The organism is Pseudomonas sp. LF-5 (genome assembly GCF_037626295.1).
Lineage (GTDB): Bacteria > Pseudomonadota > Gammaproteobacteria > Pseudomonadales > Pseudomonadaceae > Aquipseudomonas > Aquipseudomonas monsensis.
Genome location: NZ_JARKMT010000001.1, coordinates 452,938 through 506,649 on the forward strand (window position 1 = coordinate 452,938; position 53,712 = coordinate 506,649).

At 55.7% G+C, this 53,712-nt stretch carries 64 protein-coding genes and 1 pseudogene (2 of these 65 cut by a window edge); 44 read left to right on the top strand and 21 right to left on the bottom strand.

The genetic code is table 11. The annotated features are described in order from the left end of the window. Nucleotides 1-269, bottom strand: partial view of a hypothetical protein gene (locus tag PseuLF5_RS02060; protein WP_340133283.1) — the 5' portion only. 157 nt of this gene lie to the left of the window's left edge; the window shows 269 of its 426 coding nt (coding positions 1-269); the start codon lies at nt 267-269; its stop codon lies beyond the left edge, outside the window. 202 nt (nt 270-471) lie between these two features. Between PseuLF5_RS02060 and PseuLF5_RS02065 the strand changes: the two genes are divergently transcribed. The 3 genes from PseuLF5_RS02065 (at nt 472) to PseuLF5_RS02075 (ending at nt 5,277) form a co-directional block, all read left to right on the top strand. After that, nucleotides 472-1,089, top strand: coding sequence for a response regulator transcription factor (locus tag PseuLF5_RS02065; protein WP_340132807.1), 618 nt, complete (start codon nt 472-474; stop codon nt 1,087-1,089). A gap of 28 nt (nt 1,090-1,117) precedes the next feature. Beyond that, nucleotides 1,118-4,306: an ATP-binding protein gene (locus tag PseuLF5_RS02070; RefSeq protein ID WP_340132808.1), complete on the top strand. Its 3,189-nt coding sequence runs from the start codon at nt 1,118-1,120 to the stop codon at nt 4,304-4,306. A gap of 122 nt (nt 4,307-4,428) precedes the next feature. Further along, entirely contained in the window at nt 4,429-5,277 is an 849-nt protein-coding gene (locus PseuLF5_RS02075; RefSeq protein ID WP_340132809.1) for an EAL domain-containing protein, read from the top strand. Nucleotides 5,278-5,328: 51 nt separating this feature from the next. Here PseuLF5_RS02075 and PseuLF5_RS02080 read toward each other — a convergent pair whose 3' ends face one another. The 6 genes from PseuLF5_RS02080 to PseuLF5_RS02100 form a co-directional block, all read right to left on the bottom strand. Beyond that, nucleotides 5,329-6,318, bottom strand: a complete 990-nt coding sequence (locus tag PseuLF5_RS02080) for a fimbrial protein (protein WP_340132810.1) — start codon at nt 6,316-6,318, stop codon at nt 5,329-5,331. Beyond that, on the bottom strand, nt 6,315-8,756 hold the full coding sequence (locus PseuLF5_RS02085) for a fimbria/pilus outer membrane usher protein (protein ID WP_445262410.1): 2,442 nt from the start codon (nt 8,754-8,756) through the stop codon (nt 6,315-6,317). The genes PseuLF5_RS02080 and PseuLF5_RS02085 overlap by 4 nt, the downstream gene beginning before the upstream one ends. Before the next feature lie 199 nt (nt 8,757-8,955). Continuing rightward, entirely contained in the window at nt 8,956-9,675 is a 720-nt protein-coding gene (locus PseuLF5_RS02090; protein ID WP_128615861.1) for a fimbrial biogenesis chaperone, read from the bottom strand. A 54-nt stretch (nt 9,676-9,729) separates the two neighbouring features. Further along, the gene (locus PseuLF5_RS02095; protein ID WP_128615862.1) at nt 9,730-10,320 is read right to left on the bottom strand and encodes a fimbrial protein; all 591 of its coding nucleotides are present in this window, start codon (nt 10,318-10,320) and stop codon (nt 9,730-9,732) included. Nucleotides 10,321-10,511: 191 nt separating this feature from the next. Beyond that, nucleotides 10,512-10,751 (bottom strand): cation:dicarboxylate symporter family transporter, encoded by a 240-nt coding sequence (locus PseuLF5_RS28105; protein ID WP_429540860.1) that lies wholly within the window; start codon nt 10,749-10,751, stop codon nt 10,512-10,514. Then, nucleotides 10,642-10,968, bottom strand: a complete 327-nt coding sequence (locus tag PseuLF5_RS02100) for a cation:dicarboxylate symporter family transporter (RefSeq protein WP_340132812.1) — start codon at nt 10,966-10,968, stop codon at nt 10,642-10,644. The genes PseuLF5_RS28105 and PseuLF5_RS02100 overlap by 110 nt, the downstream gene beginning before the upstream one ends. 67 nt (nt 10,969-11,035) lie before the next feature. Here PseuLF5_RS02100 and PseuLF5_RS02105 point away from each other — a divergent pair, with 67 nt between their 5' ends. Beyond that, nucleotides 11,036-11,707, top strand: coding sequence for a LysR substrate-binding domain-containing protein (locus tag PseuLF5_RS02105; protein WP_340132813.1), 672 nt, complete (start codon nt 11,036-11,038; stop codon nt 11,705-11,707). A 184-nt stretch (nt 11,708-11,891) separates the two neighbouring features. Continuing rightward, nucleotides 11,892-12,647, top strand: a complete 756-nt coding sequence (locus tag PseuLF5_RS02110) for a bestrophin-like domain (RefSeq protein ID WP_128615863.1) — start codon at nt 11,892-11,894, stop codon at nt 12,645-12,647. A gap of 286 nt (nt 12,648-12,933) precedes the next feature. Here the strand turns inward: PseuLF5_RS02110 and PseuLF5_RS02115 are convergent, their stop codons facing one another. Together PseuLF5_RS02115 and PseuLF5_RS02120 are read right to left on the bottom strand one after the other, a co-directional pair. Beyond that, nucleotides 12,934-13,419 (bottom strand): hypothetical protein, encoded by a 486-nt coding sequence (locus tag PseuLF5_RS02115; RefSeq protein WP_222832794.1) that lies wholly within the window; start codon nt 13,417-13,419, stop codon nt 12,934-12,936. A 283-nt stretch (nt 13,420-13,702) separates the two neighbouring features. Next, nucleotides 13,703-14,908 (bottom strand): MFS transporter, encoded by a 1,206-nt coding sequence (locus PseuLF5_RS02120; RefSeq protein ID WP_340132814.1) that lies wholly within the window; start codon nt 14,906-14,908, stop codon nt 13,703-13,705. 153 nt (nt 14,909-15,061) lie between these two features. Between PseuLF5_RS02120 and PseuLF5_RS02125 the strand changes: the two genes are divergently transcribed. After that, the gene (locus PseuLF5_RS02125; RefSeq protein WP_222832796.1) at nt 15,062-15,988 is read left to right on the top strand and encodes a LysR family transcriptional regulator; all 927 of its coding nucleotides are present in this window, start codon (nt 15,062-15,064) and stop codon (nt 15,986-15,988) included. A 398-nt stretch (nt 15,989-16,386) separates the two neighbouring features. Here PseuLF5_RS02125 and PseuLF5_RS02130 read toward each other — a convergent pair whose 3' ends face one another. The 3 genes from PseuLF5_RS02130 to PseuLF5_RS02140 are packed head-to-tail and all read right to left on the bottom strand — an operon-like array spanning nt 16,387 to nt 18,221. After that, a complete protein-coding gene (locus PseuLF5_RS02130; protein ID WP_340132815.1) occupies nt 16,387-17,436 on the bottom strand; it encodes a tyrosine-type recombinase/integrase in 1,050 nt (349 codons plus the stop codon). A 1-nt stretch (nt 17,437) separates the two neighbouring features. Next, a complete protein-coding gene (locus PseuLF5_RS02135) occupies nt 17,438-17,680 on the bottom strand; it encodes a DUF4224 domain-containing protein (RefSeq protein ID WP_095190012.1) in 243 nt (80 codons plus the stop codon). A gap of 46 nt (nt 17,681-17,726) precedes the next feature. Then, nucleotides 17,727-18,221 carry a hypothetical protein gene (locus PseuLF5_RS02140; RefSeq protein ID WP_340132816.1) on the bottom strand — a complete coding sequence of 165 codons (495 nt, stop codon included), beginning with the start codon at nt 18,219-18,221 and terminating at the stop codon, nt 17,727-17,729. 67 nt (nt 18,222-18,288) lie between these two features. On the opposite strand from PseuLF5_RS02140, the gene PseuLF5_RS02145 reads away from it, so the two are divergent. Together PseuLF5_RS02145 and PseuLF5_RS02150 are read left to right on the top strand one after the other, a co-directional pair. Then, nucleotides 18,289-18,858 carry a hypothetical protein gene (locus tag PseuLF5_RS02145; protein ID WP_340132817.1) on the top strand — a complete coding sequence of 190 codons (570 nt, stop codon included), beginning with the start codon at nt 18,289-18,291 and terminating at the stop codon, nt 18,856-18,858. A gap of 270 nt (nt 18,859-19,128) precedes the next feature. Beyond that, nucleotides 19,129-19,911, top strand: a complete 783-nt coding sequence (locus tag PseuLF5_RS02150; protein WP_340132818.1) for a hypothetical protein — start codon at nt 19,129-19,131, stop codon at nt 19,909-19,911. 300 nt (nt 19,912-20,211) lie between these two features. On the opposite strand, the gene PseuLF5_RS02155 is transcribed toward PseuLF5_RS02150, so the two are convergent. Beyond that, nucleotides 20,212-21,312, bottom strand: coding sequence for an HNH endonuclease (locus PseuLF5_RS02155; RefSeq protein ID WP_340132819.1), 1,101 nt, complete (start codon nt 21,310-21,312; stop codon nt 20,212-20,214). Nucleotides 21,313-21,534: 222 nt separating this feature from the next. Between PseuLF5_RS02155 and PseuLF5_RS02160 the strand changes: the two genes are divergently transcribed. Continuing rightward, on the top strand, nt 21,535-22,182 hold the full coding sequence (locus tag PseuLF5_RS02160) for an SLATT domain-containing protein (RefSeq protein ID WP_123449186.1): 648 nt from the start codon (nt 21,535-21,537) through the stop codon (nt 22,180-22,182). Here PseuLF5_RS02160 and PseuLF5_RS02165 read toward each other — a convergent pair. Continuing rightward, nucleotides 22,179-23,048, bottom strand: a complete 870-nt coding sequence (locus PseuLF5_RS02165) for a hypothetical protein (protein WP_340132820.1) — start codon at nt 23,046-23,048, stop codon at nt 22,179-22,181. The genes PseuLF5_RS02160 and PseuLF5_RS02165 overlap by 4 nt on opposite strands. Nucleotides 23,049-23,496: 448 nt before the next feature. Here PseuLF5_RS02165 and PseuLF5_RS02170 point away from each other — a divergent pair, with 448 nt between their 5' ends. After that, a complete protein-coding gene (locus PseuLF5_RS02170; protein WP_340132821.1) occupies nt 23,497-23,802 on the top strand; it encodes a hypothetical protein in 306 nt (101 codons plus the stop codon). Nucleotides 23,803-23,805: 3 nt separating this feature from the next. On the opposite strand, the gene PseuLF5_RS02175 is transcribed toward PseuLF5_RS02170, so the two are convergent. The 5 genes and pseudogenes from PseuLF5_RS02175 to PseuLF5_RS28110 all read right to left on the bottom strand — a co-directional run. Continuing rightward, nucleotides 23,806-24,120, bottom strand: coding sequence for a hypothetical protein (locus PseuLF5_RS02175; RefSeq protein ID WP_340132822.1), 315 nt, complete (start codon nt 24,118-24,120; stop codon nt 23,806-23,808). Nucleotides 24,121-24,192: 72 nt separating this feature from the next. Further along, nucleotides 24,193-24,504 carry a hypothetical protein gene (locus tag PseuLF5_RS02180; protein WP_340132823.1) on the bottom strand — a complete coding sequence of 104 codons (312 nt, stop codon included), beginning with the start codon at nt 24,502-24,504 and terminating at the stop codon, nt 24,193-24,195. Beyond that, on the bottom strand, nt 24,501-24,803 hold the full coding sequence (locus PseuLF5_RS02185; protein WP_340132824.1) for a hypothetical protein: 303 nt from the start codon (nt 24,801-24,803) through the stop codon (nt 24,501-24,503). Before PseuLF5_RS02185 ends, PseuLF5_RS02180 begins: the two co-directional genes overlap by 4 nt. Before the next feature lie 433 nt (nt 24,804-25,236). Continuing rightward, a complete protein-coding gene (locus PseuLF5_RS02190; RefSeq protein WP_429541718.1) occupies nt 25,237-26,328 on the bottom strand; it encodes a methyl-accepting chemotaxis protein in 1,092 nt (363 codons plus the stop codon). Between the two features lie 198 nt (nt 26,329-26,526). Continuing rightward, a pseudogene (locus PseuLF5_RS28110) lies at nt 26,527-26,802 on the bottom strand (PAS domain-containing protein); the annotation flags it as partial. Nucleotides 26,803-27,393: 591 nt separating this feature from the next. Here PseuLF5_RS28110 and PseuLF5_RS02195 point away from each other — a divergent pair. Further along, complete coding sequence (locus PseuLF5_RS02195) at nt 27,394-28,089, top strand: hypothetical protein (RefSeq protein ID WP_340132826.1); 696 nt, start codon at nt 27,394-27,396, stop codon at nt 28,087-28,089. Then, on the top strand, nt 28,086-29,273 hold the full coding sequence (locus PseuLF5_RS02200; protein WP_340132827.1) for a helix-turn-helix domain-containing protein: 1,188 nt from the start codon (nt 28,086-28,088) through the stop codon (nt 29,271-29,273). The genes PseuLF5_RS02195 and PseuLF5_RS02200 overlap by 4 nt, the downstream gene beginning before the upstream one ends. A 99-nt stretch (nt 29,274-29,372) precedes the next feature. On the opposite strand, the gene PseuLF5_RS28115 is transcribed toward PseuLF5_RS02200, so the two are convergent. After that, nucleotides 29,373-29,594 (bottom strand): hypothetical protein, encoded by a 222-nt coding sequence (locus PseuLF5_RS28115; protein WP_445262403.1) that lies wholly within the window; start codon nt 29,592-29,594, stop codon nt 29,373-29,375. A gap of 83 nt (nt 29,595-29,677) precedes the next feature. Next, nucleotides 29,678-30,409, bottom strand: a complete 732-nt coding sequence (locus tag PseuLF5_RS02205; protein ID WP_340132828.1) for an XRE family transcriptional regulator — start codon at nt 30,407-30,409, stop codon at nt 29,678-29,680. Between the two features lie 87 nt (nt 30,410-30,496). On the opposite strand from PseuLF5_RS02205, the gene PseuLF5_RS02210 reads away from it, so the two are divergent. The 32 genes from PseuLF5_RS02210 to PseuLF5_RS02365 form a co-directional block, all read left to right on the top strand. After that, nucleotides 30,497-30,712 (top strand): YdaS family helix-turn-helix protein, encoded by a 216-nt coding sequence (locus tag PseuLF5_RS02210; protein ID WP_098963812.1) that lies wholly within the window; start codon nt 30,497-30,499, stop codon nt 30,710-30,712. Nucleotides 30,713-30,767: 55 nt separating this feature from the next. Further along, nucleotides 30,768-31,370 carry a hypothetical protein gene (locus PseuLF5_RS02215; RefSeq protein WP_340132829.1) on the top strand — a complete coding sequence of 201 codons (603 nt, stop codon included), beginning with the start codon at nt 30,768-30,770 and terminating at the stop codon, nt 31,368-31,370. 201 nt (nt 31,371-31,571) lie between these two features. After that, nucleotides 31,572-32,348 carry a helix-turn-helix domain-containing protein gene (locus PseuLF5_RS02220; RefSeq protein WP_340133261.1) on the top strand — a complete coding sequence of 259 codons (777 nt, stop codon included), beginning with the start codon at nt 31,572-31,574 and terminating at the stop codon, nt 32,346-32,348. Next, nucleotides 32,345-33,016 carry a replication protein P gene (locus PseuLF5_RS02225; protein ID WP_100847976.1) on the top strand — a complete coding sequence of 224 codons (672 nt, stop codon included), beginning with the start codon at nt 32,345-32,347 and terminating at the stop codon, nt 33,014-33,016. Before PseuLF5_RS02220 ends, PseuLF5_RS02225 begins: the two co-directional genes overlap by 4 nt. After that, nucleotides 33,009-33,218 (top strand): hypothetical protein, encoded by a 210-nt coding sequence (locus PseuLF5_RS02230; RefSeq protein ID WP_340132830.1) that lies wholly within the window; start codon nt 33,009-33,011, stop codon nt 33,216-33,218. The genes PseuLF5_RS02225 and PseuLF5_RS02230 overlap by 8 nt, the downstream gene beginning before the upstream one ends. Beyond that, nucleotides 33,209-33,511 carry a nuclease domain-containing protein gene (locus PseuLF5_RS02235; RefSeq protein WP_127928139.1) on the top strand — a complete coding sequence of 101 codons (303 nt, stop codon included), beginning with the start codon at nt 33,209-33,211 and terminating at the stop codon, nt 33,509-33,511. Before PseuLF5_RS02230 ends, PseuLF5_RS02235 begins: the two co-directional genes overlap by 10 nt. Then, nucleotides 33,508-34,788, top strand: coding sequence for a tyrosine-type recombinase/integrase (locus tag PseuLF5_RS02240; protein WP_340132831.1), 1,281 nt, complete (start codon nt 33,508-33,510; stop codon nt 34,786-34,788). The genes PseuLF5_RS02235 and PseuLF5_RS02240 overlap by 4 nt, the downstream gene beginning before the upstream one ends. Nucleotides 34,789-34,871: 83 nt before the next feature. Next, nucleotides 34,872-35,105, top strand: a complete 234-nt coding sequence (locus PseuLF5_RS02245; RefSeq protein ID WP_340132832.1) for a hypothetical protein — start codon at nt 34,872-34,874, stop codon at nt 35,103-35,105. 2 nt (nt 35,106-35,107) lie between these two features. Continuing rightward, nucleotides 35,108-35,461, top strand: a complete 354-nt coding sequence (locus PseuLF5_RS02250; protein ID WP_340132833.1) for an antiterminator Q family protein — start codon at nt 35,108-35,110, stop codon at nt 35,459-35,461. Between the two features lie 45 nt (nt 35,462-35,506). Beyond that, complete coding sequence (locus tag PseuLF5_RS02255; RefSeq protein WP_340132834.1) at nt 35,507-36,355, top strand: DUF2971 domain-containing protein; 849 nt, start codon at nt 35,507-35,509, stop codon at nt 36,353-36,355. A 225-nt stretch (nt 36,356-36,580) separates the two neighbouring features. Next, complete coding sequence (locus PseuLF5_RS02260) at nt 36,581-36,904, top strand: phage holin, lambda family (RefSeq protein ID WP_340132835.1); 324 nt, start codon at nt 36,581-36,583, stop codon at nt 36,902-36,904. Nucleotides 36,905-37,399: 495 nt separating this feature from the next. Beyond that, nucleotides 37,400-37,969 (top strand): terminase small subunit, encoded by a 570-nt coding sequence (locus tag PseuLF5_RS02265; RefSeq protein WP_336346582.1) that lies wholly within the window; start codon nt 37,400-37,402, stop codon nt 37,967-37,969. Nucleotides 37,970-37,973: 4 nt separating this feature from the next. Further along, nucleotides 37,974-39,968, top strand: coding sequence for a phage terminase large subunit family protein (locus PseuLF5_RS02270; RefSeq protein WP_340132836.1), 1,995 nt, complete (start codon nt 37,974-37,976; stop codon nt 39,966-39,968). A gap of 1 nt (nt 39,969) precedes the next feature. Then, the gene (locus tag PseuLF5_RS02275) at nt 39,970-40,176 is read left to right on the top strand and encodes a phage head-tail joining protein (protein WP_340132837.1); all 207 of its coding nucleotides are present in this window, start codon (nt 39,970-39,972) and stop codon (nt 40,174-40,176) included. Next, entirely contained in the window at nt 40,176-41,657 is a 1,482-nt protein-coding gene (locus tag PseuLF5_RS02280) for a phage portal protein (protein WP_340132838.1), read from the top strand. The genes PseuLF5_RS02275 and PseuLF5_RS02280 overlap by 1 nt, the downstream gene beginning before the upstream one ends. Continuing rightward, the gene (locus PseuLF5_RS02285) at nt 41,654-42,808 is read left to right on the top strand and encodes a head maturation protease, ClpP-related (RefSeq protein ID WP_340132839.1); all 1,155 of its coding nucleotides are present in this window, start codon (nt 41,654-41,656) and stop codon (nt 42,806-42,808) included. The genes PseuLF5_RS02280 and PseuLF5_RS02285 overlap by 4 nt, the downstream gene beginning before the upstream one ends. Beyond that, nucleotides 42,805-43,149, top strand: coding sequence for a head decoration protein (locus tag PseuLF5_RS02290; protein ID WP_340132840.1), 345 nt, complete (start codon nt 42,805-42,807; stop codon nt 43,147-43,149). Before PseuLF5_RS02285 ends, PseuLF5_RS02290 begins: the two co-directional genes overlap by 4 nt. A 62-nt stretch (nt 43,150-43,211) precedes the next feature. Next, nucleotides 43,212-44,207: a major capsid protein gene (locus PseuLF5_RS02295; RefSeq protein ID WP_340132841.1), complete on the top strand. Its 996-nt coding sequence runs from the start codon at nt 43,212-43,214 to the stop codon at nt 44,205-44,207. A gap of 2 nt (nt 44,208-44,209) precedes the next feature. Beyond that, nucleotides 44,210-44,530 (top strand): head-tail joining protein, encoded by a 321-nt coding sequence (locus PseuLF5_RS02300; protein ID WP_122691285.1) that lies wholly within the window; start codon nt 44,210-44,212, stop codon nt 44,528-44,530. Beyond that, entirely contained in the window at nt 44,527-45,192 is a 666-nt protein-coding gene (locus PseuLF5_RS02305) for a hypothetical protein (RefSeq protein ID WP_034155915.1), read from the top strand. The genes PseuLF5_RS02300 and PseuLF5_RS02305 overlap by 4 nt, the downstream gene beginning before the upstream one ends. Further along, nucleotides 45,185-45,697 (top strand): hypothetical protein, encoded by a 513-nt coding sequence (locus PseuLF5_RS02310; protein WP_340132842.1) that lies wholly within the window; start codon nt 45,185-45,187, stop codon nt 45,695-45,697. The genes PseuLF5_RS02305 and PseuLF5_RS02310 overlap by 8 nt, the downstream gene beginning before the upstream one ends. Further along, nucleotides 45,694-46,260, top strand: coding sequence for a phage baseplate assembly protein V (locus PseuLF5_RS02315; RefSeq protein WP_322374042.1), 567 nt, complete (start codon nt 45,694-45,696; stop codon nt 46,258-46,260). The genes PseuLF5_RS02310 and PseuLF5_RS02315 overlap by 4 nt, the downstream gene beginning before the upstream one ends. 54 nt (nt 46,261-46,314) lie before the next feature. After that, a complete protein-coding gene (locus tag PseuLF5_RS02320) occupies nt 46,315-46,563 on the top strand; it encodes a hypothetical protein (RefSeq protein WP_340132843.1) in 249 nt (82 codons plus the stop codon). A gap of 5 nt (nt 46,564-46,568) precedes the next feature. Continuing rightward, the gene (locus PseuLF5_RS02325) at nt 46,569-46,895 is read left to right on the top strand and encodes a GPW/gp25 family protein (RefSeq protein WP_322374044.1); all 327 of its coding nucleotides are present in this window, start codon (nt 46,569-46,571) and stop codon (nt 46,893-46,895) included. Beyond that, nucleotides 46,892-47,773, top strand: a complete 882-nt coding sequence (locus tag PseuLF5_RS02330; RefSeq protein WP_340132844.1) for a baseplate assembly protein — start codon at nt 46,892-46,894, stop codon at nt 47,771-47,773. Before PseuLF5_RS02325 ends, PseuLF5_RS02330 begins: the two co-directional genes overlap by 4 nt. 1 nt (nt 47,774) lies before the next feature. Continuing rightward, on the top strand, nt 47,775-48,383 hold the full coding sequence (locus PseuLF5_RS02335; protein WP_340132845.1) for a phage tail protein I: 609 nt from the start codon (nt 47,775-47,777) through the stop codon (nt 48,381-48,383). Then, complete coding sequence (locus PseuLF5_RS02340) at nt 48,376-50,295, top strand: phage tail protein (RefSeq protein ID WP_340132846.1); 1,920 nt, start codon at nt 48,376-48,378, stop codon at nt 50,293-50,295. Before PseuLF5_RS02335 ends, PseuLF5_RS02340 begins: the two co-directional genes overlap by 8 nt. A gap of 9 nt (nt 50,296-50,304) precedes the next feature. Further along, nucleotides 50,305-50,703, top strand: a complete 399-nt coding sequence (locus PseuLF5_RS02345) for a phage tail assembly chaperone (protein WP_340132847.1) — start codon at nt 50,305-50,307, stop codon at nt 50,701-50,703. Nucleotides 50,704-50,807: 104 nt separating this feature from the next. Continuing rightward, nucleotides 50,808-51,974 (top strand): phage tail sheath family protein, encoded by a 1,167-nt coding sequence (locus PseuLF5_RS02350; protein WP_340132848.1) that lies wholly within the window; start codon nt 50,808-50,810, stop codon nt 51,972-51,974. Nucleotides 51,975-51,987: 13 nt separating this feature from the next. After that, nucleotides 51,988-52,491 carry a phage major tail tube protein gene (locus PseuLF5_RS02355; RefSeq protein ID WP_340132849.1) on the top strand — a complete coding sequence of 168 codons (504 nt, stop codon included), beginning with the start codon at nt 51,988-51,990 and terminating at the stop codon, nt 52,489-52,491. A 13-nt stretch (nt 52,492-52,504) separates the two neighbouring features. Next, entirely contained in the window at nt 52,505-53,104 is a 600-nt protein-coding gene (locus PseuLF5_RS02360; RefSeq protein WP_340132850.1) for a phage tail assembly protein, read from the top strand. Nucleotides 53,105-53,254: 150 nt separating this feature from the next. Next, on the top strand, nt 53,255-53,712 hold the 5' end (the start) of the coding sequence (locus PseuLF5_RS02365) for a phage tail tape measure protein (RefSeq protein ID WP_340132851.1). It continues 2,161 nt past the right edge of the window; 458 of the gene's 2,619 nt are visible here — the first part of the coding sequence; the start codon lies at nt 53,255-53,257; its stop codon lies off the right edge, out of view.

Below are 53,712 nucleotides of genomic sequence, written 5' to 3' on the forward strand. Positions count from 1 at the left end.
TGAAAATTTACATCAGCGGTGAGAATGATCAGGTCCACTGCCCGATACCAAGCGATGGATCGCAGGCAGTCACTGTCTCTGGGTATCTCAAAATTGTCGTAGACTAGCGTATCAAACCGCTCTCCCGCCTCAAGCATCTTGACAATCTCTATCGAACTCTTTCGAAGTGTAATGTGAAAAATATTCAGGTCGTTCAACTGGCGGGAAAATTCGAGCAAGCCGCCGAAGCGCCTTCCGATCACAGCCACTCTGTTTGGATTGTTCTGCATCGTCAAACTCATCTGCAAATGCACGAAGTCTAAGCAAGCGCCAGGGCGTCATGCACAAGAAGCGTCTTGTTTGCTGGCCGGAATATTCTGGAATGCAGTCAGCGCGACAGGTGAGTAATGTGATGACCATTCCTGGGAGATATCATAGTGTCGAAGCCGTTCCTCGCTAGAATCGCAACAAGAAACTGACATTGGTGAATCCATGAGTAAAAAAGTCCTGATCGTTGATGATCACCCTCTTATTTGTCATGCCATTCGCCAGGCGCTTGCTCCCATCGGCTTTGAGTCTGCGGGGGAAACGGCTGATGGTGCTGACGCAGTACGGATGATTGAGTCGTTGAAACCAGACATTGTCATTCTGGACATCGGGCTAGAGAAACTTGATGGCCTGACCGTACTTAAACGAATTAGAAGGGATAAGCTTGATACTCGGGTACTTGTGTATACCTCTCAGGCGAAGGAAAACTACGCGTCGAGGTGCCTGCAAGCCGGTGCCAGTGGTTTTGTCAGCAAAAACGAGCCTATAGGCAAACTGGTCAAAGCTGTTGAGACAATCGCTGATGGCTACATTTTTTTCCCAAAAGATGCGATGCCACTGCTTGGCAATGTCGAGACAACGGGGGATATCGGAGATCTAACCGATAGGGAATTGCAGATCTTCAAATTGCTCGCCGAGGGCGTTACCAATAGTGATATTGCTAGTCGTCTCAGTTTGAGCAACAAGACTGTGAGCGGTCACAAGATCAATATTCAGAGCAAGCTCGGTGTGACCTCGGTGATCGAGTTGGCTGACATAGCGCGTCGTCACAACTTTATCTGATTGCCTTGCCGTGAAATCAAGCCTGCGTATGCTCAATTCAGTTTCGGTCGTCCTGCTCCTGCTCAGCTTCTGGAGTAGCCTGTCGCATGCCCAGGATCTGCAGCCCGTCGCCCGCCAGACTTTCAGTGAGTTGAAGATCACGCTTTCCGAGTCCGAACGACAGTGGCTGTCGCAGAAAAAACTGCTGGTGGTCGGCGTATCTGAAGAACCGTTGCCGCCTTATCGCATTTTTGCAGAAAATCAGCAGTTCGAAGGGCTGATGGCCGATTACCTGGTGGCACTGCAGCGAGAGTTGGGGGTGCCCATTCACCTACGCGCCTTTGCAACGCGGGACGCCATGTATGGAGCGTTGCGCAACGGCAGCATCGACATGGTCAACAATGTCAGCCGGTTGATGGCGAAAAATCAACGAATGAGTCTTAGCGCCCCTTACATCTTGACGGAGTTGGCGCTGTTCTCTGAGGCCGGTGATTTGCGTGAATACAGTACCACTGATGGGCAGACGCGAATTGCTGTCTCCAACCCGATGGTGCTGGAACTGTTTGAAAAAATAGGCGGTCGTGGACGGTTTCAGCATTATCCGTCTGAGTTTCAGGCGATGGCATCGGTGCTGACAGGAGAAAACGATGTTTTTCTTGGGGATACGCTTGCTACCCATTACCTGTCTAGCCAGTTATTCAGCAGCCAGTTGGTGATCAACCAAAGCGCGAGGTTGCCCGATATTGAGGTGGGATTTGGCCTCAACCCGGACAACAGTCTATTGAAGGGGATGCTTGATCGTGCACTGGGAGGGCTTACCCGGTGCAAGATTATCGATGCCCAGCACTTTTGGGGCGATATTGAAGATTGTAATCCCAGCGAATTTAGCAATCGGCTGACAGCCGCAGAACGGGAATGGCTGGACAAATCCACTACTGTGCGATTGGCGGTTAGCGAAGACCTCGCGCCCTACGCCTTTTTCAACAGTCGCGGACGCTTTAATGGCATTGCCTCGGACGTCCTCGATATCATCCGGCGTAAGGCCGGGATTCGCTTCGAGATCCAACGCGTCAGCTCAATCAGCGAGGCCAATGATTTGCTCAGGCATGGGGACGTAACTCTGAGCATCCTGCCGGAACCTCCACCGCCTTCATTGCCCTATCTGCATACCCGTCCGCTGACGTCTGCGCCCTATCTGTTCTTGCAACATCAGGATGCAACAACGTACGAGCCGGATGCGCAAACCCATGCAGTCGTCGCAGTTGCGAAAGGATACGTTGCACCCCGACTACTCGGCAGTGAGTATCCGAATCTGGTTTTCAAACAGACTGAGACCATGGGCGAAGCCTTCAAGCTGGTTCGTGAGGGGGGCGCCGATATGGTATTGGCACCAGCCAATGTGGCGCGTTATTACCTTTCTTACAAATACGAAAGCAGCCTGAAGGTTGGCGGCGTCTTCACAGGATCCGATATCCGGATCGTGTTCGCTGCACCGCAGGATCAGGCGCTCTTCATCTCGATTCTCGACAAGGCAATGCTGGATATTTCGCCGCGCAAGTATCTGGAGATCATTGGCCGGTGGCGAGCCAACTCGGCGACTGACGACAGATACTGGGAGGGCATCGCGGCTTACGTTCGCCACTCTTTTGAGGTTCTGGGAGTGCTGCTTCTCGTCGCAGGATTGTTCATAGTGGCTCAACGCCGTCGCATTCGGCGCAAGCGTATTGACCTGCAGCAACGACAATTACTGCTGGACGAATTGCAGGTTGCCAAGGACTCGGCAGATAGGGCCAGTCGTGCAAAAACCGTGTTTCTGGCGACGATGAGCCATGAAATTCGTACACCGCTTAATGCGGTCATCGGCATGCTGGAATTGGTGCTGACACGCAAAAGCGATGCCGAGCTCAACGACCAGTCGCTGCACATTGCCTATGAGTCGGCGATCGGTCTGCTGGCGTTGATTGGCGATATTCTTGATATTTCACGCATAGAATCGGGCAAGTTGGTCCTGACCCCAGAGCCAACGAGCATGAAGCCACTGCTGGAGTCCGTGGGCAATGTTTTTTCCGGACTCGCACGACAGAAGCATCTGCGCCTGACCCTGGACATCGACGCGCTGGCGGCGGAGCAGGTGTGGGTAGACGCGGTGAAGATTAAGCAGATTGTTTCCAACCTGTTGAGCAACGCGATTAAGTTCACCCAGACCGGTGGCGTCGACCTACGTTGTAAGGTGCAACCAAACGGTCCTTCCACACTGAGTTTCTACATCAGTGTCAGCGATAGCGGTGCAGGAATACCTGCGGTCCATCTGGATCAGGTGTTCAAGCCATTTTATCTGGCGGAGAGTGCAGTCAGTGACGCCAACTCCGGCGCGGGCCTCGGGTTAGCGATCAGCCAGGCTCTCTGCCAACTGATGCAAAGCGCTTTGCAAGTGGAAAGCGAAATGGGTAAAGGCACCACGATGAGTTTTTCACTCGAGCTTGAGCGGGTGATCGTTGATGCGTCGGCATTGCCCGGTTCTAGCGAGGCTGCTGTACGTGAAGCGGATGAGTTGCTTACCGTTCTGATCGTCGAGGACCACTTGCCCAGTCAGTACTTGCTGGTTCAGCAGATCGGCTATCTGGGCCATCGCCCGCTGACCGCGAGCAACGGTCTGGAGGGGCTGGCAGTCTGGAGCGAGCACGACATCGATATCGTCATCACCGATTGCAACATGCCGGAAATGGGCGGCGTCGAATTGGCTCGTGCAATCCGTCGGCTGGAACTGAGCAGGGGGTTGAAACCCTGCCGCATCATTGGTCTTACAGCTGATGCGCAGCCTGGCGTGCAGCGTGCCTGTGAGGAGGCAGGAATGGATCGCGTATTGGCCAAACCGACGAATCTGGCCGTACTCAATCAAATTATCCCCAAATTTGGACACAGTCAGGCACCGACGAGCGAGCGGCCATCGTGGAAGAGCGACATCCGCGCGAGGATGGCTGAGCAAGTCAGTCTGAGTAACCAGAGTGAAAGCGATGCCTTGCGTCACGCTTTGGATGCGGGCGACTTGCTGGCAATAACATGTATTGCCCACAAGCTTAAGGGTACGGCTTATCTACTTAATGACCAGATGCTGTTGGAGCTTTGCACAGAGATGGAGGAGCATGCTGCGCAAGGGCTTGGCGAAGACTTACAAGAGGCAGGGCGAGCTCTGATCAAGTGCCTGGATAGCATCAGCAAGACGCTTCAAACAACGTAAGGTACTTAGTCGTATCGCGGATGTGTTCGAGACTTTTCTTGGTCTGATTTCAGATTCGCCTTAAAGGGTGCATTCGATCATTCACATACCCTTTGCGGATGATTTGAACCAGGTTTTTACCCATGCACACTGCACCTGATTTACAAAGCGCCGCCAGCGGCGGACGGCTCCAGAGTGCGCCGCCGAAAGCACATATGCTCGATGTCCTGGCGATCCGAAGAGGATTGCAGCAGGGTGAGTTCCAGGCGTACGTTCAACCAAAATTTGATCTGAGCAGTAATGCTGTTGATTCCCTGGAGGTTCTCGCTCGCTGGCAGCATCCAGAATTGGGACTGCTGACACCGGCAGCGTTCATCCCGACTATGACCCACGAACATTTGCTTGATGATTTGCTGTGCGAACTTCTTGATCAAGGCTTGGCCGGTCAAATTCAGTTGCATGACGAAGGGCGATATTTAGGCGTTGCGTTTAATCTCAGCCTGCTGCAATTGGCCAAGGCAGAGTTGGTCAACCGTCTTATGTCACGCCTGAGAGAACATCCTTTGCCGCTATCGTCGGTAACGTTTGAGATCACGGAGGACGGTCCTGCGGTCGCCAGTGATGTATGTGTGCAGCACGTCCTCCGCCTTCGGCAGCTCGGCGTGCAGCTGTCGCTCGATGATTACGGGACGGGGCATTCCTCGCTCTTTCGCCTGTGCCAACTGCCGTTTGATGAAATCAAGCTGGCCGGCGAATTCACTCGGCAACTCATCCAATCCACGCAGCATCGCAGTATTGCGCGTGCAACTGTTCTATTGGCTGGAGAATTGGGAATGCGCCTGGTGGTGGAAGGCATCGAAACGGAAGAGCAGCGACGCTGTCTTGTACGGAAGGGGGTGAAGATTGGTCAGGGCTATCTCTGCGCACGCCCAATGTCAATTGATGCGTTGAGGCAACGGTTTGCACGCCATAACAATGGCTTCGCCGCGTGATAAACGCCTTAGGCCGGGCGTCAAGCGCCCTGCCTTGAAATAGTCTAAGGATCAGTTGTAATCCAGGATGTAGTTCAGAGCGGCATCTGCTCTTCCAGGCGTAATCTTGGCACTGCCTTTGCGAGCATATTTCGCATTGAAATCGAACGTGTAACGCTCCCCATCTTCTTCGGTATTTACCCACTGCATGGTTAACCCGCCCCACTTGTTAAAGGGAAGCTTGACGCCCGAAGGAGTGGTGAGTGCCACGCCGACGCCTTCTGCGCCGCCTGGGGTCAAATTGAGCATGCCGGGTCCTTCGTTACTGCCTTCGAAATAAATTCGCACTGGCAACTTCGATCCGGGAAGAAGACCGGTGCACAGCACGCTCAGTCCGACAGGGCGAGGTGTTTGTTGTTCGAGAAGAGCGATCGCGACTTTGCCCAGTGGAATGTCTTGGCGCTTTTCACCTGTGCATCCCGAAAAGTAGTTACTGGAAGTGAGCTCTATTGACCCGGTGATATTTGCCTCCGCTGCTTCCCAATCTTCAACCTTGGCAATCATTTTGATGTTCACATTAAGCGTGCCAGTCTTTACGTCTCGGGCGGTGCGTATCAGCTCCATGGTCAAGGGTTCTGGTAGGTAGCGGGCGTTTTTAACAGCATTGATGTAGCTCACCTCAAATGGCAAAGCTCTATTCAAAAAACCATCTACGAACCGGAGTCCGACCCCGGGAATATTCGTACGATAAACGTCGTCGTATCCATCTTCCAAAGGGGCATCCATTCTAAAGCTATACGTAATTGTCGGTATTTTGACTGGGCATCTGAACAAGTTGACTCTGCCGGTTACTGCTCTCAAAGAGAAAGTTTGATAGGCCATTCGCCCACCAATTGGCGCCAGATTCAGCGTCTTGGTGGCTGCAGGTATCAGCGGGATATACCTCTTTGTCTTGTCTTGCGGCTGTGGATCCCACCAGCACTGAGCGGAATTATCGGCAAAAGCCGCACTGCTCACGACCATGGTAAAAATGGCCGTAACTACACGAGATGCATACTTCAACTTTTTACTCCTTTATCAGCCTGCACACCGCAGGTGAGATTGATCTGGTCGTACGTCAAAGCACTGTCCCGGGGTGGCAAGCGATAGGGCGCAAAGCAAATGCCTTCGGCCCACTTCACTTTCAATTGGCCTTCGTTCTTGATGCCGAATACAAGTGCGCGGGACGTATTGTCGACAACGGCCAGTAATTTGCCGCCTTCGTCCTCAACCTGGGCGCCGAAGGGGAGTTTTCTGCCGTTGTTCAGCGTCAGATCCACCTGTACACGTCGACCGGAGGAAGCCTCGAAATGCGCCTTGACTACGGCTCCCCGGCGCGGCACAACTCGGGTGGAGGTATCAAGCACCTCGACATCGGTTCCCAGTGTTTGGGTATCGAGACCAATTTCGTTGTAACGGTAGGGCTGCACGTAACTCTCGATGGCGTATCCGGCGCTATCCGTACGCGCGGTTGCACCGTTTGCGCTGACACCTTTGATTCCCGGCACCTCCACCAAGGCGAAGGTTTCACCGACCGGTTGGCCGAGCGTGACACCACCGCTATGAGCAACCACAGACCCCGCAGCGGAAAAGTCCAGATGCCGAGTCGTACCCGAGACCGCGTAGTTACCAGCGAGCTTGGCTGTCGGCCCGTCCCAACCCAAACCGGCACTGCCCGAATGCTCACTGCCGAACGTGCCCGCCTGAGCGGAGTACGAGAGCTTTCCGGCATCGTCGAGATAGCCTGAAACCCCGGTCTGCAGGCTGTCGCCTTCTTTACCCGAGCGGGTGAAGTTGCTGTACATGCGCTGTGAACGAGAGCCAGAGCCAAATGGAATGCTCACCGCGAATGCAAGCTGATTATCCGACTCCCGCGAGCGGCCGCCATCTTGCGTATGTGAAGCGGTAATGCTGTAACTCACATCACCAACGTTACCGCTGTAGCCCAATTGCAGACGGCGCATGCTGCCCGCGCGATTCCAGTAGTTGGTCTCGCCCGCACTGACGAACACTGAACCGCGGCCGATATTCTGGTTGATGTTCAAGTCAAGTCGGCTCTTGGGGCGGCTGCTAATGAAATTCTGTTGGTCGGCGTCGCTCGACTCCTGAATGTGTTCGCTGAGCGTGCGATAACCCGAGGTGGAATAGCGGTAGCCGACCATGGTGAAAGTTGTATTGGTGCTGTTGAGTGTTTTGGAATACAGAAAGCGCGCACTCTGACCGGTATTGGCCTCGCCATGATCCGGGTGCGACTGGCTGTTGGTGATATCCAGTGACATGCCACCCAAACCGGTGTTGAGGCCCAGGCCGATATTGAACGCTTTGTAACCGTCAGCGCTGAGTACACCGCCGTACGTTGTCAGGTTGTCGGTTGCGCCATAGACCGCCGTGCCCTGCATCAAATTCGGCGATTTCATGCCTTCACTGTCGTATTTGCCCATTGACAGGCTGTATTGGAAAGTCCCTTGTCGCACCATCACAGGCAGATAGGAATAAGCCTGGGTGTATTTGCGCTCACGTCCATCGGACTCGATGATCGTGACCTCAAGGTCGCCGTTGGAGCCACCGGGGTATATATCGCGAATTTCGAACGCGCCAGGCGAAACAGTGGTTGAGTAAATGACGTAGCCGTTCTGGCGCACCTCAACGGTGGCATGGGTCTCGGCGATGCCGCGCACAACTGGCGCATAACCCGACTCATTGTCGGGCAACATGCCGATGTCCGAGCCGAGTTGAAGCCCGCGAAAGCGACTGCTGTCAAAAATATCGCCATTGGTATACAGCTGGCCGAGCGCGAAGCGGCCCTTTATTGAGGTGACGTCATGTTCCAGATAGGTGCGGTTGCTGGAAAATTTGCGTGCAGTGCCGGTGCTTTGGCTCAGCGATGAGTCGTTGCGCAACCGCCATTGGCCAATATTGAAGCCGCTTCGTAAGCCCAAATACCCGTAGTCGCTTTCAAAACCGCCACCAGTGTTGCGGTTGAAGTTCATTTGATAGTTGGTGAACGCAGCTGTAATACCTTCATCCCATAGCGAAGGGTCGACGTATCCACGGGATCGGCGTTTTATGTAAGCCTGTGGCACGCTTATGTTTAGCGAGAGCTTGGAAACATCCATCTCCACCACGGCGCCTTCGATACGCAGTAAGTTGACGGGTTCATCGTCGGTACTATCCTTGAAAACGATGCCTTCTTTCTGAAGACGCTCGATATCCACTCCCATTTCGCGAAGCAGTCCAATCTTCAGAATCGGGCGTGCATCTGCTTTTGGCGTATCTTCGTCAGCCACAAAAGAAATGTCTTCGCGCCGCTCCAGGCGCTGGTTCAGATAAATATCAACGCTGTAATCGCCTGGCACAACGCCGTTGGACTGTTCAAAGAAACGCAGATCGACTTTCGCCCCCTTGTCTTTGAGGAACATCGGGTTGAACTGTGTAGCCGATGCGGTCGAGGCACCCAGCATGCTTGCTGCGGCCAAGTACGAGAGATACTTGCCCGACCTTTTTTTGGCGCGCGTCTTTCGAGACTTCCTGTGGTGTTTTTTGATTTTCATGGAATGAGGTCGAAATTCCGTCAAAACGCTACTTCCTGTGCACGAAGAGTCCTGGGGAAGAACCCCATGAAGTACGCGGTGAAATAAAAGTTGGAGCGGGGGAACAGCGTTAGAACTTGATTGAGACTTTATGCTCGATCAGTGCGCCGTAGTCATTGATGGACTCCCAGACGATTTGAGCATCGCCCCCGACAGAGGCGGGTAGTCCTTTTATGGACATTTTCTGAGCGTCGCGCGGGCTAATCATTTCAGGCTCCACGACGTATTCTTTATCGCCTGCAATAACTATGACTTTGGCGAATGACACGTGAAAGGCGGAGTCGTTGGTTGCCAGCAGTACAGCCTTGCCTGCGTTTCTCAGGATGTTCCACTTCAGTGTATTGGCGGACTCTTCAGGCTTGCCCGGTAGACCGTTTGGTCGGTAGAACAACTTTAAACGTTGGCGAAAGGCAACTTGCAGACTGTTCTCCGAACTACTGACCTGAGGGATTTCTTGTACGCTCACCCAAAACACCGATTCGCGATCTTCCGGTAGCCCTTTGCCTTGATAGAAAATACGCAGTGTTTGTTGTTTACGATGACTCAGACGCGCCAAGGATGGGGTAATTGCAAAAGGGATATCGCGATCCGCTTGTTCTGAACCTGCCTCAATCCATGACTGGATCATTATGTCGTCGGTGCCCTCATTACGAACTTGAAGAGAGGCTTCATGATCCGAGGCCGGGAAAATAACCCGGGTGCCTCCAACCTGAATGCCTGCGTGAGAAACGCCGGATATCATCAACAGCATTAAGAAAAGACATAGTCGAAAAAAGTTACCGGTATTCATCAGCGACTCGCAGAAAAGCGAGGGGGTTTTTAGACCCCCTCTTTTGGGAACGAATTACTCGTAGGTCAAAGTGAATGGCAGTGTGCCGTTCGCAGTACCTGGTTTGAGTTCGGCACCGTTAGCTACGTAAGAGGCGCGCATACGCAGGTTGGCGGAGTACTTGGCGTCGGCACCGTCGCCTTCTACGACCAGCGGAGCAGAGTAAGTCTCGTTACCAGACATGTTGATGAGGTGGTTGCTGTCATCGAACATGCCGATGCCCACGCCCTCGGCGCTACCGCTGATTTTCAGCAAGTTGTTGTTTTTTGCATCCACGCCGGACCCCGACATTGGGTCGAAGCCAAACTTGACGGTAGTAAGGCCGGCAGCGGTGTTGCCGCAGTCCAGGTTGAGGTTGATGGCGGTGCCGGCGGCGATGTTGCCTTCGCCCGCGCCATTGATGGCGTCCATGCTGACCTTGCCCAGATTTACATCAACGATTTGTTTGCCAGGACCGCCACCTACGGTGGATCCTGCACCCGCCGACGCGACGCAAGAAGCAGCGACAATTTCACCGGTAAAATTGATGGTGCCATCAGCTGCCATGGCAGTGCTGGTGACAGCGCACGCAGCCGAAGCGAGCATCAGAAATTTAATTGCTTTCATGGAGATAAAACTTCCTTGCAGTGTTGGATCAGGCAAATAGCGCCTTATTTAGCGCAAGGAAATTCTAGAAATCAGGGCAGTAGATTAGAACAAGAAGGTTCTTGTAAGCGGGCAAGGTATTTCCGGAAATTGTGGCCACTGTTTGCTTTTTTTAGTCATTTTTAATTAAGCGTTATGACTTATTGAGAGGCTCAGCTGAGTAGGTTCAAGCAGTGTCTGCTTTCATCACGCTGTGGCATCAGGGAGAACGGTGTGTCGGTGGCCTGGGCGATGAAGCCGATAGCAATCGCCATGTAGATCGCAGTGCCGTCGAGGTTGAAGCTATAGCCTGCGGGGAGGAATGAGGCCGAGCAGGTAGTTGACCATGGACACGCTGCCGGCGGCGGAGGTGGCCTTGATCGCTTCGCTGGACTCGTTGAGGCTGGTGGCATGCAGGCCCACGCCGGGCTCCACCACGTTGACCAGAATGAACCCGATCAACATCGCGACCGTGCTGACGACTTCAAAATAGATCAACGATTTCACGCCGAGCCGGCCGAGTTTGCGCATGTCCTGAACATGGGGCAGACCATGCACAAGGGTGACGAAGACGATTGGCGCCAGCATCATTTTCAGCAGGGCAATGAAAGCCTGTCCGAGGGGTTTCATCATTCGTCATGGCAGGGGCGTAGAACTGACCACGGCAGGTGCGCGCCTATTGGAGCGGGCGGACGTTATGCTGCGCTACATGGAAGAAACCGCCGACCACGTGCGCAACAGTGCATTCGAGGAGCGAGGGCACTTGGCTGTTGGCTTGCCCCCTGCGATCGGTACCATCGTCGGGCCGCAGTTGATTCGTCGTTTTCACGAGCGCTGGCCGAAGGCTTCATTGCATGTATCGGAAGACTTGAGCACGTCACTGCAGGAATGCTTGCTGGACGGCCGCATTCAGGTGGCCGTGGTTCACAACCAGCTTTTGCTGGAGGCATTTGATGTGCGGGCGATTTTCAGCGAACGAATGGTACTGGTCGGTCCGCCGGGCGAAGCGTCGAAATCGGTGCGCATACTCGGGTTAGCGGATTTTCCGTTGATCCTCCCAGGATTGCCCCACAGCAATCGACGCCTGATTGAACAGGTCGCCGCACAAAATGGCTTTCAATTGAATGTCGTGTTCGATGTGGACAGCGTCAACTTGACCAAGCGCACGGTGGCTGAGGGCATGGGCTATTCGATTCTGGCGCATGCCGCGGTTCAGGAGGAAATTGCCAGGGGAATTTTGGTAGGCCATGCGATTGAACGACCGGGGATTCGCTCCACGGTCTCGTTGGCCACGCTCAAGGACCGGAGAAATAGCCGACTGGCGCTGAGCTGGGAAAAATTCTGTTGGAGACACTGGAGGAACTTGTGACGGTAGGTGCATGGAGGGACGCCACACTGTGGCTGCGGCAGGAAGGTGTGTCCTAGGCCGTGCGGGAAGAAGGTTGCTGGCCGCTGGTAGTCGATTTTTGGTTCGGGCCTGTCGAGCAGAATTCCGAGAGAGCCCAACGGTCTATCCTTCAAGACTTGACTCCAATCGATCAGGGCGCTGATGTATGAACTCTTTCTGGATCGCACTGGCCATTTTTGGGTGCCTCGTTTCTGCCTCGCTTCTCATGATGCAGTGGTACCCCAAGCTGGCATCCCACCACAGGGATGACGACACTAACTCCGTAATTCGTCTGGTAGCCAACATTTTTGTGGTTATGACATCGCTGGTCTTTGGCTTGATGATTAATTCTGCCAAAAACACTTTCGAGTCCATTGACGCAAACTTCCATGGGTATGCAACCAGCATGATCATTTTTGATCGGACACTGCGGGGCTATGGCGATGCGGCAAAAGACACGCGAACCCGCCTGATCACCTATCTTGAGCGCGCTATCGAGACTCCGTATCGGGGAGACGAGGCGCTGCAGCATCGTAACAGCGAGGCGGCTAAATACCTGGATGATATAGGCAAGTCTTTGGCTCTTATAAAGCCCCCGGACCGCTACCATGAAACGATGCTGCAGGATATTCGTCAGCAATATCATTCGCTCATCGAGCAACGCTGGAGGATCGTCGAGCAGTCTGAGGGAGCGATTCCTGGCCCGCTCATTGGGATGCTTGTTGCTTGGTTGACGCTCATTTTCGCCAGTTTTGGATACCGCGCTCCCCGTAATTCGATGGTGACAGGAATGTTCATCATCTCGTCATTGCTCATTGCGGCTTCCGTTTACCTTGTTTTGGACATGGATGTGCCATTTCATGGTCCTATCCAGATATCCGACGAGCCCCTGCGCAGGGCGCTCGCAGTAATGCAACTCTAGGGGCGCGAAACGCGCTGGCGTTCTGAGTCGTGGCCTCGAGGCGGACCACTTATTTGCGGAAACGAAGTTGGCCGGTATTTGGCGTTCTGGGTAGGCTCATGATCGCCCTAGACTTCAAGCTGCAATCGAGAGACTGCGCTTGACGGAAAGTGACTTTCATCTGAAGTGAGATTTGCAGCCAACCTGATCAGCCGTAACAGGCAGGACACGATCGATCAGAAGCGGACGCTCCCGAGTATTGACTTTATCAGCGGAGATTCAGAGCTGGGGTTGAGTTGAGGCCAAGCTAATCCCCAAGCTCGAATTGCTGAAACCCTACACGCCTGACGTAAACCCAAAAGTCATGACTTGGCTCATACTGCTCCATGCAAACCCTGTGAACCTGGCCCAGCTCATCTTCGTCGATCAGGATACGATCCCAATCGAAGTCAGGGTTCGTGGAAATGGCGTAACTAGGGTAAGGTTTGTCGAGATCGAAGTGGATCGAGTAAACGAAAAACGGAGATTCCCCCGGCATGTAGGTTTCGTACAACCGCATCAGTTCGGGCATCTGTGCTTTACAGTGCTGTTCGGCGAACTTCAGTACTTGGGGTAAATCATCCCACGCGGCGTTGACCGCGCGTTGCGCGGCGGCGACCCTGGCGCGAGGTGGCTCGTCATTGCGATGTTGGACGTAAATCAATCGGCTGCCGAATTGGTATTCGCATTGCCAGACACCCGATGGAGCACGCCAGTGGCCAAGCATGGATTCGGTCAGTAAATTGATGCCCATATGGGTGCCACACATATTAAAAGGTGTTCAGGGTACCCTCTCAAATACCGACCTGGGAAGGCTGTAGGCATTTGGGCTATTTGCCCGAAACCCATGGGGATCCCACCGGCAGCAATGGGACGAAAGCAGCTTCTTGTAAAGGGCAGCTTTTGGCCGAAAGCAATCGATCGTGAGCGTCAGCTTTTGGCCGGTTTCAGCCTGTCGCGACAGATCAAAATCGAACCAAAAGCGGATATTTTTAAGGTGATTTTTGATTCCTAATCGTCTTTCTCATTTCTGCCCTTCAATCAGGATTCATATCCGTTGTAGCGCTCAAATTGGAAGCTCCTAGGAAGTAAAACATTCCACCTGCAACAATGAAGAGCGCAAGCATGTAGAAGATGTAGTGGGGAGGCTGAGTCGCCAATACGATTCCGCAAAGCACCGGCCCCAGCGCCGCGCCGAGGTTGGACAGGTTTTGTGCTCCGTAATACATGCCGCGCAGGTTGTCCGGAGCGATTTTGTCGATGAACATGTACTCGGTGGGGAATACGATGATCTCGCCGACCGTAAAAATGGCTATGGAAATGACCCAGAGCAGGATAGAGGTCGACAGGGCAAAACCCGCCAACCCCATCATGAACATACTCAGTCCCGCGATCAGCCACAGATTCAGATGCCTGTGAGAGATCTTCCTGCCTATGGAGTATTGCAAACTGATCACCATCAGCGCATTGGTCGCCACAACGGTACTGATGATCTGGTAGGTGGATTCTGGTGTAGTAGTGACCACCAGATACTGGGAGAGATAAGCGGTGAACTGGCCAAAAACCACCGCGCTAAGCAGCCCACCAAGGGTGAAACACACCAACCGATAATCTTGGAGTAACAGTTTTCCCACGGCCAGAAACGGTACTGGTTTCTGAGCTGAATCGGTGGCGTTCAGGTCTCTATTGCCCCAAACAAAATAGATGAAAAAGAATCCTGCTCCAAGCCCGGCTGATAACAGGAATGGCAAGCTGAGATCCAGTTTGGCCATGCCAGCGCCAAGAAACGGGCCGACGGCATACCCGATGTTGGTCAGCGTATATTTGATCGAGAAAACTTCGCTGCGATCAGTGACGGGAAGCAGGCTGCCAAATCCTGATTTAATCGCGATATCAATGACCGCATAAGCCAGGTTGATCAGTACCAGGCAGCTGTAGAACAGCCAAAGTTCGCGAGCCAGAAACGTCCCTAGAAACCCCAGCGTGAACACGCCACTGAAGGCCAGGATCAGCCGGTAACTGGACATCTTGTCGACCAGAAAACCACCGTAAAGACTCAATAACGACCCAATTATCAGTGTGCTGCCTATAACCAGGCCGATATCGGCGACGCTTAAGCTGAAACTGCCGGAAAGGTAAATGACCAGATAGGGCAGGGTAATTGCCCGCGCCAAGGTCAATATCAGGGACGCCGACAGCAGCAAATTTATTGTTGTCGGATAGTTTTTTAGCGTGGCCAGCATCCTTGCCTCATCGTTCAGCAGGTTGTTTTGATAGCGTTTGTCAGTCGCAAAGTGTTGATTGATGCGCGAATCAAGCTTACTGGGGAATTATGTTCTGATTTATGATGTTTTTTATCATATCGACAGAACTCAATTCATGAATGCGGGGCGTACATGTTTTCCTCCGAGCGTTTAAAGGGCATTGATGTATTTGTCTGCGTTGCCGACTCCGGCAGCTTTAAAGGCGCTGCCGAGCGGATGAGTCTGACGGCTTCGGCAATCAGCAAAGGAATAGCTCGATTGGAGAGCAGGCTTGGGACTCGGTTGTTCCACCGAACAACTCGAAGCTTGTCACTGACGGATGCGGGGATTGCGTTCTATCGCACATGTACAGGCGTGCTGGCTGAGCTCGAAGAGGCTGAGCTGTCCCTACTTGCCGAAAACACTGAACCTCGCGGCAGGATTCGCATTGACCTTCCAGGTGCATTCGGCCGCCTGCAGGCACTTCCGGTCATTCTGCGGTTTGCCCAGGAACATGCACTGCTGCTGCCGCACATTTCGTTTTCCGACCGTTTCATCGATCCTATCGAGAAAGGTGCCGATATCGTCGTACGCATCGGTGGTTCGGACGTTTGGCCCGCCACATTGGGGCACCGCTATCTGGGCAGTGAGTGGCATATCTTCTGTGCGTCTCCCGCATATTTGAGTAAGCACGGCACGCCCTTGACCGATCGCGACCTGGAAAATCATCAGTGCATCGCTTACGGCTGGGCGGATGGGACGGTTAGCCCTTGGAGTTTTTCAGGACAGCATCCGGGCGAAATTGAACGCAGGGCGATAGCCGCAAAATTCGTTGTGGGAGATGGCGAAGGTTTGGTAATCGCGGTATCGGCGGGATGCGGGATCGCGCAGTTACCGTCATGGTTGATCGAACGTCAGCTTGAAGAGGGGACATTGGTTGAAGTGCTTCCCCAGTTGGCAACCGAAGGCCAGGCGATCAATCTGATTTGGCTAAAGAGCCGTCAGGCGCTTCCCAAGGTCAGTGCATTATTGGAGGCGCTTGCCGCTGGTTTGGTACCGTCTGCTAGCAAAATTCAATGACCGCTTATGGCCGAAAGCGGTCTACTGAGCATTCAATGCTACCGACGCGCTGTGCTTAGTTTGATTTGTTTAGCACCAACTTAACGGTGTCAGAAGGGTAGGGTTGCGGAAATGCCCGAATAGATGCGGAAACGATCCATAGAGAGAGGAGCAAATTTCCTGAATGCCAGAAACGACAAAGCCCTGAATAATCAGGGCTTTGTCGTACATAAGATGGCGGAGGCGATGGGATTCGAACTCATTGACCTGTTACAGTCGACGGTTTTCAAGACCGATATGCAAAGCCAATGAAACCGGGGCCTGTAGCCGCTTTTCGTTACGATACGTTTATTTTTTGACACCTCTACAGCCCGCATTCTACAAGGGGCGGATTTTGAGTTTTGTAACGGTTTTTGGGGCTATTTCGATGGCTTGGCAATGGCGCCAATTCGTCGATAGACGCGCTCGGTAATGTCTCCTTTGGTATGCCCCAAGAGTAGGCTCGCATCGCCGACGTCGAGGATTTCCGACGCCGCTTTCGGCCTGATGTCTCTGAACTGGAATCCTCCGATTTTCTCAGCCAGCTGAACATCGCCTTTTTCTTCAGCTTCTTTCTTGGCCCTTTCTCTGGCGTCGTCCCATCGATCGCGAAGCATCTTCGCGGTCATCCGCTTGCCGCGTGTGCTCACGATCAAATAGCTGCAAATGTGCTGAGCATTGCGCTCAGCCATTTGCCCGATCAACAGGCCCAGACTGTTTGGCTCATCACCGTCAGTCATCTGGATACGCAGCTTTTTGTGTGTCTTGTTCTGCTGCACACCCAAGTAATTTCCCTCGATATCGTCCTTCCTCATGACCAGGACATCTGCCGGTCTTTGCCCGGTCAGATAGGCTAAGTCCATCGCGTCTTTCAGCTCTTGAGCTGCCTTCATGTAAACAGCATCCCAAACCGTATCATTTGCGTAATAGTCCCTCGGTGTTTCTTTGTTTTTTCGCACGCCCTGGCAGGGATTTTCTTTGGTCGTCAGTCCCCATTCTCGAGCAATGTTGAAAACGTGGGAGAGGGTGGCAATCTCGCGATTCGCCCGAACCTTGGCGGACCGCGCGTCGCGGTATCCCGCGATAGTTGCTGGGGTGATTGAGTCGATGGGAGCGCTGTCGAACATCGGCCGAAGCTGCTTGATCTCCGCCAAATTGTCCTTCTGCGTCCGTGCCGCTTTCTTCGATACGATGTCGCGGATATATCGGTCGAAGATGCCTTTCATGGTGCGCAGATTAAGCGGCTTTTCCTTCGCCTCCAGCTCCGCCCATTTGACCCTGGCCAAGTCCAGATCCTTGCCCAGCGGGATCGCCTTGCCTGTCATATCCAAGTAGTAATAGGCGATCCAAACCTTTCCGCTTTTTCGTGTTCGTGTCCACTGGTACATCCGAGGCGGCAAGTTGCGTGTGTCGGCCTTGCGGGGGCGCATATCAATTCACTCGCGAGTAGTCTGGTGTCCATACCGGTGCAGCCGGCGGCGGGTTCGGATCGGCAACCGTAGGGCTGATCATGCCCAGCTTCATGCGGGCATACATGCGGCCCACCAGCGGGCGCTTGCCGCGGCTTTCAACGAACACCCACTGGCGATCAATCAGCCAGCGGCGCTGGTAGGCCCGGGCCTTGTAGCCGGTGAGTGCGGCCAGTTCCTCGTCGGAGAGGATTTCGGTTTCCATGAGATATTGCTCCATGCCGCGCGTGGCGGGAGAAGGTGGTGATGGGTTATGCGCCGGCCTTTGCCAGCACCGCGTCGGCAACGGCGATTGCGGCCTGCACATCGTCGACATATGCGGGGTCGAACCCGCCTGCCAGGCGAATGGTGGCTTGGCATGCGCGCAGGTTCTCGCGGGTGAGTTTCAGCGCGGCGACCAGCTCTTCGTGCAGACCGCGTTCCTCCCGGCCGATATCCCAGAAGCGCTGGCCCCAGTGTTCTGCCGGCGGCGGGTTGCTGTTCTGCGCGCCGAGTGCCAGTGCGCCGACCACAGCGTCCAGCAGGTCGCGCTTATAAACGTTGTCGCCGTCGATGCTCAGGCCGCGCCGGCGCAGTGTCGAAACCACCCCGTTCAGGTCGAGTTCTTTGTCTTGGAGCACGATGTCGAGTTCTGGTTTTTCAGGGGTGTAGATGGCCAGGCAGAGTTTGGCGCCGGCCGGCAGGCAGGCGCTGATCTCCTCCAGCGCATCGCTCGCTGTTTCATGAAAGCGGTTCAGTGCAGACATACGAATTCCTCGCCCGCCGTACACCAGCAGGCTGTCTAATTAAAAGGGTTTCGGGTTATCGTTTGAAATGGACGCTCCAGCGGGCGCAATGCGTGAAATATGCAGTATTGGACTATTCGATACGGAGCTTGAAAGGTTTATGGATATTCAGAATATTGAAAAAATAAATTTCTCAATTGCTGCTAATGTCTCTGTTGGACTGGTTGGTCTCGTCATACCGGGCTTCTTGTTATTATATATTTACAATCCAGAATTATTTGAACGATTAGATTTTATCAAGCTGCTGTTTCTTTCGGTATCTGCATGCCTCCCGACGTTTCTTGTGCCTTACGGAATAAGCTCGCTAATGCATCGAGTGATTTCGCAAGACCGCCCGGACGTGGTGGATCTGTGGGGCAGTCCAGTCGACTGGTATGTGAGGCACGCCTTTTCAAATTCGATAAACATGTACACGGGAATATTACTGGTGTGGATGTTTGATCTCGGATCTGTCGGCATTGTCTGGTCGGTTGTATGTGGAGTGGTTTTCAATACGCTAATGGAGTTTTTTCATTATTGGTATTTTCTAAAAAGGCCGAGCTCGTTGTATAGCGTCTGGCTGCAACCTTCTTCAGATAAGCCGCCGAAGATCGAGTAATAGTTTTAGCGCCCTATCATCGGTTTGATGACGCAGTGGGGCAGCGTTAAAGATATTTAAGGTTCCCTTTTTCGACGGGCACTATCTGTCCTTGCCGCTATAGCGGCTGACTTTGAAGGGGGAGGGAGTTGGATAGGGGTGGAGTACAGATGTAATCCAGAAAATGAATTTGATACTCGATGATTTTTCGGCATCTTGGATGCGCTAATCTCGATGCCCGTGAACCTGCCAATTTTTATTGCAGTAGTGTGTCGCTCAAGGGAAAAGCAAATGCGTAATGGTTTATGCGGTCTGTGCGGACAGGCAGGGATCTTAAAAAAAAGTCACCTGCTCCCTAAATCAGCCTACAAGCAAGTTAGAGATCTGCCCTCAGAAGGTGGGAAATCACCTATGAGGATAGACATGCAGTCAGGCAGATCTGGGAGGACTGATAAGCAGGTGGATGCTCATTTCCTATGTTCAAAATGCGAGTATCTTTTTTCCAAACATGGAGAAGCAATCGTTGCCAAGCATTGGGGCACCCATCATGAATTTCCTCTACTTGAACGTCTAATGACTATTCGTCCCGCAGAAATGAGCGTTCGCAGACGACTGTTTGTTCCCAACCAACTTCCCGACGATTTGAATTCGGCTCTCTACTACTTCGCAGTCAGCGTATTCTGGCGCGCCCTAGAATGGCCGGTCCCGGAGCCGGGCATAAAAAGCATTAAGGGGGCTTGCACTGGGGCGCAGCTAGAAAAGCTGAAGAGGTTTCTCTTGAATCCGCAGGGGTACATAGAGGGTTTCTTGCTAGTGGCGGACGTCAACACTCAGCCAGAAATGAATGGGATTATGTCGCTGCCAGCACTAATGGCTATTCCAAACATCAACGGTATACAGTTCGACCTCTTGGGGATTAGATTCATGATGTTTGTTGGTGATAATCTCCCCGAGGAGCTTGAATTCTTACAGCGTAGGATAAACCGTAACTTCATTATTGTAACATCTGATCACTCCGGAAGTAATTCGGCGAAGCAAGTCGCTAAATTTCTGCACGACAATGATATTGATTGAAGTTCAGTGATTCCGTTGCCGAACGGCCTAGTGTAGACGTTGTTGTGGGCCTAATGCGGCCGCTGCTTCGCAGTGGTTTACCTTCCATGGATCATTCGCCTGGGCCAGTGCTGCCATTGGCGGTGGGCCGACGCTGTCCCCGAACATGTGGACCTGCTGTGTCTTGGTGAAAGGCTTGCGTCGGCACCGTGGCTGATTCTCCCGCAACTGATCGCTTTACAAGATCTGCTCACCGAGCCGTCGCACTCAGCGACCGCGCCAGGTTAGGTACAGCTAGCGGTACTTTTCTAGAACAAAAAATTACGATTTGGGCTCGATACTGGCTATGTAAGCTTTCAGCGCTTCGTTCTTCGCCTTTCCGTTGAGGCCGTGGTGGATTTCTCGATGGCAGGTAGGACAAATGGCGCCTATGAAGCGTGGGTGATCTAGGCCACCATCTGATAGTCGATTGACATGGTGCGGCTCTAGATAGGGTGATCCATTCGTCTTCATGAAGGGGGCCGGATTTTCACAGCTTTCGCAATTACCACCAGATCTTCTCAAAACGTATTCGGCAATACGTCTGTTGCGACGATAAACAGTTCTTCGAGCCGATCCTTTCTCTCCTGCCGAACCAGATTCCGCCGCAGCGAGAGCAAGCTTTCGTGCCTCGGCAAGAGATATAGCTGGCCCCAGCGCGTCGTCTTCTTCTGCGTAGGTATGCGAGTCGAAATCTACCTCCACGGGAACGAGGTTAAATCTTACTATTTTCCTGTCCTTTTTAAACTTGTCCGGGCCCCGATTCCACTCGTGACTCGCACAGGTGTATTCACCAATGTATTTTTGACCCTGCTTGTTGCCAATTATTTCGAAGACATGCAGCGCTTTGCCCTGTTTAACATGCTCGAGAATTGCAAGATTGCCCTTGGTGAGAGTCATGTCGTCGACTTGACCCTCCCCGGTGTAGATGAAGACGCCATCATTGCTATGTTTATCTTCATAACCGTATTGCCCGCCTGTAGCCCCTGAAAAGATAAAAATCGCAGGTGATTTTGTAGATGGTGAAATTCCGCTATATGCGCTCCCGCCAAACAGTTGATGGATCTCTGTTTGCCGGTCATATACCTGGCCTACCACGAACCGAAGCTCCGGAGGTAACGACCGCGGCATCGCTACGATCGTGAAGCCACGTCGCTTGAGGTAGCCATTCGTAGGCTGCCCACCTGAGAAAAGGCCTACTGGAATGCCGGTAGCCAAGGACACAATCTTCTTCGCTGGATAGAGTTGATCATTTGCACTAATCGCATATAGGTGCGCTTGATTGTTCATCCAGTCTTTCCATTCAGGCTTGTACCGTAACTCTTCATCGAACTGCTTAAGGGCGTTTTCCAGTATTTCTCTTTTAACGGATGGCAGTTTCAATCGACTTCCTTGTGAGCTGCAAAATCATCAGGGAGTGAATGCTCGCTCGTCCAGCAGTTTGGTGCAATAGTCCCTGAACGGTATTCGTGATGCTGCTACCGGCGCGCATGTCCAAAGGTGGGACCTAGGCTTTCTCCAAGACGTCTGAGTAAATCGAACCGTAAGTGGTGGGAGTCAGGCGGCTTGGCGGATATGATGCGGACCTGGGAAGGGGGGGACGCAATGGCACAGTCGGATAGCTTTAAAAATCTATACAAAAAAATGGATGCGACGTCAAAAACGAGGTTTCACGCTGCACGCAGGCTGAAGCTGCATGCGAAGCTGTCTACCTATACCGTTGTAGTTTTGTCTCTGGTGCTGATTCTTGTGTCCCTGATGCAGGCGTACGATCTGGGAGTGAATATCAAAAAGAAAGAAGTCGTTCTGCTTCAGGTCTTCGCTTCGATAGCGGTATTGGTGTACTCGCTTCTCATGGAGAAGAACGATTTCTCCAGCCGTTCAGAAAAAATGTACTCCTGCGCGTCAAAGCTAGGCGAGCTGAAGCAAAAGTCACATCCCAAGGCAAATGACGATGCTTTTGATAAAGATACATATGACTCTTGCTGGAAAGAGTATCACGACGTTTTGAAGCTGTATGAGACACACTCCAGCAATGATTTCAGAGGCGACTACTTGCGGGCAAAGCTGGAGATGTCAGAGCATTACCCTATCGAAGGCCTACCGAAATTTCTCGCAAGTGCGAAGGTGTGGTTTCTGTATTTGTTGGACTTTGTGGCTTACCCCGTAGTTGCTGCGGTACTTGTAGTAGCGCTTTATTGGGTCTGGATAGGGTTCAGTCCGGCACCGATCGTGCCGCTCGCAGGTATCTAGTCGCCGCAGACGCAGTTGATGTCTTCAGAGAGATAGTCAAAATCGAAGTCGGTCTGCCGGGATCGTTGCTCGGCAGACCAGCCCATCGTCTTGTAGTCGGCGCGATCTTGCCGGAACACCTGGCCGAACCGTTCCTCAGTACCTGACCACCAGATCACCCGCGACGGGTCGTCCATGATGGTCTTGATCAGCTTGCCTTCGTTCTTCTTCCAGCACAGGTCGCAGTTGCCGAAGTCCGAATCCATGCCGAGGTCGAAGCGTTGCATCCTCCAAAACTCGGCCACATCCTCCTTGGTGATGCCGGCGGTGTAGGAGGGACAGACATTGTCCCATCGGGTGCCACCGCGATCGTTGGCAGCCATCATGCGGTGGTAGCGCTTCGGTTCGTCGTACCGGATGCCAACCACGCAATCCCACTCTGTGTAGCCCAGGGCGCGCATGTGTTTTTCGCCGATCTTCACCTTCAGGTAAGCGGTGCACATGTTGTTCGAGAAGTTTGGCAGAACCGGAGGCAGGTTCTTTTCTGCCTTCCGATACGCCGCGTAATACTCAAGCATCATCGTGAATGGCTCGCCGTTGCGGCTTGCTGTTTCGAAGTCAACCAGCTTGTACCAGGGTGCGTCATCCGGCTGCCCGTACACGCGGCACCACTCCATCCAGACGATGCTCACGCTCCAGCGTTTGGCGATCTGATCTATGAAGACCAGCGTTTCCTCGCGTTCCTTGCCGGTGTTCTGGAAGAACAGGTGAACGTCTGGTGGCAGAACTCCGCCATGCGCCTCGAGGATTTTGTAGACCATGTGCCCGCTGGTGCGGCCACCGCTGATGCCGATCTGGGCCGGGCCAGTGATCAGGTAGGGGTTCATAACTACTCCAGACAGCCGATTGCCTCGCCGGCTGGCGTGATTCGTAGAAGTGGGGTAAATAGACTCGAAAAACTGAGGTATTGAATGAACAGTCTTAAGTTGGTGCTAACCGTATTGCTTTGCGCATGCTCGATAATTTCCTGCTTCTGCTGGGCGAAGTCCGCACTTGCAAAAGTGCCTGCGAAAATCCCTGGCAGTCATTTGGTATGGACCGATGAGAGCGGTTTTGAGACTGACCTAGTAGCTACAGCGCAGGCGCAGACCAAATGGAATCAGGTGGCCGCTGCTTTTGCTTCCGTAGCAGCCATCGCTCAAGGCGCCCTAGCTGCGATCACCTGGTAGCATCGCCGCCATCCGTAACCGGTGGTGGCAATTTGGTTTGGGTTGGAGTATTGATTTGCTTACGTCGACAGCTGAGGCGTGACAAACCTATCTAGGAAGCATGCGCATGAGCGATGAAAACGAAAAACAGCCGAGCAGAACTGCCATTACGCTTGCTGGAAACGTTACGGGGTTCAGAGTCAGAGGCGGCACGTTTGTCGGTCACGACAAGCTGATAGTCGCCAAGGATGTCGACGGCATAGGCCCGAGTGATGTTCTTCTCGATGATGTCAACGTGTTTCGAGCGCATCCGGCACCAGTAGCAGTGCCCATCAAGAAACCTTGGTACAAAGACGTTCTCTACCAAGTTGTTGCAGGCGTTGTGGTTCTGGCGGTTACCTTGCTTGCGGCGCACTTAGGTCTGAAGTCCTGACAACTAATCTTCGTGACCGATTCGAATGGCTTCGCGGTCGTGGGCAAGTTTCAATTTGCGCGACACGTTTTCGGGAATCTCGTATTTGTGTCGCGGTGGCGGCTCAAGTAGAGGAAGGGCGCCGCCGGGGCCAAGGCCGTGCAGGTGGTGAACCATCAGCGTGATTGCCTCGCCTGCTTCCTCGATACCGCTCCAAGCCATCAGCTCAGCAAGTGCTTGCCGCGTGCCTGGCAGGCAGTGAAGCCTGATCTCTTCTTCGCCGCGACTCTTCCTCTTCGCCGCGGCTTTCTCTGACCGTTCCGCGTTGCTCTTGGCCATGGCCTACCTCTTCAATTCCGCTGGCCGGCAAGTCCAGCCAGGTCTGTCGTTTGCGTTGTTGGGGTCTTCGTTTCATGAGTCTTTGAATTTGATCTTGTTCTCGCTGGCGATGAGCACGGCGCGTTTGTGCCCGATCTTCAGCTCAGTGCAGGCTTGGTAGAGGTTTGCGCCGCTGTCGGACAGCCGCTGCAGCTCCGGCGCGATCTTTTCTCGTTTGGCGCGCAGCTTGTTGCCGTGCGCGGTGCCGAAGGTCAGTTCGCGCTCGCCGGAAACGCCGGACTCTACGTGCTGAATCTTCTTGCCGGTGCCGAAGAACTGTTCCAGCGCTTGGTTGAGGTGGTCGGTGATCTGATCGCGCGGATCGGGGAGTGGAGTGCCGATCAATGCACATCTTCCACTAGGCGATTGGCCTGTTTTTCAAATGCGACAGCCATGTTCACCGCGACCTGATAGTTGAAGCGGAAGGCCTTAGTCTTGCCGGTGACCAGGTCAACGATGTGGTACGCATTCCCGACCGTCTTCACCTGAAAGCGCACTTTCTTATCTGGCGCCGCCAGACCTGCAAGGCGAGCGAACTCTCCACGGGCTGCGTGGGTGCGAATCAACAGGGCGTCGAGAACTTCCCGGCGCTGTTGCATCAGTGGGTGCATTTCGACCTGAGCAATTTCTGTTGCGTGCTTCATGGTTGATTACCTGTCGGTTGTCATCCCAAGCAGCCCTCGCGAGAAGGCTGCTCAGTGATGCTTTCCGTTTCTCGCTGCACTTCAACGCCGGAGTCCTCTCTCTGCCCGCTGCCGCAACTGGCGTCACATCGGGTGGCTGTGCAACTTTGCGTGCTCTCATGAGGGAGCCCGGCCAGTTCCAGAGCTGGCATGGGGATCGAAATTTGTGTTTCGCGCTGTTCCCGTTGCCGGGGATCGATCCGCGAAGATTCCAGATTGTGAAAGAGCGGCGGGCCAGTTGAGGACCTTTGCAGTGGCTATGTGTCGCTGCGATGGGTGAAATATAGGTACACCCATATTTAGTGTCAATGGGAATTCCCATAAAATTTAACTCTCCCGTATTTCCGGTCGCAAAAAAGCCCGCACTGGGCGGGCTTCTCTCGGAAGTTTTCAGCTACCGGTTAAAGCGCTCAACCAACGAATATTGCGTAGACGCCGTCTTGGTCAACTCCTTGTTCAGGTTTGCCGATTCGTGTGCTTGCCCGGAAGTTTGGTCGGCCAAGTGAGCGATCGTTGTGATGTTGCGACTGATTTCCTCGGCCACGGCGCTTTGCTCTTCCGTGGCAGCAGCAATCTGCGTGGTCATGTCCGTGATATTGGAGACCGCCTCGCTGATACCCACCAAGGCTTTGTCCGCCTCAAGTACCCAAGAAACGCCTTCTTGGGCTTGGCGGTGACCGCTTTCCATTATCTGTACCGCGTTGTTGGACGAAGTCTGTAGCTTGGTTATCAGATCATGGATCTGAGTAGTCGATTGCGAAGTGCGCTGGGCTAGCTGGCGAACCTCATCAGCTACTACCGCGAAACCTCGGCCCATGTCGCCAGCGCGCGCAGCCTCGATTGCGGCATTCAGTGCCAGTAGGTTGGTTTGATCAGCGATGCCTTTGATTACGTCGACGACTGTGCCTATTTCGCTACTGTCCTTGGCCAACTGTGCGACCGTCAGGCTTGTTTCGCCAACAACAGCAGAGAGCCGCTCGATAGCCTCACGGGTATCCCGAGCCACATCACGGCCTCGACTGGTCAGGTGGTTGGCTTGCTGGGTGGCATCAGCCGTCCTCTGGACGTGGCTGGCAACTTCCTGGGTGGTCGCAGCCATCTGATTGACCGCGGCAGAGACCTGCTCTGTTTCTACACGCTGGCGATCTAGGCCTTTTGAGCTGTCAGCGGCAAGCACGTCGGATTGCTCCGCCAGCGCACTGAGTTGTTCGGCCGTGTCTTGCAGGCGTGTCAGACAAGTTTTAAGGCGCGAAGTCTGACTGACGAAGGCTGCCTCTAAGCGAGCTTCTGGCCCGCTTGCATCGCTGTACATTTGAGCGATCAATGAGTCTGAGGTAGAGGGTTCGGCCATCTGTAGCAGGCGCAGCGTTCCTCGAGCCTGCCAGCGCGAAGAGAGCAAACCGATCGGCACTGCTATGCCTACAGCCAAGGCTATAGCTAAAGGTGCACTGAAGAATAAACCGAATGAGGAGCCTGCCAAACCGATGGCTACATAAGGCAGGCAAGTTGTTAGAGCTGGTAGCCAGTGATCCTGAAGAGGGATTGCCGCCTTTCCCTGACTGATGCGCTTATATAGGGATTCGGCGCGGCGTATCTGATCAGTTGTTGGTTTTACTCGGACCGATTCAAAGCCAACAACCTGGCTGCCTTCGAATATTGGCGTGACGTAGGCATTGACCCAGTAGTGATCGCCATTTCTTGAGCGGTTCTTGACGATACCCATCCATGGTCGGCCTTGCTTGAGAGCAGTCCACATGTGTGCGAAGACAGCAGGGGGGACATCAGGATGACGTACGATATTTTGCGGAGCACCAATAAGATCGGCCTTATCAAAACCGCTGATCTCTACAAAGGCGTCATTGCAGTACGTAATGACTCCTCGAGCATCTGTCGTTGAGATGAGCTTCTGCTGTGGTGCGAGTGTAATCTCACGCTGCGTTACGGGCTGATTGTTTCTCATTCCGATGACTCCATGGTTCCTTAGGAAGGCATCGGCCAAAACTCGGATAAGGTGAGCTGTTTTTTCAAAAAAAATCTTTTAATAACAATGAGTTGCATTTGTTATTTCATGTTTTTTGGATCCAAGTTGTTGGTCTAGATATGCTCTTGATTTTGATCAAGAAATGCAGTCCGTTGCCTAAGTGAAATTTTCAACTCACTAGGTAATCCGCCATGAGTGACGATCAAAAAAGGGAAGGCCCTGGCCGCCCGGCAAATTATGTGAAAAGTCCGAAATCAGGATGAGCGCCGACAAGCAATGCGTCGCGCTGCTACTGCTAGCGGACGAGTACAAAAGCTCACATATGATCTACGGCGATGACTGGCGGGAGCTGGTAGAAGAGGCGACAGCCTTCTATGCGCACTCGGTCGAGGGGCTTGAGGGTGGTACGTAGGTGGGAAGGGCAGGCATGAAAAAGCCCGGCACCAGGCCGGAAGCATTGCTATTGATCGGAAAGGCTGGGGTGCCGACTTGCTGCAAGTCTGCGGCATGCTATTATCGGTTAACGGTGAAAAAACGAAGAAAATCCAGATTGCGGGAATTGATTAAAATATGACCAGAGTTGATATTCAGGAAGAGGTTGAAAGCCTACTGGTAGCTCATTTCCCAAGAGATTTTTGGGTCAGAGCATTGGATGATCTGCATGCGGCATATGGTATGGCGTACGACACCATGACCGTGCGTTTGCAGCTTCATAAACACGAACTTTTGAGGGCACTGCCGCAGGCTCGCCACTATAAACTGAGTTCGACCATGCGGAGCATTGCCGAGTCGTCCGGGCTCGAAGTGTTAGATTTGAAGGCAGATCACTCGGGAGAGAATTACGTTGTATTAAGGTCTGGACCTCTTCAGCTTGGTCGAATTGGCGTGAATCAAGGTAGCTCGCTGCCTCGGGGGGCGAAGCATCGAGCGCTGATTGCTGCATTGAACGCAAGGCTTGAGGGTGTCACGCATGATTTGTTTTCACCAACTGTTCACATGCTTCCCTCAAGCACGCTTGGCTTGCTCTTGGTTAACGTAAATCCTAAGCAGAACCTCGATCAGGACCGGATGATTGATCTTCAAGTCGGAGTTCCATACAGCGATCTTTCAGGATGGCACTATCTTCAGCCATGCTCGAAAGTTTTGACAAAGTACTCAGACCTGCCTGCGGTAGAAGGCCCGGTCGTACTGACAGATAAGGCGGTTATTCGATTGAAAGAAGTAATTAGCGAAATCGAAGCATCGGAATCCAGAGATAAGTCATGAGAGTCGGCGTTTCTGGTTTTGTTCCTGCTCGCCTCACTCAGGCGCGAGTACTGGCTTCATTGACTAGGCTTGAGTTGAGCGAGCGTATCGGTAAATCGTCTTCTTCTATTTCGCGATGGGAGAAAGGAGAAAGCGCTCCCGAGTCAGAGGCTCTTGAAAGTATTTCTTTTGTGCTTGGTTTTCCGGTTGCTTGGTTTACTCGTCCAATCTCAAGTAAGCCGTTATCGCCAGTTTTTTATAGAACATTAGCGAGTACGAGCAGCGATCTACGCGGGAAAGCTGGAACGAAGATGGATTGGCTCCAGGAGATTGCTGGGTATTTGTCTACTTGGCTCGACTGGCCAGAATTGAATTTACCTAGCTGCGAGGTTACCGATCACCGAGAACTAGACTTTCCCGAGATAGCAAGAACTGCTTTAAAGTGCAGGGAGATGTGGGGGCTTGGACTCGGCCCGATAGCTGACCTGTCCATGGCAGCAGAAGGTGCTGGGATAATCTGTGCACACGTCCATCAAGGCAACACAAAAATGGACGGTCTGTCTCAGTGGGACGAGTCTCAGAAAAGACCTTTTATTTTACTTTCTAGTGATAAGGGTAACTATTACCGCTCTAGATTCGACCTTGCACATGAGATCGGTCATGTAGTTCTTCACAAAAATATAAAGACATTTGACATTTTACATCTCAAAGAGATTGAACAGCAGGCAAACTATTTTGCGAGTTGTCTATTGCTGCCTGAGGAGCTCCTGTCTATTGAGCTTCCAAGATATCCATCTCTGGAGAATTTGCTTTCATTGAAGCGGCGATGGAATGTCTCTGTAGCTGCGATCATTTACCGAGCTGAGAAGTCGCTGCTAATCGGTGAGCAGGAGGCGTTAAGGCTTAGGAAAAGCTACTCTGCTCGCGGGTGGATGAAGGGCGAACCGCTCGACAATGATTCTGCTCTAGAGAGCGTTCGGCTAATGCCGAGAGCAATAAAAGCCATTTTAGATGCTAATATTAAAACAAAGGTGTCGATAGTTCGAGATTTGATGATGCCTGTGAAGGATGTTGAGCAGCTTTGCGGACTCGCTGACGGTTTCCTAGCGTTTCATCCTAAGATAATTAGCAACCCACTTCCGAAGCTTAAGAGCCTTCAAGATGACTCAGGCTCTAATGTGATCGAGTTTAAAAAGAAAGGATAAGTTTTTTCTCAGGGCTGGAGGGCGCACCGCACTCCAGCCTTTAATGAGTGCTAAAAAATCAGCGTTCGGTCTAACATCTTCGCTCAATCCTTCTCGCGCTCACCTCGTCTCCACACCGTAGAAATGGTTGAGCAGTATCAACTCAACCACAGCCACGAAAATGCAAAATACCAGAAAGCCATGACTGAAAACGCGCTTACGGCCTGGCGAGCCTCCACCCATCCAGCTAACGCCTGATTCGCATGCGGTCAGCACCAATAACACTGTCCAAGCAAAGGCCCATAGCTTTCCCCAGAAGCCCAGATTTCTGAATGAGGTCATCTATGTTTGTCCGTGTCCCGTTTTACTCGGCCGGTCATTATTTCGTTCGCATTGCCAGCCAGCTTGTCCTCAGCCTCCGACCTTCAGCGTGAGTACATGGCCCACCAAAAAACGTGTCCCAGAATCGAGATCTGCTGCTCCTGGATCTGCTGGAACGTGTAGTCCTCGTCCGGATGTTCGTCGCGGTTGAAGCTGCGCAGGCGGATTCCGATCGGAATACGGTAGACCTGTTTCACACGAAGCTGGCCGTTGTGGTTGATGGCGTACATCTCGCCGTCGACGATATCGCTCAGTGAGTTTTTCCCCACGTTTACGCCAACGGTGGCGCCGTCGCGCAGCACAGGCATCATGCTGTTCCCGCCAACCCTCACGCACTTCGCGTTACTGAACTGAACGCCGTTGTGTCGCAGATCCTTCTTGTTGAAGCGCAGTCGCGAGTTTGCGTTTTCCTCAATCGCAAACCTGCCAGATCCGGCCGCCAGTTCTACTTCATGAAGGAAGGGGACATAGACCTCGTCATCATCGAGCGGGGTTTCGTCGTCCCAGGTCTCGATAGTCCCAAGTTTTACGCTGGGCTGAATCCCCTCCAGCTTTTGCGTATCGACTCCCTTGAGCATCTCACCGGCACCTTCTGCCAGCCATATAGGGGATACGCCACATACTGAGGCGATCTGAGCTGCGAAAGCCGTAGCCTTCGATTTTCCCCTCTCCAAATCGGAGATTGAGGTCTGAGTGAGGCCGGCGCGTTCTGCAAGCTCGGTCTGATTGAGCTTGGCGTATCGGCGGGCTGCTTTGAGTCGGTCTTTGAATTCCATCTGCGAAGTATTACGGGCGCTCCCATACTCTTGCAAATCGGTATTCCCATAATCTATTATATGGGTATTCCCGTATGGAGGATATTCATGAACGCAATTTACAAGGGCCTCGTTGACTACTTCGGCACCCAGGAGGCCACTGCCGAAAAGCTCAAGGTTGATCAAAGCACCGTTTCCGGTTGGGTTCGAGGGAAGCACGGCATGTCTCCGGTTATTGCCAAGCGAGCGGAGGCACTGACCGAAGGAGCTTTCAAAAAAGAAAAACTGTGTCCGTCGTTTCCTTGGGCCGAGATGGCCGCCTAAGCGCTATCCCTGTCCGCCAATCCGTTGAAGCCAGATTAGAAGAGAACAGTCCCCCATGGAAACGTCGAACTTGCGACACGAAACACGCGATGCGGTCTTGGTCGCTATTGCGCGCGACATGATCGCTCGGACGAGCATGAGTCAGGACGGATTTGCGGAGCAGTTGAACCATCAACTCTTTATTCGTGCGCCAGAGCGCTGCAAGGAAAAGGGCTTTCCTGATCTGCAAGGTATGACCAGAACCGCAGACATGCAGGCTTACGGTCGTGCCTACAAGGCCTGGAGCAAGCGTGTCGAGCGCTGGCTCGATGACAGCGGCGATCGTATTGAAATCCCTTCGTGGATTGAAGAGTCGTGGGTTGCCGCGCTCGACCAGCCTTGGCGCGACCGCGCACTTATTGAGCTGTCGAGCCGCTACGGCCTTCTCGCAGTCAAGCAGATCGGCTCAGGCATCGACGACGCCTTGCAGGTGTTCGCCGGTATTTCGACGAGCTTCGGTCACGTTGCCGGCCTTGGCGGGAAAGTCTTCGCCGATGGCGTGTTTGACCAGAAAGACCATGTCTACGCCGAATCTTTCGAATCCTTCTGCCGCTCTCTTGCTGCGCACGCTGTCGCGATGGCGGATCGAGCGGCGCTTGTCGCTTCAAAGATTCACTAAATCACAGACACAAAAAAGCCAGGTTCGTGTCCTGGCTAATTTGCAAAACTAGAGAGGCCAAATTATGCAGAGCCAGCCAAATTCTAGCAATACCCAGAACAATGTCGCGACACTTTTTCAGAGTTCGCAAAGCGTGTCGCAACACACGTCATCTCGTTTTGCCGAATTGAATATCGGAGCCTTGCTGTGAGCGTTCAAGCAATGTCATGGGCGCTGTCTTTGTCCACGCAAGTTCTCAAGGATGCCAGTGCCCGGCACGTTCTGCTGTGCCTGGCCAACTATGCCGGATCGAACGGCACTGGCGCGTTTCCGTCAGCTTCCACTCTGGCTCAGGACACTGGTCTATCCGAGCGCACCGTGCGTTACAAGTTAGATGACCTGGAGAAGTCGGGACTGATCAAGCAGGGCAATCAGGCGATTGCTGCTGTTCACATTGATCGCCATGACCGACGCCCAGTCGTTTACGACCTTCAAATATTGCGGGGTGCAAATGCTGCACCCCGTTCGGAACGGGGTGCAAATGACGGCACGGGGTGCAATCAACAACAGAACGGGGTGCAATCTACGACAGAGCGGGGTGCAGCGGCTGCACCCAATACGCCAATTAACCATCAGGTAACCGAACAGCAGCTGCAGCGCGAGTTTTCTGGCGTGGTCGATGATCAGGATCGACAAGCTCTCGATGCTCTCGAAGATCCTCGCCAGCGCTTTTCGATGTTTGTCGACTGGGAGTTCAGCGCTAAACAGTTGGAAGACCAGCTTCGCCTGATGTGCTTGCCGATCTCATCGGCTACCGATGAGTTGATTAACTCGTTCAAAGGTTTCTTCATCGCCAAACCCGATACCCGTGACAACGCCGCCGGCTGGTGCCACCGCCTTGCCAAGTGGATCAAGCGTGATCGCGCTGTGAAGTCCGGCGACATTGAGGAAGAGATGGATGCGACCGGTGACTGGACTGCCAAGGGGGTTCGGGTATGAAATCTGCACGCGATCTTATTGCCGAACGGCGAACCGACCCTACCTACAAGCCGACGTCCGACCCAGTAGTGGCCGAGGTTGATCCATCGACCAAAGCTGTCATCGACGATTTGTTCCTGCGTCTTCGCGGTGCCTGTGGCGCATGGCGCCAGTCTTGGCCGACTGAGGCCGTGATGAACGCCTCGAAGCTTGAATGGCTCGGCGAGTTCATGCGCTCCGGGATCAACCGGATGGAGCAAATCGACCACGGCATGCGCGTCCTGAGTGCGAGTAAGTCGGCATTTGTTCCAGCGCCTGGAGTTTTTGTTAGCTGGTGCTTTGCCCCTGAAGGGCTGGGATTGCCGAGCGTCGAAAAGGCGTACGCCCAGGGGCTTCGCAACTGCCATCCCGCTATGCGTGATTCGGCCAAGTGGATGCACGCTGCGGTCTACCACGCTACTGCGGCCGCTGGTTTTCATGGCCTGCCATTGCTCTCGCGTGAACTTGGTTTGGCGAGCTTCGAGCGTCACTACTTGGCCCAGTGCAGGAAGATCTGGAAGGGTGAACCCCTAGGCTCTATCCCTATTGCTGAACTTGCTGCGCCTAAGCCTGATCGCAACCCCGAAGTGGGTAACACCGCTTTGGCCAACTTGCGCGCGATGCGTGCGGGGAGGGCAGAGCGTGTGTGACCGTCGCCTTGCTGTACCCGAAATCGATACCTATCGCTTCGCAGTGTTTTGCTGCTCGTTCAAGGTCGATTTGAGTTCGCCACCTGATCACGCGCTGGCGCTGTTTGCCGACGAGGCCATGGCCAAGCGTTATGGCTCGTGGATGTGGCCGGGGACCTATGAAGTCGTTGACGTCGTGACGGGGAAGCCTTCATGCGCGTGAGCTCGAAGAAGCTTCGCGCCTCGGCCAATGGCCAAGAGTGCACCGTCCGGATGCCAGGCATTTGCAATCACAATCCAGAAACCACCGTCCTCGCGCATCTGCCTTGCGGGCAGAAGGGCATGGGCATGAAAGGTTTTGACACCGTGGCGGTGTACGCTTGCAGCGCTTGCCACGACGTGATCGACGGCCGCGCCGCCGGCGAGATCGACTGGCAGGACGTGCCGCGCGCCATCGCCGAAACCCACGAAGCGCTGATCAGGGCTGGAATTCTCACCGTGAAGGGGGCCGCATGAGTACCGCCGCGGTGAAGATCACCGAAGCTGAGATCAAGCGCCAAGTGGCCGGCACCGTACAGGACGTACGCGACATTGAGAATAAGGGCCTGTACCTGCGCTTCAACAAGGCTCGAACCGGTGGCTCGTGGTACCTGGTGTTGAAGGGCAAGTGGAATCCCATCGGCACGTTCCCCGAGCTGACTCACAAACAGGTCGTAGCGGCGCTACCGTCGCTTCGTCTGCGTCTGGCTGCCGGAGAAGGGGCGAGCCTGTCGAAGTGGAGCGCTGTTGGTGAACTGCTGGACTGGTTCGCCGACCGCATGTCGCGGGATCGCAATCTGTCGACCAAACGCAAGAACACCGGCGCCTCGATCATCAAGTGCCACCTGAAACCGCGCCTCGGCGAGCTGCCCCTGATCGGCATCGACAAGGCCGCTCTCGACACCCTGCTGATGTGGCCTCTTCAGGAGACGGTTTCCATCGACTACGTGCGTTCGGCATTCCAGCTGTTGGCTCTGGCATTCCGGCAGGCGGCCAAGCTGGGGATGATCACGTCCAATCCGATGGCGGCGATCCGTTTCAACGACTTCTCCAAAGCGAAGGTCGGCATCAAGCCGTCCCGTCTGCGTGGCGTTCAGTTGGAAGGCCTGCTCGGGCAACTGGCCGACGTCATGAGCACCGCGCCGCTGGATTCGATGCTTGCACTGATGATGCTCTGCCATGGCACGCGGATCGGTGAAACCCGGATGGCGCGCTGGTCGCACATCAGCATGGCCGAACGCGAATGGTTCATCCCGGCCGAGCACACGAAAACCGGTGTCGAGCATCACCTTCCCCTGACGGAGCAAGTGTGCACGCTGTTGACCCGGTACCGCGAAGGTCAATACGCCCGAGGCTATGAGGGCCAGTGCCTGTTCCCGGCGCGCAACGGCAAGTCACTGGGCGAAGCTCAGGGCTGCGCCGTGTTTCGTCGGTTGGGGCAGGGCGAGTGGACCAGTCACGACCTGCGCAAGGTGGCCCGCACTGGCTGGGCAGATCTCGGCATCGACCACCTGATTGGCGAGCTGCTGATCAACCACGCGATGGGCCACAACGTGAAGGTTTATATCCAGTCCGACGTGATGAGCCGCAAGCGTGATGCCCTCGAACAGTGGCACGCACATCTAGATCAGAAAGGCTTTGCAGCGATTCATGGATTGACCGGCTTTAGATTTGAAGATTCCGGTAATTCGCTGCAAGCCACAGAACATAAGGCCTGCAAGGCCATCCAAAAAACAACCATAGGCGAGGTTTAAAAATGGATAAAAGAACACGCGGCCCCGCTTTTGTGCGTCGCCAGATTCCGCTCACCGACTGCCCATCCTGTGCCGGAAAGGGGTTGGTTAAGGGCTTGTTTCATCAGCTCGATTGCATCGGTTGCCACGCTTCCGGTCTGGTGCACGCTGAGACTCTGGAGCCGCTGCCAGTGGATGACCTGATCGTTCAGCTCGGCATGTTGATCCGCCAGGAGCGCCACATTGCAACGTTGCCGCGTGAGCCATTGACCATGGCGGATCTGTACCAGCAAACCAACACTCGCGGGCCTGGTGGCTCGGCCATCAAAGGGGACTGATCATGGCGAGAACGAAGATCTTCACTGAGCGCACCGCCGAGGATCTGCTGGAGCATTGGGGTCGTTGGGTCGTGCTGGGTTCTGGCGTGTCGTGCTGCGCATCCCGCGAGAACACCCTGCACACACCGATGATCACCGACGACGATGCACTGATGATCGATGGCTTGATGGGCCGTCTGCTGAAGCGCTACCCGGAATGCGGCAAGGTGCTAATGAAGTACTACACCGCTCGCGACAAGGCGCTGATCGATGTAGGTAAGAAGATGGGTTTCGGCGAGGAGAAGACCCGACAGCTTTGGAAGGCCGGTATTGCTTGGATCGATGGTGCGTTAGAATCGAAGAGAGAGGCAGCCTGAAAGGGATCTTTTCGCCTCTACCACAAATGACTTTAGAAGGGATCGATGCTTGTGGGGAATGTATATAAGTTTTTAGAGGCGAAGCGGAGTGCGTTTTTAGACAACGGCTTGCTACGGTTTTCTCAACCTGCGGCGTTAAACGACCCATATGAGTGTTTGGCTGCTTTTCCCGATCTTTCACCTGAAGAAATGTCAAGTGACTTACTGAAAGGAGTTTTAGAAACGGTCGGGTATTCAAAGAGTGATAGTCGGGAAGATAAGCTGCAAAAGTCATCAATGATTGGTACTGCCATGCTTCGTATAAAAGCCATGTTCGAAGAAGATCCATGGCTTTTTAGAAATTTTACGATGAAGCTCAACCAAGATCGTATAAATAAAGACCTTGGAGTACTTTCTCTTTCTCGTCGCTGGAATAGTGCGCTTATGTGGTCTCATTACACTAAAATCTATTCTGGGTTTTGTGTTGGATTCGACTCAGATCACGGCTTTTTTAGAGAGTTTTCTGATGGTGGTGAGCTACGAAGAACATCGTTGCTGCCTGTTAAATATTCAAAGAAACGACTCACGATTCCAAAGAAACAATCTGATGCGGTTGGGTTAGATATCTTCTTAACGAAGTCTGTTGACTGGAAATATGAAGAAGAGGATAGACTTCTTGCTCTCCTAAAGGATGCCGACAAAGTAGATGAAAAAAAGCCTTATTCCGCACATCTATTCAAGATTCCATTTGACGCAGTTTCTGAGGTGATTCTTGGTCATAACGCGCCAGAGGCTTTGAGGGTTGACGTGCTGGAGTTTGGTAAAAAGCTGGGTATTCCTGTGTACAAAACACAACTATCCCAACGATCCTTCGATGTGGATAGGGTTCCCCTCAAGGATGGTATTTGTTTTTGAAACTGCCGCTTGACAAGCCCGGGGACGAAATATAGATTTCAGTTACTTTGCGGTTTTTCCGCGTGCAAAGCCCGTCTCCGAGATGGGCTTTTTGCTTTCTACCATTCCATGAGCCTCGGCATTTGCCGGGGCTTTTTCGTTTTGGGCTCCACCACACCCATCGCTCTGAGCCGGGAGTGCCGCTGGAGCTGAACCTATTGCACTCCCCCAAAGGGAGGAATCGAGATGCCAAACATGCCTGAGAAGGATCCCGGTCTGTGGGCCGCAATGATTGCCTGGCTGCTCCTTCATCAACCACAGCTCTACGCTGCTGGCCTGTCGGTCGGTATCGCGGTTCTGCGAGTGATGTACGGCGGCGGCACTCGTCGCCAGATGTATCTTGAAGGTGCGCTGTGCGGCTTAGTCACGCTGTCGTTGGTGCCACTCCTTGAATGGATGGGCTTACCGCAGAGTATGGCCACATTCGCCGGCGGCGCTGTTGGCTTCCTCGGCGTCGAGAAAGTCCGCGGTTACTACGACCGCGCTGCCACCAAGCGAGTTGAAGGTTGATGCCTTGTACTGGATACGCTGGGCAACGAGCGCGATTTACGGCAAGTACAAGCGGTTGCAAGAGGCGTTGCGGCAGTTTGTGTAAACCCCCGCCTTTGCGGTCCGAGGACGGCCTACCGCTCGCGCGTCCTCGAAATGCCACCGGCAGGTGCCGGCCAAGTGCGGGCGCACCGTTTTTGGCGCTGAAAACCGCCGGGGACCCTGAGGCTTTTCGATGGGTACGGGGTCGGAAACCCGCGGGAAAGCGTTAGCCGCAGGGCTGGAAAGTTAGTTGACAGCGGTTGACAGGTTGACAAGAAATTCTGCGTTTCCAGCGACAGAGTTCGCATGATCTAAACAGTGTTTTTTAGTGCAGTCCCCCCGGTTCTATTGGGCTGTAGGCCTTTTCATGCCTGTTCATTTTCTTAAACAGCAGCCCCGGCGCAATGGTCAGAACGCTTGTCAACTAAGCCGGGTTAGTTGACAGGCTTAACAAGCCACGACGATGGAGGCCGCATGGCTTTTGTAACTCGCAAGGAGTACTGCGAGCTTAAGGGGTGGTCTCGGCAGTACGTTGGCAAGCTGGTCAAGAGTCAACGACTTGTTCTGAATGCTGCCGGGCAGATTGATGTGGAGGCCAGCGAGCGGCTTCTGGCCATGACGAGCGACCCGAGCAAGGCCGGCGTCGCCGCTCGACATGAACGCAATCGTCCGAAACGGGATGATCAGCCACCGCTGGAAATAGTCATCGCAGACTTTGTAGATGACCCCTCTGGTGAGGTGCCCGACTTTCAAAAGTCACGCGCGCTTCGTGAGCACTATCTGTCGCTTCAGGAAAAAAACAACTTCCTTAAAGCCCAGGGCACTTTGGTAGAGCGCAAAGCGGTCGAAGATGCGGCCTATAACGCCGGTCGCTTACTGCGTGATCTTTTGCTTGGGATGGCGCCACAGCTATCGCCGGAACTGGCCTCGCTGTCTGATCCATGGCAAATCGAAAAGCGTCTGACGTCGGCTTTGCGACAAACACTGGAAGATGCTGAGCGGCTGTCTGCAGCAGATCTACAACAAGCCATTACCCCGAGCTAAACCTATGTCCTTAGAAATGTCGAACGGTGCGACGGTGTACCGCGAAGCGTATTTCCGTGGGCAGCGACCAGAGCCTGATGTCTGGATCGACCAGTGGGCCGACGAGTACATGCGCATCCCGCGCGACACCGGTGCGGCCGAGCCTGGTCAATACCACACTTCGCGCACCCCTTATGCGCGTGAGCCGATGCGCTGTCTGTCACCTGCCCACCCGTGCAAGCGGGTGGTAACCATGGTGGCTTCGCAGTTGATGAAGACGCAGATCGCCTTGAACTGGATCGGCGGCCTGATCCATATGGCCCCGTCCAACATCCTCACGTTGTTGCCCAGTCTGGGGTTGGCCAAGCGGGTATCGTCGCGGATTGGTAAAACCATCAAGGCCACGCCGGTGCTGCGTGAGCGCGTGGCGTCCAACCGCTCGCGGGATGCGCGCAACACCATGGACACCAAGGAGTTCGAGGGTGGTTCGCTGTACATCACCACGGCCGGTTCTGCGGCCAACCTGGCGGAGCTTTCCGCACGCTACATCTACGGCGACGAGGTTGATCGCTGGAGTGTGGACGTGGGCGAAGAGGGCGACCCGGTCGAACTGGCCGAGACTCGCGGCAGTACTTTCGGCCGTAACGCGAAATTCTATTTTTCCAGTTCGCCCACGGTCAGGGGGGCGTCACGGATCGCTGATCTGTTTGAGGTCAGCGATCAGCGTTACTACTACGTGCCGTGCCCAACCTGTGACCACATGCAGGTTCTCGAATGGGAGCGTTTGCATTACTCGTCGGATTTTCAGGTTGTGCATTACCAATGTGCCGGCCCCGACTGCGACGTCCTGATCGAGGAGCGCTATAAGGGCGAGATGCTGGCGAAAGGGGAGTGGCGAGCACACACCCAGGGCGATGGCGAAACCATTGGTTTTAACTTGAATGCGTTGTACTCGCCGCCCGGCTGGACCGGTTGGGCCTCGTTGGCCAAGCAATTCGAGAAGGCTAAAAAGGCTCAGGCCAAAGGCGATCTGGAGCCGATGCAGGTGTTTTACAACACCCGTCTGGCCAAGGTCTGGGATAGCGCTCAGGAGCAAACCTCAGCCGGTGTGTTGATGGATCGGGCGCGACTGGAAAGCTACGGGCTTGGCTCAATGCCCGACGGCGTATTGATGCTGACCGCTTCCGTTGACACCCAAGCCAACCGCCTGGAACTGATGGTGATGGGTTGGGGCGCTGGCATGGAGCGCTGGGTGGTCGACTTTCAAGTGATCTCCGGTGACCCTGCCGATGAGCGCACCTGGGTGGCGCTGGATGAGTTGCTCAAGGCCCGTTACCGACACCCTTGTGGTGCTGAGCTGATGATCATGGCGACTGCGGTCGACTCCGGTGGTAACCATACGGATGAGGTCTATCAGTTCTGTCGTATGCGCCGCTGGCGCAGCGTGTTCGCCATCAAAGGGGCGAGCAAGCGGGGCCGGCCGGTGATCGCGCAGCGACCTTCGATGGTCGACGTGACATGGAAGGGCCTGACTGAACGGCATGGCGCCGAGCTATGGATTGTCGGTACCGACACGGCGAAGGACTGGATCTACAACCGCTATGCATTCGACACCGGCCCGGGATCGCTGCACTTTGCCAACGACCTGCCGGATGACTTTTTCGCCCAGTGTGTGGCTGAGCGCAAAGTCACCCGTTACGTCAGGGGGCATAAACGCATCGAATGGACCAAGGGCAAGGCCGAGCGCAACGAAGCGCTCGACCTGTTGGTTTACAACCTGGCCATGGCCCATTACCTCGGCATCAATCGCTACCAGGATCACGATTGGGCGCGGATTCGGCAGGCGGTCATCCAGTCGGCTTCGGGCGATAGTGGCCAACCCGTTCAGAGCGAGCGGCTCAGCCGGCCAGTCGAAACACCGGCAGCACCACAGGCGCCGCAACCAGCCGTGAAATCACGTCCGACAACGGCCCCCCCACAACGCCGCAGCTCCACCAGTGGCTACCTGAAGAGACGCTGATATGTCATTTACGAAAAAGCACCTCGACGCGGTTGAGACGGCCATTGCTCGCGGTGAGAAAACTGTGCGCTACACCGACCGTACCGTGGAATACCGCACGGTCGATGAACTGCTCGCGGCGCGCGCGGAAATACGCTCGTCGCTGGCACGCGACGCCGGGCCGCGCTCGCGCGTGGTCCGCCTTTATCACGGGGGCAAGGGACTTTAATGGCCCGACATTTTCCGACGTTGACCCGTAACGGCTTTGTGCTGCCGTCCAACATCAAGGCCAGTTACGAAGGCGCTGGTGAAGGCCGCCGATCCGCTAACTGGGACGCTCCCGACAACGGGATCAACAGCATCAACACCCCGGCACTGCGCAATTTGCGGTCGCGCTCCCGGGCAGCGGTTCGCAATGACCCGTATGCCTTCAACGTCATCGACAAGCGCGTCAGCAACCTGATCGGCACCGGCATCACCCCTCGGCCAGCGACCGATGATGATGTCCTGCGCAAGCTGCTGCAGGAGCTGTGGAGCGATTGGGTTGATGAATCTGATGCGGATGACCGCACCGACTTTTACGGCCAGCAGGCGCTGGTGGCGCGCACGGTGGAAACATCGGGTGAATGCTTTGTTCGCTTGCGTCCTCGCAGTCGGGACGAAGGCCTGGCGGTTCCGCTGCAGTTGCAGATTCTGGCGCCGGAGTTCGTGCCGCACGACAAATTCGAGAGCACCAAGAACGGCAACGTCATCCGCGCCGGCATCGAGTTCACCCCGGGCGGCAAGCGGGTAGCGTATTGGATGTACATGTCGCATCCGCGTGACTCGGCCTCGTTGAACGCCGGTTACAACCAGCTAGTGCGCATCCCTGCCGCGCAGGTGCTACACATCTTCGAGCCGGTCGAACCTGGCCAGTTGCGCGGTGTGCCGCGATTGTCGCCGGTGCTTAAGCGCCTGCGCAGTCTGGACAACTACGACGACGCGGTGTTGTTCCGTCAGGAGGTGGCCAACCTGTTCGCCGGTTTCATCACGCGCCCGCCGCCGGACGCGGGTCCGGCTCCACGCGATCCGGTCACCGGCGCGTTATTGGATCTAGACCGCGACGGCTTCACCCCCATGGTTGCGCTCGAACCCGGCACCATGCAGGAACTCGGTCCGGGCGAAGAGGTGGAATTTTCCAAACCGCCGGACGCGGGCAACAACTACCCGGACTTCATGCGTCAGCAGTTGATGGCTGCAGCGGCGGGTAGCGGTACGCCTTACGAGATCCTCACCGGCGACATGCGCGGAATCAACGACCGAGCATTACGGGTGGTGCTCAACGAGTTTCGGCGCCGCCTGGAACAACTGCAATTCAGCGTGTACGTCCATCAACTTTGCCGCCCGGTGCGGGCCGCGTGGATGGACATGGCGGTGCTGTCGGGTGTTCTGGTGCTGGACGATTACGCACAGAAGCGCCGCCAGTACCTTCGCACTCGCTGGGTGCCACAAGGCTGGGCCTACATCCAGCCGGTGCAGGATGTGCAGGCCCGGCGGATGGAAGTGCAAGCCGGCTTTGCTTCGCGTGGCGAGATGGTCTTGCGTACCGGCTACGACGCCGAAACGGTCGATCTTGAAAACGCCGCCGATCTGGCACGGGCCACAAAGCTGGGCCTCAACTACAACACCCTGGATGCCGTCGAAGACACCGACGACAAGGAGCAACCATGAGCAAAACTGCGAAACCGCGTATTTACAACCGCGCCGGCAAACGCGTCGAGGTAAAGGACAAGACCTGGTACGCCGTTAATGCCAGCGGCGAAGCGGCCGATCGAGTGATCGAAGTTTTCGTCTATGGCGAGATCGGCGCGTGGGGCATCACTGCTAATCAGTTCGTGCAGGATCTGCGCGCCATGGATGACGGCGTTTCACCAGTGGTGGCCGCGTTCAACAGCATCGGCGGCGATTTGTTCGATGGTCTGGCCATGCACAACGCGCTGTCGCGGCTGGGCGAGCGCTGCACTGGTCGCATTGATGCACTGGCAGCGAGTGCGGCCAGCGTGGCCGTGTGCGGTGCACACCGCGTAGTCATCGCGGCGAACGCCATGTTGATGATTCATAACCCCTACACCTATACAGGCGGGGACGCTGAGGACTTCCGCCGGGTCGCTGATGTGCTGGATCAAACCTTGGAGGCGATCATTGCGGCCTATAAGGCCAAGGCGCCCAACATCGACGACGCGGAACTGCGGCGAATGGTTAGTGCAGAAACCTGGCTGACTGCCAATGAAGCATTGGCTCTCGGCCTTGCTGACGAAGTCGGCGACGGCATCAAAGTCAAAGCATGCCTCGGGCAAGGCGCGGTGCTGCAGCGATACCAGCACGCTCCGGCTGAGCTGGTGGCGCAGCTCGACGAGCCACCTGAAGCGGATCCGGATCTTGATCCTGTCGATCCGCCGGTGGTGCCGCCTGTAGTCGACTCGACCAAGTTGGCATTGATGGTCACTCAGCGCTGCACGGCGGCGGGCATCAGCAACCTGATCGAGCCGCTGCTTAAGTCCACCCAGCTTGAAAGTGAGGAGATCGTTTTGGCCGGTCTGGCACGCGCCAAGGCGGTAAACGACCTCTGCGTGGCCGCGCGGTTGCCGGAATTCAGCGCCGATTATGTCGCGGCAGGTCTGGACGAGGCGGCGGTGCGGGCGCGTTTGTTCGACAAGATTGTCACCAGCGGTAAGGGCTTCGAAATCGACAACAGTCTGCCGCTGGCGGACGACCTGGCGCCCAAGGTGCTGGCCAAACAACCTGATCCCAACTCGATTTGGGCTGCTCGCCAAGCGGCCCAAACTGGAACCGCGCAAAGCGCGAAAGGAGTACGAGCATGAACATCAAACAGGAACCGATGCACGCGGGTGAATTCCTGCTGTCCGAAGGCGCCGGCAATATTTCGCGTGAAGCGATCAACGTCGCGGCCGGTCCAGCGTTGTGGCCGGGACAAATCCTCGGGCTGGTGACCGCCTCCGGTGAATTCGCGCCCTACGAACCGACAGCTGAGGACGGCACCGAAAATGCTGTCGCGATTCTCTACGGCCCGCTCGGTGAATCCGATGTGGTGCGTCGCGGTCGCGCCGTGGTGCGGTTGGCCGAGGTCAGCGAAGCGCACCTGACCGGTCTGGATCTGGCCGCCGAGAAAGCACTCGCCACCCATTTCGTGATCGTCCGCTAAGTCGATCCTTTTTTTGTATGCATCCCGCCGCGTGCGGGATTTTTCGTTTCTGGAGAGTACCCATGGCCGATATCGCCATTTTTGAAGACGAAGCGTTTACCGTTACCTCGCTGACCGCTGCACTCAATGATCAACCCTACCTGCCGGGCCGCATCAGCGCCCTGGGCCTGTTCCGCGAGGAAGGCATTACCACCCTGACCGTGCAGATTGAAAAGGACGGTGACACCCTGGCACTGGTGCCGGCCGGTGAACGCGGTGGTTCTGGCTTGGTGGTCGCGGCCAGCAAGCGCAAACTGATCCCGTTCAACACCGTGCACCTGCCGGAGCGCTTCACCATCAAGGCGGACGAGATCCAAGGCATCCGCGCCTTCGGCACTCGGACCGAGCTGCAGGCGGTACAGGACGTGGTCAATGCACGCCTTGCAAAGGCGCGTCGTCAGCTGGACGCAACCCATGAGTTCCAGCGCATGGGTGCCCTCAATGGCCTGATCCTTGATGCCGATGGCCAAACCCCGCTGTTGGACATCTATGCGGCATTCGGAGTGCAGCGTCAGAAGATGTCCATGGGGCTGACCAAGGCCGATACCGAGCTGCGGGTCATGTGCGGTGAGGCGCTGGACATGCAGGAGGATGCGCTGGGCAGCGTGACCAGTACCGGTTCGCGCGCTTTCTGCGGCAAGAACTTCTGGAACAAGCTGATTGTTCACAAGTCGGTCAAGGAGACCTACCTCAACAGTCAGCAAGCGGCAGCGCTGCGTGGTGACGCCCGGGAAAGCTTCGAGTTCGGCGGCATCATCTGGGAGCGCTACCGTGGCAAGGTGGCCGGCGTTTCTTTCGTCCATGACGATAAGGCCCTGCTGGTGCCTGAAGGCGTGCCCGATCTGTACATCTCCGTGTTTGCACCGGCCGACTACATGGAAACGGTCAACACCCAGGGCATCCCGTACTACAGCATGATCGAGCCGCTGCCCTTCAACAAAGGTATGGCTGGTGAAGCTCAGTCCAACCCGCTGCACCTGTGCACTCGACCGCGCGCCCAGATCCTGCTGGAACTCTGATCGTGGGCTTTCGCGATCTGATCGCCGACGTCGACGCGGTGGTGTTCGAAACGCTGGGCGACACCGCACGGATCGAGGGTCGCGAAGAGCCAGTGCTCGGCATGTTTGCCGCGCCCTGGCTGCAACCCAAGTTCGGCAAGCTCAACACAGGGTTGCGTGAGCCTCGCTTCGAGATCCGCGTCAGCGATTCGCAAGGTCTGGAACAGGGCATGCTGGTTAGCGTTGACCTGCCTGCCCTGGATGGCGGCGGTGACTACGACCTGATCCAGCTCGAACCGAGCGGTGACGGGCTGGTCGCCCTGATTCTGAGGTTGCGGCCATGAGCGTCGGCAGCTATTTCAAACCCTCGGCCGGGGGCGGGATGATCTCTATCCAGTCCTCGGCCGCAGATTTTCAGGCGTTCCAGGACTTTGCCAAGGTGGTGCCGAAAGCGGCCGCTGCGGCGCATCGACGCGCAATCAACAAGACGTTGGGCTGGTTGCGCACGCACATTGCCCGAGCCGTCAGCCGGTCAGAGCGCATTGCTGTTGCAGCGGTGCGTCAGCGGTTGCGCAGCTATCCGGTTTCCGGCGGTGCCGCGAGCGGCAAACTGTGGTTCGGTTTGAACGCCATCGAATCCAGCCGGATCGGCCGGGCGCGGCAGACCGGGAGCGGTGTGTCGGTGGCGGGGCGGCGTTACGAAGGTGCCTTTCTCAAGAAGGTCTACGGCAACAAGCCCGACATCTGGATCCGCACAGCCTCCAAGCATTTCAACGGGGACGACTACCCGGACAGCACGGTGTCCCCCGGTCGTGGGCCGAGTTCGGGTTGGGTCGCCGAAAACGGCAGTCGTTTCCCGCTGGCCAAGGCCAAGGTGTCGCTGGAGCAAGCCCGGCCGCATTTCGACAGTTGGGTCAAAAAGGCAGATGAGCGTCTGCTGGAGATTCTCAAGCAGGAACTCAACTTTGAGCTGCAGAAATACCTCAAGAGGATCGGCAATGTCTGAAGAACCGTTCAGCCTGGACCAGTTTTATAGGGCGGTAGAACAGCATCTTCGTACCCACTTGCCTGGCGTGCAAACCGTCACAGCCTGGCCAGACATTAAGGATCGCGTGTTGCTGCCAGCGGTGTTTCTGGAGGTGGCCGAGATCGAGCCGGGTAAAGATATCGGCACCGGCGAAACCTCGCTGGTGTGCAAGTTCGAGGCTCGGATCATCGTTGACCCAATCAAGCCGCACCATCATCAGCAGGCCGTGCAATTGGCAACGCAGTTGGCGGTGTTGCTGCGTTCGCAGACGTGGGGGTTGGCAGTTGAACCCGCCGAGTTTGTGCAATCGCTGCAGGACTGGACCCAGCCGCACCTGGATGGATACACGGTGTGGTTGGTGGAGTGGACTCAGCAGGTTTATCTCGGCCTTGAGGAATGGCCGTGGTCGGACGAACCGTCGGGAACGTTGGTGTTTGAAGTCGATCCGGGTGACGGGCAATTCAAGCCGGAGGATCTGCAGTGAGTTACGCAAGCGCCCAGCATGACCGCATGATCGCGGGGGCGGTCAAGGCGTGCTACGTGGTCGCGGTTGATCTGTCCGCTTCGCCGCCGGTATGTCGCGTGTCGGATGGCAGTGAATGGGTCAGCGCTTGGGTGCGGTGGCACAGCATTGCAGCGGGCAAGGCCAGACACTGGCGGGCGCCGTCTTTGGGCGAACAGGGCAGTTTGATCAGTCCCAGCGGTGACGTGTCGCAAGGCACGTTTGTCCCGGGCCTGTATGGCAATGCCGGACCGCCGCCAGACAACCGCGACCATGTCGAGGTCTGGCGTTTCGATGATGGTGGTTCGCTGATCTACGACTGGCAGGCCAAGAGCTACACCATCACCCTGCCCAGCGGCACGGTCACCATTAAAGTGGCCAGCACGGAAGCGGTCGTGACCGATAGCGCGGTGAACGTGACCACCGGCAACATCAATCTGAAAGCGGCGGTGATGATCGACGGCGCGCTGCACGTTACCAAGGGCATCACCAGCGCCGGCGCGATCATTGATGCCACCGGCAACAGCAATCACCACACGCATTAATTTCAACTCACCACAGCCCGCCCAGTGCGGGTTTTTTCATGCCCGGAGAACCACATGGCCAAGAACGATATGACCGTCACTGAGGCGCAAGCGTCCTCTGAACCAGTAATTGCATCCTCAATGTTCTCATCGCCGGAGTTCTTGAAGTTCCGCGACAAGCTTTACACCTCGCGACTGGTGATCGTGCCCGGTACTGACCGTTCCTATCCGGTGGAGAAGGCGACGGTCGTGGTGCCGGTCTCCGACATTGAAGCGGTCAAGTTCCTGAAAACCAGCGAAGAATACGAGCCGTTCAAGGAGTGACAACGATGATCGGAATGGATCGCCACACCGGCCAACCCATCTCCGGCATCGAGCACCTGCGCCAATCCATTGTCGACATCTTGAGCACGCCGCTGGGCAGTCGCCGGCACCGTATGGAGTACGGCAGCAAGTTACGGCGGTTTGTCGATTTGCCCATTAACGAGGGCTGGAAAAGCGCCGTGCAGGCTGAAGTCGCCCGCGCTCTAGGGCGCTGGGAGCCGCGTTTGAAGTTGGATCAGGTACGCGTTATTTCCGTCATTGGCGGGCAAATCAATTTGCAAATCGTCGGGAAGTACCTGGGCGACAGCGTCACGTTGGAGGTGGCTGCATGAGTACCGTTGATCTGTCGTCGCTGCCGGCGCCGACCGTGCTGGAGCCTCTGGACTTCGAAGAAGTTTATCAGGACGGTTTAGGCGTCTTTCGCGGGTACATGGGGGGCAACTGGACGGCAGCGCTGGAAAGCGATCCGGTGGTCAAAGTGCTTGAGGTCGGGGCTTATAACAAGGTCGGGAACCGCGCCCGAGTCAATGACGCCGGCAAGGCGCTGTTACTGGCGCATGCAATTGGCGGTGACCTCGATCACCTGGGGGCCAACGTCAATCTGAAGCGCCTGGTCATTCAGGCTGAGGATCTTCTGGCGGTGCCACCGGTGCCCAAGGTCATGGAAGACGACGACCCGTTTCGCGAACGCATCCAGTTGGCCTATGAGGGCTTGACCACGGCGGGCCCGCGTAACAGCTACATCCTGCACGCGCGTAACGCCTCGGGGCTGGTGGCGGATGCCACGGCTGAAAGCCCGAAGCCTTGTTACGTTACGGTAACGGTGTTGGGGCTGGACGGGGAAGGCGAAGCGCCGCCGGAGCTTCTGGCGACGGTGGCCGCTGCGCTGAATGACGAAAACGTTCGCCCGGTCGGTGATCGGGTGAGCGTGCAGAGCGCGCAGGTGATCCGCTACGAGATTGACGCGATTTTGCACATGGCCGGCGCCGGCCCGGAAGCGGATGCCAGTTTGGCCGAGGCGAAAAGCCGATTGGCCGCTTGGATCAATCCACGCAAGCGCCTGGGCGTTGAGGTCGCCCGCTCCGCTGTTGACGCACAGTTGCACGTTGCCGGCGTTGCCCGGGTTGAGTTGGTCGGGTGGCAGGACCTGCTCCCGACCAAGGCACAAGCAGCGTTCTGTACGCGCTACAACGTGAGGCTGGCGGGCTGATATGAAAAGTCTACTGCCGCTCAACAGCACTCAACTGGAACGGGCCATGGAGGCCGCGTTTTTCGAAAAGACGATTGTCCCACTGCGCGACCTCTACAACCCCGACACCTGTCCGGTGCATCTGCTGCCGCATCTGGCCTGGGCATGGTCGGTGGATCGCTGGGATTACCGCTGGACGGAAGCAACCAAGCGTGCGGCCATCAAGGCGTCGTACTACATCCACAAGCACAAGGGCACCATCGGCGCTTTGCGCAGGGTGGTCGAGCCGCTGGGCTACCTGATCGAGATTGTCGAGTGGTTCCAGACCGTGCCCGAGGGCGTGCCGGGCACCTTCGCACTGAAGGTCGGGGTGCTGGATACCGGCATCACCGAAGAAATGTATCAGGAGCTTGAGCGCCTGATTGACGATGCCAAGCCCGTCACCCGGCAACTGACCGGGCTGGCGATCAGCCTTGAAACCCAAGGCAATCTAAACATCGCCGTGTCTCTTTACGAGGGCGACGAAATTGACGTTTACCCACCCGTCATGCGTGATATCGAGGTCACTGGCAGCTTTGGCGTGGTCGGCCGCGAACACACCATAGACACCCTGGACGTTTATTATGATTGATGCGAATTCGCAGTTTTTCGCGATCCTCACGAACGTGGGGATGGCCAAGCAGGCGAACGCCGACGCGCTCGGCATTCCCTGGCTGATCACGCACATGGGCGTGGGTGATGCCAACCCGAACGGGCTGGCTGATCCGCCCAATCCGGTGCCTTCGGCCAGTCAAGCCAAGCTGCTCAACGAGTGGCGTCGCAAGCCGCTCAACCAACTGAAGATCGACCCGGTCAACCCGGCGGTGATCATCGCCGAGCAGATCATTCCCGCCGATGAGGGCGGTAAGTGGATTCGCGAAATCGGCCTCTACGATGCGGACGGCGATCTGGTGGCGGTGGCCAACTGCGCGCCGAGCTTCAAGCCGCTGCTGTCGCAAGGCTCGGGCCGCACGCAGATCGTGCGGATGAACTTCATTGTCACCAGCACCGGCAACATTCAGCTCAAGATTGACCCGGCGATCGTGCTGGCCTCGCGGGCCTACGTCGACGCGGCGATTCTGGAAGTGCTGCCGAAGAACAAAACCCCCGGCGAATATACGCGGGTCAAGGTCAATGATCGCGGGGTTGTTGTGTCGGGCGACAACCCGGAAACGCTCGCCGGCATGGGCATCAAGGACAGCTACACCAAGCCCGAAGTTGACGCGATTATTGCGCAGGCCTCGGCGCTTCCGGTGGGCGCTACTGTGGCGTTTCCGTTAGACAAGGTGGCGCCCGGGTTTCTGGAGCTGGACGGCAGCGTCAAGAGCATTGCCGTTTATCCCGATCTGGCAGCGTTTCTCGGCGTGGCCTTCAACAGGGGCGACGAGGGCGCCGGCAATTTCCGCCTGCCGGAATCGCGCGGCGAGTTCCTGCGGGGCTGGGATCATGGGCGCGGTGTGGATGCTGGCCGTGCGGTAGGAGGTTGGCAGAAAGGCACGCTGACCACCTTCGACGATCCATCGACCGGGGCGTCTGTCGACTCAATCCGCATGAGTTCCATTGCCGGCGGCGCTGATACTATTTCGAACCCCGGCGACTATCCAAGCGTGGGGATGACATTTATCTCCGCTGGCACAAACGCGGCGAATTTTCTGGCATCAGGCGGCGTTACTCGCCCGCGCAACTTGGCGGTGATGTGGTGCATCAAGGCCTGGAACGCGCCAATCAATCAGGGGAACATCGACGTTGCTGCGCTGGCTGCGCAAGTAGAGCAGTTAGCGGTTAACGGCCCTCCCGTCGGCAGCATGCGCGATGCATTCATGAATGTGACCGCCGCCTCAGCGACCGCCACGTTCTCGGCATTTGAGGTAGTAGTCGGAGAGCCTAGCGGTAAAACCTACCGCCTCCGCAACTTCAGCCAGACGTTAAACCTTGCTGCCGCTGTTAAAGGCTTGGGGGCAATGGATGCCGGGGCTGCTCCAGTGGGGGGCATTGTCGCCATTTATGCGCTGTATAACCCTGCTACCAAACAGCACGGTGCGACTGTTGTTAACGTGACGGGAGCCATTGCCCCAAACCTCTGTGCGGGCGTGCTTCCGGCCGGTTACAGCGCGTCGGCGCTGGTCAGTGTGTGGGCGACCAATGCGGCGGGTTTATTTCGAACAGGTAGCCAGGAACATCGCAGCGTCACCACGCAAGTGAATGTTTTGAGCGGAACATCGATCACGTCGCTAGTGCCACTCGCCATGCCGGGTGTCCCATTAAACGCCAAGCGTGTTATTGGTCAGGCTGGGGTTAATTCGGCCGCGTCTGGTGCGATTGGCATTGGCTTGGCGTCAGATGCGAACTCGCTTGGGTTTCAGTTTATTTCGTCGTCTTCAAGTAATTCGTGCAGTGGTAACTTCAACTTGTTAGTGCCAGTTCCCGGCGTGATTTACTACCAGACGCAATCGAACGCGGGAACTACGACATTCGGTTTAAGTGTTACCCAATACGAATTTTAAGGGGGTGTCATGGCAGTTTTTGTTCGGTTCGCAGATGCAAGCGAAACGCGTGTAACTGATGAATTTGGCGGTCTTCAGGATATTGAGCATTACCCTCATCAGGGGGTAATCGATGAGGATGATCCGCGATATTTAGATTTTTTGGCACTGATTGCAGCAGTGAGAGAAAAAGGTCCTGATGTGTCTGCGCGAGCTTGGCGCGATGCTGAGATTTTGCGCGTGAGCTGGCTGCGTGATCGACACCGCGACGAGGTTGAAATCGGCGCCGAAACCACGCTGACCGCCGAGCAGTACGCTGAGCTGTTGGCATACATAAAAGCGTTGCGTGACTGGCCGGCGGCCGCTGACTTTCCCGTCAAAGCATCACGGCCGGTCGTGCCCGAATGGGTGGCCAGCCAAACCCCGTAAACGCCCCGCACCGACGGGGCGTTTTCTTTTCCGTTACGCGTAACACCAACACCCTACACAGCCTCGCTTATGCGGGGCTTTTTCGTTTCTGGAGACTGACCCTTATGAGTTTTTTCCACGGCGTCACGACCACGTCGGTCGATACTGGGGCGCGCACCATCTCGCTGCCGTCTTCGTCGATTATCGGTCTGTGCGACACCTTCACACCGGGCGTTCTCGGCGGTGGTACGGCCAAGGCGGGCGAGCTGAAGTTGATCACCACCGAGCGCGAAGCCATTGCCGCCTTCGGCGCTGACTCGGCGATCACCAAGGCGTGTAAGGCGATCTACGTAAAAGCCAAGGCGGTGATCGTCGCCATCGGCGTGCCCAAGCTGGAAGATGCGGCGTTGCAAACCTCGGCGATCATCGGCGGCGAACTGGTCTCGGGTCAGCGTACCGGCCTGCAGGCGCTGCTCGACGGCAAGAGCCTGTTCAACGCACAGCCGCGGTTGTTGATCGCGCCGGGTCATACCGCGACTCAGGCGGTGGCCACGGCGCTCGATAGCTTGGCGCAGAAACTGCGCGCCATCGGCATCATCGACGGCCCGGGCACCACCGATGAGGCCGCCATGGCCTACGCCGATAACTTCGGCAGTCGCAACCTGTTCATGGTTGACCCGGGCGTCAAGTACTGGGACACCATCACCAGCAAGACCGTCGACGCACCCGGCTCGGCTTGGGCGGCGGGGCTGTTTGCCTGGACGGATGCTGAGTACGGTTTCTGGGCTTCGCCATCGAACAAGGAATTGACCGGTATCACCGGAACCGGTCGCGCGGTTGAGTATCTGGACGGTGACGAAACCTGCCGGGCCAACCTGCTCAACAACGCCAATATCACCACGATCATTCGTGACGACGGTTATCGCCTGTGGGGTAACCGCACGCTGTCGAGCGATCCGAAGTGGGCATTCGTTACCCGCGTTCGCACGCTGTTCATCCTCATGGACGCGGTGCAGGCCGGGCACAAGTGGGCCGTCGACCGTTCGATCACCAAGACCTACGTGACCGATGTCACCAACGGTCTGGATGCGTTCATGCGCGACCTGAAAGCCCAGGGCGCAATCATCAATTTTGAAGTGTTCGCCGACACTGAACGGAACACGGCCAGCCAGATTGCCCAGGGCAAGGTGTACTGGCGTATTCGTTTCACCGACGTGCCGCCGGCAGAAAACCCGAATTTCCTTTTCGAAGTCACCGATCAGTGGGTGACCGAAGTGCTTGAAGCAGCCTAAGGGGGCGTAACCAATGATTCCTCAGACTTTGTACAACACCAACCTGTTCGTCGACGGCGTGAGCTTCTCCGGCGACGTGCCGAGCCTGACGCTGCCCAAGCTGACCACCAAGACCGACGAATATCGTGGGGGCGGCATGGCCGGCCCCATCGAGATGGATCAGGGGCTTGAGAAAATGGAAGCGTCGTTTGTCACCAAGGGCGTACGCCGCGAGTCGCTCAAATACTTCGGCTTGGCTGACGGCACGGCGTTCAACGCCACGTTCCGGGGTGCTTTTAAGGGCCAAAAGGGCGCGGTGACAGCGGTCGTTGCCACCCTGCGCGGTCGCCTCAAAGAGGTCGATCTCGGTGACTGGAAAGCGGGCGATGCTGCCGAGATCAAACACGCCGTAGCGGTCACGTACTACAAGCTCGAAATCGACGGGCGCCTGATGTACGAGATCGACATGGTTGCCGGCATTCAGGTGATCGACGGCAAAGACCAACTGCTCGAAGTGCGCAACGCGCTCGGCCTGTAAGGAATAGATCCAGATGACTCAAGTAATCGCTGAAACCCTGCCGGCCTGGCTGTCGCTTAGTGCAATCGGTGCCGTCGTAACGCTGACCCGGCCAAGCCAAGCCAATAGCATCGACGTCGAGACGTTGAACCTGCGTAACCCGACCGTGCGTGAAGTGCGCGCGGCTGATCGTGCTGCCAACGGCGATGATGAACAGCGCGAGCTGATGCTGTTCGCAGGTCTCGCCGAAGTCGGACTGAAGGATCTGGAAGGCCTCAAGCTGACGGATTATCGCCGCGTGCAGACGGCGTATTCGCACCTGGTACCGAAAACCGATTATTCGGACTCGATGCCGGCGTGGTTGTCTCTGACCACCGAGCAGGTGCTGGTGACGCTGTCGTGTCCGAGCGAAATCAACGGCGTGACCGTCGACAAGCTGGCCTTGCGTTCGCCGACCGTGGGTGACGTGCGGGCGGCCAACCGTGAAGTGGGTGGCGACGATGAGCAGCGCGAGCTGGTGTTGTTTGCTGCGTTGTCCGGTGCGCCTGTGGCGGATCTGGAGGGGCTGAAGCTGGTTGATTTTAACCGCTTGCAGGCCGGCTATTTTCGCATGGACAACGACGACGGGCTTTAACCCCAGCGTTATCAAGTCGGCAGCGAAACGTCTGGCGGCGGAAACCGGATTTTCCGCCGCTGAAATTCAGTCGATGCCGTTCGCGGATATGGTGTGGTGGCTCACGGATTGAGCCGCCATCGGTAGTACTGGGCACAAGAGGGCCGTGATATGGCAAATAAACTCGCCCTCGGGCTGGTGATCGGCGGTGCCGTCAGCTCCACGGTCGGCGCCGCTTTCAAGGACGTAACCGGGCGCATCAAGCGCCTCGAGGCAGAAGGCAATAAAGCGCGCGTGCTGCAGCGCACGATTGGCGACACCATCCGCCTGCGCGAAGAATGGAAAAAGGCTCACGACACCGGCGCTGCCGGCGCGTCCAAATTACTCAGCCGTTTGAACTCGAATCTCGACAGCCTGAAAAAGCAGGGGGTCGAGGTCGGCCGGTTGGAAAAAGCCTATCGCTCGATGGGGCAGGCGGCTAATAAAGCCGAGCTGAAAGCCAAGGGTCATCAGCAGATTGATTCTGGCGTAAAGGGCATGAAGGGCGCTGTCGGCGCTGCGGTTGTAGGTGTCGGTGCCATGGCGGTACCGGCCAAGGTCAGCGCTGATTTTGGCGCAATTGTCCGTGA

What these genes read in the sequence shown, in the direction of transcription:
- PseuLF5_RS02275 (WP_340132837.1), top strand. Translation starts at nt 39,970, where the DNA reads ATGTCATTTACGAAAAAGCACCTCGACGCGGTTGAGACGGCCATTGCT.
- PseuLF5_RS02115 (WP_222832794.1), bottom strand. Translation starts at nt 13,419, where the DNA reads ATGGGCATCAATTTACTGACCGAATCCATGCTTGGCCACTGGCGTGCT.
- PseuLF5_RS02235 (WP_127928139.1), top strand. Translation starts at nt 33,209, where the DNA reads ATGCGCGTGAGCTCGAAGAAGCTTCGCGCCTCGGCCAATGGCCAAGAG.
- PseuLF5_RS02075 (WP_340132809.1), top strand. Translation starts at nt 4,429, where the DNA reads ATGCACACTGCACCTGATTTACAAAGCGCCGCCAGCGGCGGACGGCTC.
- PseuLF5_RS02125 (WP_222832796.1), top strand. Translation starts at nt 15,062, where the DNA reads ATGTTTTCCTCCGAGCGTTTAAAGGGCATTGATGTATTTGTCTGCGTT.
- PseuLF5_RS02215 (WP_340132829.1), top strand. Translation starts at nt 30,768, where the DNA reads ATGGAAACGTCGAACTTGCGACACGAAACACGCGATGCGGTCTTGGTC.
- PseuLF5_RS02120 (WP_340132814.1), bottom strand. Translation starts at nt 14,908, where the DNA reads ATGCTGGCCACGCTAAAAAACTATCCGACAACAATAAATTTGCTGCTG.
- PseuLF5_RS02105 (WP_340132813.1), top strand. Translation starts at nt 11,036, where the DNA reads ATGCTGCGCTACATGGAAGAAACCGCCGACCACGTGCGCAACAGTGCA.
- PseuLF5_RS02110 (WP_128615863.1), top strand. Translation starts at nt 11,892, where the DNA reads ATGAACTCTTTCTGGATCGCACTGGCCATTTTTGGGTGCCTCGTTTCT.
- PseuLF5_RS02095 (WP_128615862.1), bottom strand. Translation starts at nt 10,320, where the DNA reads ATGAAAGCAATTAAATTTCTGATGCTCGCTTCGGCTGCGTGCGCTGTC.
- PseuLF5_RS02130 (WP_340132815.1), bottom strand. Translation starts at nt 17,436, where the DNA reads ATGCGCCCCCGCAAGGCCGACACACGCAACTTGCCGCCTCGGATGTAC.
- PseuLF5_RS02305 (WP_034155915.1), top strand. Translation starts at nt 44,527, where the DNA reads ATGAGCGTCGGCAGCTATTTCAAACCCTCGGCCGGGGGCGGGATGATC.
- PseuLF5_RS02295 (WP_340132841.1), top strand. Translation starts at nt 43,212, where the DNA reads ATGGCCGATATCGCCATTTTTGAAGACGAAGCGTTTACCGTTACCTCG.
- PseuLF5_RS02200 (WP_340132827.1), top strand. Translation starts at nt 28,086, where the DNA reads ATGAGAGTCGGCGTTTCTGGTTTTGTTCCTGCTCGCCTCACTCAGGCG.
- PseuLF5_RS02135 (WP_095190012.1), bottom strand. Translation starts at nt 17,680, where the DNA reads ATGGAAACCGAAATCCTCTCCGACGAGGAACTGGCCGCACTCACCGGC.
- PseuLF5_RS02260 (WP_340132835.1), top strand. Translation starts at nt 36,581, where the DNA reads ATGCCAAACATGCCTGAGAAGGATCCCGGTCTGTGGGCCGCAATGATT.
- PseuLF5_RS02280 (WP_340132838.1), top strand. Translation starts at nt 40,176, where the DNA reads ATGGCCCGACATTTTCCGACGTTGACCCGTAACGGCTTTGTGCTGCCG.
- PseuLF5_RS02175 (WP_340132822.1), bottom strand. Translation starts at nt 24,120, where the DNA reads ATGGCCAAGAGCAACGCGGAACGGTCAGAGAAAGCCGCGGCGAAGAGG.
- PseuLF5_RS02285 (WP_340132839.1), top strand. Translation starts at nt 41,654, where the DNA reads ATGAGCAAAACTGCGAAACCGCGTATTTACAACCGCGCCGGCAAACGC.
- PseuLF5_RS02090 (WP_128615861.1), bottom strand. Translation starts at nt 9,675, where the DNA reads ATGAATACCGGTAACTTTTTTCGACTATGTCTTTTCTTAATGCTGTTG.
- PseuLF5_RS02355 (WP_340132849.1), top strand. Translation starts at nt 51,988, where the DNA reads ATGATTCCTCAGACTTTGTACAACACCAACCTGTTCGTCGACGGCGTG.
- PseuLF5_RS02150 (WP_340132818.1), top strand. Translation starts at nt 19,129, where the DNA reads ATGCGTAATGGTTTATGCGGTCTGTGCGGACAGGCAGGGATCTTAAAA.
- PseuLF5_RS02085 (WP_445262410.1), bottom strand. Translation starts at nt 8,756, where the DNA reads ATGCTGGGTGCCTCGACCGCATCGGCTACACAGTTCAACCCGATGTTC.
- PseuLF5_RS02145 (WP_340132817.1), top strand. Translation starts at nt 18,289, where the DNA reads ATGGACGCTCCAGCGGGCGCAATGCGTGAAATATGCAGTATTGGACTA.
- PseuLF5_RS02325 (WP_322374044.1), top strand. Translation starts at nt 46,569, where the DNA reads ATGATCGGAATGGATCGCCACACCGGCCAACCCATCTCCGGCATCGAG.
- PseuLF5_RS02250 (WP_340132833.1), top strand. Translation starts at nt 35,108, where the DNA reads ATGGCGAGAACGAAGATCTTCACTGAGCGCACCGCCGAGGATCTGCTG.
- PseuLF5_RS02240 (WP_340132831.1), top strand. Translation starts at nt 33,508, where the DNA reads ATGAGTACCGCCGCGGTGAAGATCACCGAAGCTGAGATCAAGCGCCAA.
- PseuLF5_RS02290 (WP_340132840.1), top strand. Translation starts at nt 42,805, where the DNA reads ATGAACATCAAACAGGAACCGATGCACGCGGGTGAATTCCTGCTGTCC.
- PseuLF5_RS28105 (WP_429540860.1), bottom strand. Translation starts at nt 10,751, where the DNA reads ATGCCACCAGCCTCAACGAGTCCAGCGAAGCGATCAAGGCCACCTCCG.
- PseuLF5_RS02165 (WP_340132820.1), bottom strand. Translation starts at nt 23,048, where the DNA reads ATGAACCCCTACCTGATCACTGGCCCGGCCCAGATCGGCATCAGCGGT.
- PseuLF5_RS02350 (WP_340132848.1), top strand. Translation starts at nt 50,808, where the DNA reads ATGAGTTTTTTCCACGGCGTCACGACCACGTCGGTCGATACTGGGGCG.
- PseuLF5_RS28115 (WP_445262403.1), bottom strand. Translation starts at nt 29,594, where the DNA reads ATGACCTCATTCAGAAATCTGGGCTTCTGGGGAAAGCTATGGGCCTTT.
- PseuLF5_RS02220 (WP_340133261.1), top strand. Translation starts at nt 31,572, where the DNA reads ATGTCATGGGCGCTGTCTTTGTCCACGCAAGTTCTCAAGGATGCCAGT.
- PseuLF5_RS02330 (WP_340132844.1), top strand. Translation starts at nt 46,892, where the DNA reads ATGAGTACCGTTGATCTGTCGTCGCTGCCGGCGCCGACCGTGCTGGAG.
- PseuLF5_RS02205 (WP_340132828.1), bottom strand. Translation starts at nt 30,409, where the DNA reads ATGGAATTCAAAGACCGACTCAAAGCAGCCCGCCGATACGCCAAGCTC.
- PseuLF5_RS02070 (WP_340132808.1), top strand. Translation starts at nt 1,118, where the DNA reads ATGCTCAATTCAGTTTCGGTCGTCCTGCTCCTGCTCAGCTTCTGGAGT.
- PseuLF5_RS02100 (WP_340132812.1), bottom strand. Translation starts at nt 10,968, where the DNA reads ATGAAACCCCTCGGACAGGCTTTCATTGCCCTGCTGAAAATGATGCTG.
- PseuLF5_RS02345 (WP_340132847.1), top strand. Translation starts at nt 50,305, where the DNA reads ATGGCAGTTTTTGTTCGGTTCGCAGATGCAAGCGAAACGCGTGTAACT.
- PseuLF5_RS02195 (WP_340132826.1), top strand. Translation starts at nt 27,394, where the DNA reads ATGACCAGAGTTGATATTCAGGAAGAGGTTGAAAGCCTACTGGTAGCT.
- PseuLF5_RS02320 (WP_340132843.1), top strand. Translation starts at nt 46,315, where the DNA reads ATGGCCAAGAACGATATGACCGTCACTGAGGCGCAAGCGTCCTCTGAA.
- PseuLF5_RS02310 (WP_340132842.1), top strand. Translation starts at nt 45,185, where the DNA reads ATGTCTGAAGAACCGTTCAGCCTGGACCAGTTTTATAGGGCGGTAGAA.
- PseuLF5_RS02210 (WP_098963812.1), top strand. Translation starts at nt 30,497, where the DNA reads ATGAACGCAATTTACAAGGGCCTCGTTGACTACTTCGGCACCCAGGAG.
- PseuLF5_RS02160 (WP_123449186.1), top strand. Translation starts at nt 21,535, where the DNA reads ATGGCACAGTCGGATAGCTTTAAAAATCTATACAAAAAAATGGATGCG.
- PseuLF5_RS02360 (WP_340132850.1), top strand. Translation starts at nt 52,505, where the DNA reads ATGACTCAAGTAATCGCTGAAACCCTGCCGGCCTGGCTGTCGCTTAGT.
- PseuLF5_RS02065 (WP_340132807.1), top strand. Translation starts at nt 472, where the DNA reads ATGAGTAAAAAAGTCCTGATCGTTGATGATCACCCTCTTATTTGTCAT.
- PseuLF5_RS02335 (WP_340132845.1), top strand. Translation starts at nt 47,775, where the DNA reads ATGAAAAGTCTACTGCCGCTCAACAGCACTCAACTGGAACGGGCCATG.
- PseuLF5_RS02225 (WP_100847976.1), top strand. Translation starts at nt 32,345, where the DNA reads ATGAAATCTGCACGCGATCTTATTGCCGAACGGCGAACCGACCCTACC.
- PseuLF5_RS02170 (WP_340132821.1), top strand. Translation starts at nt 23,497, where the DNA reads ATGAGCGATGAAAACGAAAAACAGCCGAGCAGAACTGCCATTACGCTT.
- PseuLF5_RS02140 (WP_340132816.1), bottom strand. Translation starts at nt 18,221, where the DNA reads ATGTCTGCACTGAACCGCTTTCATGAAACAGCGAGCGATGCGCTGGAG.
- PseuLF5_RS02185 (WP_340132824.1), bottom strand. Translation starts at nt 24,803, where the DNA reads ATGAAGCACGCAACAGAAATTGCTCAGGTCGAAATGCACCCACTGATG.
- PseuLF5_RS02265 (WP_336346582.1), top strand. Translation starts at nt 37,400, where the DNA reads ATGGCTTTTGTAACTCGCAAGGAGTACTGCGAGCTTAAGGGGTGGTCT.
- PseuLF5_RS02270 (WP_340132836.1), top strand. Translation starts at nt 37,974, where the DNA reads ATGTCCTTAGAAATGTCGAACGGTGCGACGGTGTACCGCGAAGCGTAT.
- PseuLF5_RS02255 (WP_340132834.1), top strand. Translation starts at nt 35,507, where the DNA reads ATGCTTGTGGGGAATGTATATAAGTTTTTAGAGGCGAAGCGGAGTGCG.
- PseuLF5_RS02340 (WP_340132846.1), top strand. Translation starts at nt 48,376, where the DNA reads ATGATTGATGCGAATTCGCAGTTTTTCGCGATCCTCACGAACGTGGGG.